Raw genomic sequence first — 57,671 nt, forward strand, 5'->3', positions numbered from 1 at the left:
CGGGCTGGTCGACGAGGACGCGTGGGCGTTCTGCTGGGTGGTGGACGCCCCGATGTTCGAGCCGGCCGACCCCACCGGCTGGACGGCCGTGCACCACCCGTTCACCTCGCCGAACTCCGAGTGGTTGGACAGCTTCGAACAGGCGCCCGACCGGGCGCTGGCGTACGCGTACGACATCGTCTGCAACGGCAACGAGATCGGCGGCGGCTCCGTCCGTATCCACCGGGCCGACGTGCAGCGCCGCGTCTTCGACCTGCTCGGCATCACGCCGGAGGAGGCGAGCGACAAGTTCGGCTTCCTGCTGGAGGCGTTCAAGTACGGCCCGCCGCCGCACGCCGGCATCGCGTTCGGCTGGGATCGGGTCTGCATGCTGCTGGCCGGCGCCGACTCGATCCGCGAGGTGATCGCGTTCCCCAAGACCCGGGGTGGCTACGACCCGCTGACCAGCGCACCCACCCCGATCACGCCGCAGCAGCGGGCCGAGGCCGGCGTCGACGCCAAGCCGAAGGCCCCGACCCAGGCCGCCGCCGCCGAAAAGCCCGGCACCGCCGGCGTCGCCGCCCCCGTGGAGCACAGCAACTAGCCGCCCGTGATCAAAGCTCCCCTCACGTCGCTAGAACGACTTCAAGGGAGCTTTGATCACCGAGCAGAGGGCTGGCCGCGTCGCGCCGGCGGGTGTGAGCAGAGTCACCGCGTCCCGTGACCATCTTCACGGAGCGCGGCCAAGGTCCCGCCAGAGATGTCCACGGTGGACGCTTGGCGGGAAGTGGCGCTGGGTACTTGAGGCGTGCACCAAGCCCCCTCAAGGAGGATTCATGTTCGCCATCGCTGCTGCCGCGGTGTTCGGCTTCGCGTTGCTGCTCGACCTGCTCGACTCCGACCTGGGTGCGCCGGATCTCTTCAACTGGCAGACTCTGGTCCTGATCGGCCTGTTCCTGCTGGCCCTGTACTTCGCCGGCGTCGGCCGCGCCGCCGCGGGCGGCGGCGGTCGGTGGTACCGGGGACGGCGTCCGGGCCGAGGTTGACGATCGGCCGGTACTGTCTGTGGGTGATGGAGACCGACGGCCTGTTCCCCCTCGCGGCCACCGGCGTGCGTGACGCACCGGTGGGGGGTGGCGCCACGGGTGGTTTCACTCCGCCCGGGGCCGACTCCCCGCTGCCGGTGCGGATGCGGCCGGCGTCGCTCGACGAGCTGGTCGGTCAGGATCACCTGCTGGCGCCCGGCGCGCCCCTGCGGCAGCTGGTCGGCGGTTCGACGCCGATGTCGGTGATCCTGTGGGGGCCGCCGGGCAGCGGCAAGACCACGATCGCGCACCTGGTGGCGGCCGCCACCGATCGACGGTTCGTGGCGATGTCGGCACTCTCCGCCGGCGTCAAGGACGTGCGCGCCGTGATCGACACCGCCCGGCGCGAGCGGCGGGCCGGCGGGCCGCCCACCGTCCTCTTCATCGACGAGGTGCACCGCTTCAGCAAGACCCAGCAGGACTCGCTGCTCGCGGCGGTGGAGGACCGCACGGTCACGCTGCTCGCGGCCACCACGGAAAACCCGTATTTTTCCGTCATCTCGCCGCTCCTGTCCCGGTGTGTGCTGCTCACCCTCCAGCCGCTCGATGACGATGCCGTGCGCGGGCTCATCCAGCGCGCGACCACCGACGAGCGCGGGCTGGGTGGGGCGGTCACCCTTGATCGGGACGCCGAAGACCATCTGGTACGGCTGGCCGGTGGCGATGTGCGTAAGGCCCTGACCGCCCTGGAGGCGGCCGCCTCCTCCGCCTCGGCGCGCGGAGCTTCGGTGATCGACCTGGCCACGGCCGAGCAGGCGGTCGACGTCGCCGCGGTCCGCTACGACCGGGACGGCGACGCGCACTACGACGTGACCAGCGCGTTCATCAAGAGCATGCGCGGCTCCGACGCCGACGCGGCGCTGCACTGGCTGGCCCGCATGCTGGTGGCCGGGGAAGACGCCCGGTTCATCGCCCGGCGCATGGTGATCTTCGCGAGTGAGGACGTGGGCCTGGCCGACCCGACCGCGCTCCAGGTGGCGACCGCGGCCGCACACGCCGTCGAGTACGTGGGGCTGCCCGAGGCCCAGCTCAACCTGGCCCACGCCGTGATCCACCTCGCCACCGCGCCGAAGTCCAACTCGGCCACCATGGCGATCGGCAAGGCGATGGCCGACGTACGCGCGGGACGCGGCGGTGCCGTCCCCCGCCATTTGCGCGACGCGCACTACCCCGGCTCGCGAGGGCTGGGCCACGGCACCGGCTACCGGTACCCGCACGACGACCCGCGCGGCGTGGTCACCCAGCAGTACGCGCCGGACGACCTGGCGAACACCGACTACTACCGGCCCAGCGAGCACGGTGCGGAGCGCGCGGTGGCGGCCCGCCTCCCCGCGCTCCGCCGGATCGTGCGAGGTGACGATGCGTAGGGAGGCTCCTGTCACAGCTCGGTGGGGTACGGGCCCGCGGCCCGTGCGCGTTGCGCGGCTTGACCGGCGGGCTGGTGTGCGGTCCGGTCTGGGTGCGGGGCCCGTGCGTGGTGCTCTGCCCGCCTGGCCGGCTGGTGTGCGGTCCGGTCTGGGTGCGGGGCCCGTGCGTGGTGCTCTGCCCGCCTGGCCGGCTGGTGTGCGGCCCGGTCTGGGCGCGCGGCCGGCGTCGCGCCTGGGTGCCCGGCCTGGTCCGGGTCTTAGCGCGCGGCTCGCCTGGCGCGTGGGTGCTCCGCTCGGGGCTGTGGGTGTGCGGCTCAAGGGCGCCGGGGCGCGGCTCGGGGGCGTGGGTGTGCGGCTCGGGGGCGTGGGCGCATGGCTCGGGGGCGTGGGCGCATGGTGAAGCGCTGGGGCCGCGGAAAGAGCGAGGAGCCCGTCGATGAGCCGGTGGCCGGCGAGGAGACCGGCTGGCTCGACGACCTGCGCACCGCCAAGCAGGAAGGCGCCGCCATCGGCCCGGGTGCCGCCGGCGCCTCCGCCTACGCGAAGCTTCCCACCGGCGACGACGAGGAGGCCGACGAGGACGGCTGGCCGACCGCGCCACCGCGCCGCGCCGAGGAGCAGGCCGGCCCCGCCGTGCCGCTGCCGAGCGCCCAGCGTGGCCAGCCCGCGCCGTTCGGCCCCGACGGCCCTGGCCCCGGTGTGCCGCCGCGCGCCGCCGACCGTCCCCCGATGCGGCGGCCGGGCGGCCCGGGTGGGCGCGAGGCCCCGCCGCCCGCCGGCCCTCCGGTGATGGCCGGGCCGGTCCCGCCTGGCGAGCCGCCCCGTTCCCGCCACACCGACCCCGGGCGCCCGCCCGGCTACGGCGAGCCGCCACCCGGCCGTCACGGTGACCCGCCCGCTGGCCCCCGCCGGGGCGACGGCGGTGTGCGCGGTCGCTTCGACGAGCCCCCGAACGGCCCGCGCGCCGGCGGCCCACCCCGGCGCGGCGACGCGGGCGGCTTCGAGCAGGTCGTGCCGGTGGCCGCTCCCGACGGCGGGCGGTTCGACGGCGTGACCCCACCCGGCCGGTTCGACGGCGCGGACGCCCCGGGCCGGCACGGCGACACCGGCGACGTCACCGGACCGCCCCGCGCGGGCCGGCACGGCGACACGGGCGACGTCATGGCTTCCGGCCGGCGCGGCGCCGGCAGGCACGGTGACACCGGTGACGTGATGGACGGCGGTCGTCGCGGTGGCACCGGTGACGTGCCGGGCCCGGGCCGTCGCGCCGGCACCGGCGACGCGATGGGCGCCGCCCGGCATGGCGACACCGGCGACGTGATGGACGGCGGTCGTCGCGGTGGCACCGGTGACGTAATGGGCCCGGGTCGCCGCGGCAGCACCGGTGACGTGATGGACGGCGGCATGGGCCCGGGTCGTCGCGGCGGCACGGGCGATGTCATGGACGGCGGTCGCCACGGTGAGCCGGCGGGGCGCCGTGGCGGAGCCGGTCGTCACGGCGACACCGGCGACATCGCCGCGTCGGGCCGCCATGGTGACACCGGCGACGTCATGGCTTCCGGCCGGCGCGGCGGCGGTCGCCACGGTGACACCGGCGACGTACTGAGCCCGGGACGGCACGGCGGCCCGAGCGACGGACGGCACGGCAGCACGGGCGACGTCACCGGCGGGGGGCGGCACGGTGCGGTCCCCGCGCCCGGACGGCCGGGTGACAGCGGCGGCTTCGCGGCCGTTCCGCCCGCCGCGCGGCACGGCGAGCCCGAGCCACGACGCCCCGACGGCGGAGCGCGCGACCGCTTCGACCCGGGCGCCGCTCCGCCCGGACAGGGGTTTCCGCCCCGCCCCGGCGACGGCCCGCGGCGGGGCGAGGTCCCGCCACCCCGGCACGGCGAACCCGGCCGCCCGGGCGAGGCCCCACCGCCCCGCCACGGCGACGCGGCCGCGCCCTACGGCGAACCCGCACCGTCCCGCCGCGGCGAGCCGCGCCACGGTGCCGGCGGCGCGCCCGGACGGTTCGAGCAGGCGGCACCCGGGCGCTTCGAGGAGCCGCCGCCGGGTCGCTTCGCGGACGGTCCCCGGCACGGCGAGGCGATACCGGTCCGGCAGGGCCCCGGCATGTCCCTGCCCAGGGACCCCGACACCGGTGGCTTCCAGGCGATGGCCGCGGCGGCGCCGGCCCGGCCCTCGGCGTTCCAGCAGGGGCGCCCGGCGGGGAGCGACGTACCCGCGTCCGGCAACGCGCCCGACGTACCCGCGCCCACACCCGACCTCCCGCGCGGCGGCGCACCTGGCCACCGCGACGACCCGGCGGGCGACAGCGGCCCGGCCGAGGGCCCGCGGGTGCCGCTGCCCGGTACCCGCGCGTCCCGCCACGCCGGCGCGCAGTCCGCGGCACCGGCCGGCGCCGCTCCGGACGCCCCCGCCGAACCGCTCACGCCGCCGCGCGGCCGTACCCGTGGCGGGCAGCGCTCGGCGGCACGGGGCGAGCGGGCCGGTGGGGCGCGTTCCCGCTGGGTCGACCAGGACGCGGCCGGTGGCGGCCCGCGCCTGCCCGACCAGGCGGCCGGCCCCGAGGGCTGGGTCGAGCCGGACGGGCGGGCCGCGCAGTCCGCGCCGCCGAGCCCGCGGCCGCCGATGCCGGACATGCCGCCGCCGGGGTACACCGACGGGCCGGACGGATCGCGCCGCCGCGCCGCCCAGGACGGGCCGGCCGACGGGGTCGCTGGGCGCCGCCGCGGCGGGACCGGCTACGACACCGGCGACGTCGCGGGCCCGGAGGGTGGGCGCCGCCGTGGTGCGGCCGACTACGAGCCCGGTGACGGGACTGACGGCGGGCGCCGCCGGGGTCGCGGTCAGGGCGGACCCGCCGGGTACGACGCCGGAGACGCCGCCGAACCCGAGGCTGGTCGCCGCCGGGTGGGCACCCCGGGCATGGGCGGGCAGCGCGCACCGGTGGACGACGACGACCTGGAAGGCTTCGCCGGGCCCGGTGGCCGGCCGCGGGGCAACCGCGGTGTCGGGCGCCCGCGCGCGCCGATGGGCCAGGGCGCACCCGACCCGCGTCGCGCTGGGCCACCCGGCCCGGACGGCACACCGGCCGGGCGCGCCACGCCGGTGGCTCCACCCGTGGTTCCGGGGCGGCAGGGAGCGACACCGCCGGGCAGCCCGCGCGGCCGCGGCGGTGCCCGGCCCGGTGGCGGACGCCCGCCGATGGACCAGGCGGGACCGGGCGGACGGTTCGGTCCGGAGGCGCAGTCGGGTCCGCGCGCACCCTTCGGGCCGGACGGGCCGCAGGGCCGGCCGGACGGACCGGGGACGGCGGACGGTCCGGGCACGCCCGCGGGACCGCGGGTCCCCGGCGGGCCGGGACGTCCCGGTGGGCCACGAGCCGGTGCGGCGGGCGGCCCCGGAGCGGGCGGCGGACCGGGCGTGCCCGGAGCGGGTGGACCAGGCGGCCCCGGTGGACCGGGAGCGCTGGGCGGATCGGGCGGCCCCGCTGGACCGGGAGTGTCTGGCGGTCCCGGCATGGCGGCCGGACCCGGTGTTCCGGGCGGGCCGCGGGTGCCGGGTGGCCCACGCGCCGGCCGAGCCGGTGGGCGCGCGGGCCAGGGAGTGGCTGACGGCCCCGGAATGCCGGCGGGACCGGGCATGGCGGCGGGACCGGGCATGGCGGCGGGACCGGGGGTGCCCGGCGGGACCGGCCTGGCCGGCGGACCCCGCACGCCCGGTGGGCCGGAGACGGCGGCCGGGCCGGCGGGCCGAGCGAGGACGCCCGGCGGCCCCGGAATCGCCGGCGGGCCCGAGACGCCGGCGGTCCCTGGCGGGCCGGGCGGGCCGGGAATGGCGGCCGGGCCGGGGATGGCGGCCGGGCCGGCGGGCCGGGCGCGGACACCCGGTGCTGGACCACACCCCACCGGCCGGGCCGGGACACCGGACCTCCCACGCCCGGGCGGCCACCCCACCGGACCGGACGACCTGCGCCCCGGTGGTCGCGGCGGAGGGCTGGACGATCCGCGTGCGGGCGGCGGTCGTGGCGGAGGGCTGGACGATCCGCGTGCGGGCGGTCGTGGCGGGCCACCGGACGACCCGCGCCCGGGGATGCGTGGCGGAGGGCTGGACGACCTGCGGCCCGGGCGGGGCGGAGGGCCCGACGGGCCGGACGGGCGCCCGGGAGACGGCCCCAGCCGGCCGGTGGGCCTGCGCGGTCCCGGCCCGGCTGGCGCGGGACCCAACGGGGCGGGCATGGCGAGCGTCCCCAGCGGCCCCGGAGGCGGCCTGGGCGGGCGCGGGCCGGGTGGCATGGGACCTGACGGGCCGGGACCGGCGCGGGCGGCCGCGGCCGCACCCGTCGTGCCGCCTGGCGTGGCAGCGGGGCCGGGTACGGCGCCTGGGCGGGCAGCGCCCGGTGGTGCGCCGGTCGGGCCGGGCGCGGGTCCGCGGACCGGGCGAGCGTCCGCCGCGGCGGCTCCCGTCGAGGGGCGGGTCGGGCCACCGGGCGGCCCCGGCATCGCGCCGGGAAGCCCCGGGAGTGTCGGGGCGGCGGGGAGTCCGGTGGGGTTCCCGGGGAGTCCCGTCGCGCCACCGGGGAGCCCGGTCGGTGGTGACGCCGAACCGGTCGCCGTCGCGCGCGCGTCCGTCGCGCCGCCCGCCGAGCCGGGGGTACGGGCGACCCGTCCGGCGGCACCCGTCAGTGGATCGGGGGACGGACCTGATCCCGTACCCGATGAGACGCTGGACCGCGACGGCGGTCCCGGGCCGGCGGAGGCGCGGGAGCAGCGGGCCTGGCGCCTGGTCGCCATCGTCGTCGCGAGCCTGATCGTGCTCGGGGCGCTGCCGCTCTACTTCGGCATCCGCACTGCCACGCGCGACCCGGTCCTCAACTCGCTCAACGCCCTCGACGTCCCCGGCTGGGCGGCCGGAAACGTGCAGGACGCCGTGAGCGGCAGCCGGTGGTGCCTGGTGGACTGCCGCTTCCGGGAGCGGACGGCGCAGTCCCAGCAGGGGCCGGACGAGACCACCCGGGTGTACGAGGCGGCGCTCACCGAGGCCGGCTGGCAGCGCTGGGAGGCGGCGAAGCTCTGTCCCGAGCAGCCGGTACCCGGGCACTACACCTGCTGGACGCGCGACGAGTTGACGCTCGACCTGTGGGTGCGCGCGCCCTCGTGCGCCACGCCGCAGCAGGGCGAGGGGGGTACCCCGCCGCCAGCGGGGCCGGGTGGCAGGTGCGACGGTTCCGTGGTGTCGGTGAAGGTGCGCAACGCCATCGACGACGATCGGGTCAAGACGGGGCCGAGCACCGACCCCTCGCTGACCGGTGAGGACCCCGATCCGGTCTTCACGGACGATCCGCTGCTGGACGATCCGACGCCGACGCCCTCCTGACCCGGCGGCCGCCCGTCACTGACGGTAGGGTCTGCACGTTGGCGGATTGGGTGGCCCGGGCGGAGGAGGACAGGCGTGTCGGGTGGAGAGATCGCGGCGCTGGTGGCGGCCGGTGCGTTCCTGATGCTCGTGCTGGTGCTGGCGGTGCCGATCCTGCGCCTGCGGCGCACAGTGGACGCGGCGACCCGCGCCATCAACGACATCAACGAGCGCACGGCACCGCTGCTCGGCAACGTCAACACCACGATCGTGGGGGTCAACGAGGCGTTGGGGCAGGTGCACACCACGTTGGACGGTGTAAACCTCCAACTGGCCAAGGTGGACACGATCACCGGCCACGCGCAGAGCGTCACGGCCAACGTGGCCAACCTCGCCACCGTCGTCTCCGCCGCCGCGGCCAACCCGCTGGTCAAGGTCGCCGCGTTCGGGTACGGGGTGCGCCGCGCCGCCGCGGCCCGGCGCCACGCCGACGAGGAGCGTGAGGTGCGCGCCACCCTCAAGCAGCGGCGCAAGGAGGCCCGCGCGGCCCGCAAGGCAGGACACGTCACCGGCTGACCCCCCGGAGCGGGCGCGGTTGGCGGTACGGGAAGGATGAAAGCCATGAGGCGGTTGCTCTGGTTGGGTGTCGGACTGGCGGTCGGCGCGCTCGTCGTGCGCAAGGTCACGCAGAAGGCCCAGTCGTACACGCCGGGCGGCATCGCCGCGTCGCTCTCGGAATCCGCTGGCGGTCTGGTGGAGTCCGTCCGTAGCTTCGTAGACGACGTGCGGGTGGGCATGGCCGAGCGGGAGCAGGAGATCCACGAGGCGATCGAGGCCGGCGTCCACCTGGAAGAGCTGGAAGACGACGACACGCTGATGACACGGAGAGGCGATCGATGAAGACGGCGGAGATCAAGCGGCGGTTTCTGGCCCATTTCGCGGCCAATGGGCACACGGTCGTGCCTTCCGCTGCGCTGCCGGCCATCGATGACCCGAACCTGTTGTTCATCAATGCGGGCATGGTGCAGTTCGTGCCGTATTTCCTGGGTCAGCGGACCCCGCCGTACGATCGGGCGGCGAGTGTGCAGAAGTGCATCCGTACGCCGGACATCGACGAGGTCGGCAAGACCAGCCGGCATGGCACGTTCTTCCAGATGAACGGCAACTTCTCGTTCGGCGACTACTTCAAGTCGGGGGCGATCCCGCTGGCGTGGGAGCTGTCGACCAAGCCGGTGTCGCAGGGTGGTTTCGGGCTGGACGGCGACCGGATCTGGGCGACGGTGTACCTGGACGACGACGAGGCCATCGACATCTGGCACAAGACGGTGGGTCTGCCGCTGGAGCGGATCGTGCGCCGGGGCAAGCGGGACAACTACTGGTCGATGGGGATTCCCGGGCCGGCGGGGCCGTGCTCGGAGCTCTATTACGACCGTGGCCCCGACTACGGGCCGGAGGGCGGTCCGGATGTCGACGAGGACCGGTTCCTGGAGTTTTGGAACCTGGTGTTCATGCAGTACGAGATCGCGGATGTGAAGTCCAAGGAGGACTTCCGGGTGGTCCGTGAGCTGCCGAGCAAGAATATCGACACCGGTATGGGTCTGGAGCGGATCGCGTCGATCCTGCAGGGTGTGGACAACCTGTACGAGATCGACGAGGTGCGCCCGATCCTGGCGTTGGCGGCGGAGTTGACCGGTCGGCGGTACGGGGCGAAGTCCGGTCATGTGGCGGGTGAGTCGCATCCGGACGACGTGCGGCTGCGGGTGATCGCCGATCACGTGCGCACCGCGTTGATGTTGATCGGCGACGGTGTCACCCCGTCCAACGAGGGGCGCGGTTACGTGCTGCGCCGGATCATGCGTCGGGCGATCAGGGCGATGCGGCTGCTGGGCTGGCAGGAGCCGGCGCTGCCGCTGCTGCTGCCGGTGGCGCGGGACTGCATGTCGCCGTCGTACCCGGAGGTGGCGACCGACTTCGACCGGATCTCGCAGTACGCCTACGCGGAGGAGGACGCGTTCCTGTCCACGCTGCGGGCCGGCACGACGATCCTGGACACCGCGATCTCGACCGCCAAGCGGCAGGGCAGCCCGACGCTGTCGGGGGATCAGGCGTTTCAGCTGCACGACACGTACGGCTTCCCGATCGACCTCACCCTGGAGATCGCGGCCGAGCAGGGGCTCACCGTCGACTCCGAGGGCTTCCGCCGGCTGATGGCCGACCAGCGGGAACGGGCCAAGGCCGACGCGCGGGCGCGCAAGACCGGCCACGCCGACCTCTCCTCGTACCGCTCGGCGCTCGACGACGGCGGCCCGGTGGAGTTCACCGGATACCACGAGGTGGCGCGCGAGTCGCGGGTCCGCTCGGTGCTCAGCTCGGGCGGCGCGGCGCTGCCCGCGGCCGGTGAGGGCGAGCAGATCGAGCTGGTGCTCGACGCCACCCCCTTCTACGCCGAGGGCGGCGGCCAGCAGGCCGACCAGGGCATCATCACCGTCGGCGGCGGCCAGGTCGAGGTCGTCGACGTCCAGCAGCCGGTGCCCGGGCTGATCGTCCACAAGGCCCGCGTCGTCCGCGGCGAGGTCCGCCCGGGCGACGCCGGGTACGCGGAGATCGACGTCACTCGCCGCAAGGCGATCTCGCGGTCGCACACCGCCACCCACCTGGTGCACCAGACGATGCGCAACTTCCTCGGCGAGTCGGCGACCCAGGCGGGCTCGCTCAACGCCCCGGGCCGGCTCCGCTTCGACTTCAACACGCCCGGCGCGGTGCCGGCCAGCGTCCTGCACGACGTGGAGCAGCAGGTCAACGAGGTGCTCCTCGGCGACCTGGAGGTGCACGCGTTCATCACCTCGCAGGAGGAGGCGCGGCGGCTGGGCGCGATGGCGCTGTTCGGCGAGAAGTACGGCGACGAGGTGCGGGTCGTCGAGGTCGGCGACTACGCCCGCGAGCTCTGCGGCGGCACCCACGTGGCCCGCTCCGGCCAGCTCGGCCTCGTCAAGATCCTGTCCGAGGCGTCGATCGGCTCCGGCGTGCGCCGGGTCGAGGCGCTGGTCGGCATCGACGCGTTCGGCTACCTGGCCCGCGAGCACCTGCTCGTGTCGCGGCTGGCCGAGCTCTACCGGGTCCCCAACGAGCAGGTCGCCGAGCGGGTCGAGCAGACCGTGACCCAGCTGCGCGACGCGGAGAAGGAACTGGAGAAGCTCCGCGCTCAGCTCGTCCTCGGAGGTGCGGCGTCGCTGGCGTCGTCGGCGCGCGAGGTGGGCGGCGTCGCCTACGTGGGCACCGAGGCACCGGAGGGCGCCGGCGGCAACGACGTGCGCACCCTCGCCCAGGAGATCCGCGGCAAGATCGACCCGGCCCGCCCCGCGGTGGTCGCGGTGGCCGCCCGCTCCGGCGGCAAGGCGTCCCTGGTGGTCGCGGTCAACCAGGCCGCGCGCGGCCGTGGCGTCTCCGCCTCCGACCTGGTCAAGGGCGCGCTCTCCGGCCGCGGCGGCGGCAGCCCCGACCTGGCCCAGGGCGGCGGCCTCCCGGCCTCCGAGGCGCCCCGCCTGCTCGCCTCCGTCGAGCAGGCGCTCGCCACCGCCTAGGGCCGTCGGCACGGCTTTCGCGGCCCGCGCGGGCCGCACTGGCCCCGTGTCCGGGCGTCGCGCCGGGCGCGGGGCTTGCGTGCGAGAAGCTCTCGAGCTGCCCGCACAGACGGGGCAGCCACGTCACCGCCTCCGAAGGCCTCTCCACATAGCCCGATGCCATATGCCCCGATTCCATATACCCCGGTCCGCCGCACCTGCGGACCGCATGCGCGGGGTCCCCGGGAAATGTGGAGCGCAGCGGAGCGTTTTCTTGGGGTGCTTTCCCGCGGGCACCGCTCCCGGCCGGCTCCTCGCTGGCGCTCGTCGAAACCCCGGCCGTCCGCTGCCACGCCCGCCGGTCAAGCCCAACCCGGGCGGCTGCTTGTGCGCGTGGGTCAAGCCCATCCGGGGCGCTTGGCTGCCGCGCGCGTGGATCGAGCCCGCCCGGGCCGATCGGTGGCTGTGCCCGTGTGGGTCAAGGCCGAGCCCGGGTGGTGGGCTGTCACGTCCGCGGGTCAAGGCCGAGCCCGGGTGGCGGACTGCCGCGCGTGCGGGTCAAGCCCAACCCCGGGCCGGTCGGCCGCGACGTGCGTGGGTCGAGCCCTGCCCAGCCCGGTGCGGTCCGGGCCGCCACGCCCGCGCGGCAAGCCCCACCCACACACCGCCATGCCACGGTCTGGTGCGGTCACGAGTGCCCCGTCTGTGCGGGCAACTCGAGAGCTTCTCGCGAAGTAGACCGGTCCCCGGCGGATCCACCTCGACGGGCCTGCCTCACCGGCTCGTCTCGACCTGCCTGCCCCTGGGCTGCCTACCTCGACGGGCTGGCCTCGGGCGGCTTGCCCGGGCGGCTGGCGCCGGGCCGGCTGCTGGCCTCGGGCGGTGGCGGCCCAGGCGGCTGGTCCGGGCGGTGGTGGCCTGGGCGGCTGGTCCGGGCGGTGGTGGCCTGGGCGGGCCGGTGGGGTGGGGCTTGGCCCGCGGACCTGGCAGCGGAGGCCGGGGAAGTCGGCGAGCGCGAGCGAGCCGCCGGCCGTAGCGGTGCCCGCGGGAATGCACCCCAAGAAAACGCTCCGCTGCGCTCCACGTTTCCCCGGGGACCCCGCGCATACGGTCCGCGGGTGACGCGGGCCGGGGCAAATCCGCCGAAAAAGCGTCACTCAGACGCTGGACGAACGGCGGGGGTGACCGCGACACCGCCGGTGCCGTGCGCGACCATGATGGGTCAGGCGCGGAGCAAAGGGAGCGTATGGGCGAGTTCGTGCGCGGCACCCGGCTGGGTGTCGACGTCGGTCAGGTGCGGGTCGGCGTCGCGTTGAGTGACCCGGACGGCGTTCTGGCGACCCCGTTGGTCACGCTGCGCCGCGACCTGAATGCGGACGTTGATGCTGTTCCTTCCGATATCTTTGAACTTGCGCGACTCGTAGATGCGTATCAAACCGTAGAGGTCGTGGTCGGGTTGCCGGTGACACTCGCCGGGACGGAAGGACCCGCGGCGGTGCAGGCCAGGGCATATGCCCAGCGCCTGAGCGGGGCGATCGCGCCGGTGCCGGTGCGGCTGGCTGACGAGAGGATGTCCACCGTCGCGGCAACCCGTAGGCTGGCCGAACGTGGCGTGCGGGGAAAGCGCCAACGTGCGGTTGTCGACCAGGCGGCCGCTGTGGAGATCCTGCAGGGCTGGCTAGACGCGCAGCGGAGGCGAGCGTAATGATCGACGAGTTGGAGCTCGCGTTCGACGACGAACCCGTCGAACGGTGGCGACATCGTCGTGGACGTAAGCGGGGCCAGAAGAAGCGTGGTGGCGCGGGCAAGAGCGTGGTCGCGCTGCTCGTGGTGGTCGTGATGCTCGGGGCCCTGGGCGCCGGCGTCTGGTACGGCTACGACCGCGTGCAGGGCTTCTTCACGACCGCCGACTACGAGGGCGCGGGCCAGGGCGAGGTGACCATCCAGGTCAAGCAGGGCGACACCGCGACCGACATCGCCAACGCGCTGGTGACGGCCGACGTGGTGAAGAGCGCCAAGGCGTTTACCGAGGCGGCCCGGGACAACTCGCGCAGCCAGAATATCCAGCCCGGCACCTACAAGCTGCACCTGCAGATGAGCGGCGCCGAGGCGCTCAACATGCTGCTCGACCTGAAGAACAAGATCGTCAACGGCGTGCTGGTGCGCGAGGGGATCTCGGCGAAGGCCACGTTCCGGGAGCTGGAGAAGGCTACGAAGATCCCGGTGAAGGACTTCGAAGCGGCCGCCAAGGACCCGATCGACCTGGGCATCCCGGACTGGTGGTTCAAGCGCAGCGACGGCAAGAAGGTGACGCCGTCGATCGAGGGGTTCCTCTTCCCGGACACGTACGAGATCGATCCTAAGTGGACGGCGAAGGACATCGTGCGCACGATGGTCGACCGCTTCCTCACGGTGACCGGCGAGCTGAAGTTCGACGAGAAGGCGCAGGCGCTCAACCTCACGCCGTACGACGTGCTCATCGTCTCCTCGCTGGCCCAGGCCGAGGCGGGCACCCAGGAGGACCTGGGCAAGGTGGCGCGGGTGGCGTACAACCGGCTCTACGGCGAGTTTCCGTGCAACTGCCTGGAGATGGACGTCACCGTCAACTACTGGCGCGAGCTGCGCGGACTGCCGATCAAGGCGTCCAAGGACATGACCGCCTCCGAGCTCGACGACCCGAAGAACCCGTACAACCGCAAGCTCAAGGGCCTCGTCCCCACCCCGATCAACAACCCGGGCAGGCACGCCCTCGAAGGCGCGATGGCGCCGCCGCCGGGCAACTGGCTCTACTTCGTGGCGATCGACAAGTCCGGGCGGTCCGCGTTCACCAACGACCTCAACCAGCACGAGAAGAACAAGCAGACCGCGCGCGAAAACGGCGTCCTTTGACCGAGGTCCACCGGGCGGCCGTGCTGGGCAAGCCGGTCGCCCACTCGCTCTCCCCGGCCATCCACAACGCCGGCTACGCCGCCGCCGGGCTGGCCGGGTGGTCCTACACCGCGGTCGAGTGCGCCGAGTCGGAACTCGCCGGCGTCGTGGCCGGCCTCGGTCCGGAGTGGGCCGGGTTGTCGCTCACCATGCCGCTCAAAGAGGTGGCGCTGTCGGTGGCCACCGAGATCACCCCGGTCGCGGCCGCGGTGGGTGCCGCCAACACTCTGGTACGCGTCACGGGTGGCTGGCGCGCGGACAACACCGACGTCCCGGGCATGGTCGACGCGCTGGGCGGCGTGCCCGGCGGTGCGTCGTTCACGGTGCTCGGGGCGGGTGGCACGGCGCGTGCCGCGATCGCGGCGGCCGCCCGCGCGGGCGCCGCGGGAGTGACCGTGGTGGCCCGGCGCGCCGAGGCGGTGGCCGACCTGCGCCCGGTGGCCGAGGCGGTCGGCGTCCCCTTCGCCGGCGCCGGCTGGGACGAGGCCAAGCGGCACGCCGGCGCCGACGTGGTGATCTCCACGGTGCCGAAGGGCGTGGCCGACCCGCTCGCCGCCGAGGTGGCCTGGCGCCCCGCCACCGTGCTCTTCGACGCGCTCTACGACCCGTGGCCCACCCCGCTCGCCGCCGCGGCCGCCGCGGCCGGCTGCCGGATCGTCTCCGGCCTCGACCTGCTGCTGGCCCAAGCGGTCGGCCAGTGGGAACAGTTCACCGGCGTCCGTCCCGCCCCGAGGGCCGCGATGCGCGCCGCCCTCCACTCCGCCCGCACTTCTCGCGCTTGATCGCGCCTAGCGCGCTCCCGCGCGCTCCCGCCCCTCGCGCAGTTGATCAGGGAGTTGGTGGGCGTGGCGCGCGGCGTGTCGCCGCACCAAGTCCCTGATCAACGGCAGAGGGGGGCGCGGTGGCCGGCGCGGGGCATGGCAGACTTTCTGGCGTGTTGCGCTGGTTGACCGCGGGTGAGTCGCACGGCCCCGCGCTCGTCGCTGTCCTCGAAGGTGTGCCCGCCGGGGTCCTGGTGACGAGCGCCGACATCGGGCGGGAGCTGGCCCGCCGGCGGCTCGGCTACGGCCGGGGCGCCCGGATGTCGTTCGAGCAGGACGCCGTCGAGATCATCGGCGGCATCCGCCACGGTGTCACGCTGGGCAGCCCGGTGGCCGTGCGGGTGGGCAACTCCGAGTGGCCCAAGTGGGAGACGGTCATGGCCGCCGACCCGGTCGACCCCGAGGTGCTCGCCGCCCAGGCCCGCAACGCGCCGCTGACCCGGCCCCGCCCCGGGCACGCCGACCTGGCCGGCATGCAGAAGTACGGGCACGCCGACGCCCGCCCCATCCTCGAACGGGCCAGCGCGCGGGAGACCGCCGCCCGGGTAGCCGTCGGCACCGTCGCCAAGGCGCTGGTCAAGCAGGCGCTCGGCATCGAGATCGTGTCGCACGTGGTGGAGCTCGGTTCGGTGGCCGCCAAGCCCGGCCTCGCCCCCCGCCCGGAGGACGCCGAGCGGGTCGACGCCGACCCGCTGCGCTGCCTCGACCCGGAGGCGAGCGCCCGGATGGTCGCCGAGGTCGACGCCGCCAAGAAGGACGCCGACACGCTGGGTGGCATCGTCGAGGTCCTCGCCTACGGGGTACCGCCGGGGCTCGGCAGCCACGTGCAGTGGGACCGCAAGCTCGACGCCCGCATCGCCACCGCGCTCATGTCGATCCAGGCCATCAAGGGCGTGGAGATCGGCGACGCGTGGCTCCAGGCGCGTTCGCGGGGGTCGGTGGCGCACGACGAGATCATCCCGACGGCCAGCGGCGTGCGGCGGGTGACCGACCGGGCCGGCGGCCTGGAGGGCGGCATCACGACCGGCGAGCCGCTGCGGATCAAGGCGGCGATGAAGCCGATCTCCTCGCTCAACCGCGCGCTCTCCACTGTGGACGTGGCGACCGGTGAGGCGGCCACCGCCATCAACCAGCGTTCCGACGTCTGCGCCGTCCCGGCCGCCGCCGTGGTGGCCGAGGCGATGGTCGCGCTGGTGTTGGCCGAGGCGGCGACCGAGAAGTTCGGCGGCGACTCGGTCACGGAGATCCGCCGCAACCTCGCCGGCTACCTTGACAACCTGGTCATCCGGTGAGCCAGGGTGCGCGGCCGGCCTCCGGTGGCGACGTGCCCGCGCGGCCGGCCTCCGGCGACGGCGGCGGTGAGCCTGCGCGGACGGCCGCCGTGGCCCGCGCCTCGGACGGCGGCGAGGGGCCGGACCGGACGGGCGGCCACGACGGCGGTGAGCGGTCGGACCGGCCGGGCGCCGGCCACGACGGCGGTGAGCGGCCGGACCGGGCAGCAACGGTGAAGCCGGCCTGCGTGCTCGTCGGCGTCATGGGGGCCGGCAAGACGACGGTCGGCGAGCTGCTGGCCGCCCGGCTCGGCGTGGGCTTCCGCGACACGGACATCGACATCGAGGCGACCGCGGGCAAGCCCATCGCCGAGATCTTCATCGACGAGGGCGAAGCCCACTTCCGCACCCTGGAGGAGGCGGCGGTGCGGTCGGCGCTGGCCTCCTTCGACGGCGTACTCGCCCTCGGCGGCGGCGCGATCCTCTCCGAGCGCACCCGGGCCGCGCTGGCCGGTCACCCGGTCGTCTTCCTCTCCGTCGGCCTCTCCGACGCGGTCAGCCGCGTGGGGCTGGGCGCCGGCCGCCCGCTGCTGGCCATGAACCCGCGGGCGACGCTGAAGCACCTGATGGACCAGCGCCGCCCGCTCTACGAGCAGGTCGCGACGTTCACGGTGGCCACCGACGGCCGCGAGCCCGAGGAGATCGCCGCCGAGATCGCCACCCTCCTCAAGCCCTAGAGGATCTGTTCCAGGATTTGGGCTACCGCGATGTCCGCGCTGGTCCAGACCCAAGGCCACCCACACTAATTAGGGTCACGGTGGTGAGCTGGGCACGCTCAGGAGCGCCCGGGCGTTGACCGCCCGGGCGGACCGGGTCGCGATCGATCAAGGACAGCGCCGGGCGCCGTCGAGATCGTGGTACGTATGTGTGCCCTCAGGCGGGCGGATCCGTACCACGATCTGCTGGGACGGTCTCGCTCTCCAGCCGTGAACTCGGGTCGAGGGCGGTGCGTCCGTTGATCGGCGTCGGGGGTCGGTTGGCTCGTGCTCCCGCGGCCTCACCCTCCGCGGTCGGCGCTCCCGCCCCGGTCCGCGGAATCAGATCGTGGTATCGAGCTGCCCCCGGAGGGGCACTGGAATACCACGATCACCGGCTGGAGTCGGGTTCGGGGCGTGCCGCCCGGGGGTGGCGGTGATCGTTCGTCCGTTTTCCGCGTGACGCCGGGCAGGACGCGGGTTTGGGCGGACGATCACCGGGCTTTGGCATTGGGTTCGGACGATCCGTGGCACGGATCGTGGCGCGCGGCGAGCGCGGCCCCGACCCGTGCGCCGGACCCCCGCGGACCGGGGTGGATGCCGACCGCGGAGGGTGACGTGGCGGGAACGCACCCCAAGAAAACGCTCCGCTGCGCTCCACGTTTCCCCGGGGGCCCCGCGCAACGGTCCGGACCACCGCGGACGTCGCGGTAGCTCGTCAATGGGTGGAAAGGTCGTCGAGGATCTCGGCGAGGCGCTTGGGCTCGCTGAGCATCGGCCAGTGGCCGGTGGGGAGCCCGCGGATCTCGCCGCCCCGGAAGGCCGCGAAGAACGGGTGCCCCTGTGCCACCATCGCCTCCACCTGCTCGACCGGGAAGATGCACGCCACCAGCGCGATCGGCAGCGCGTCGCCGGCGCCGGCGCGGTGTACGGGCTGGGTGGCGGCGCCGAGCGGGTGCGGCGTCGAGCGCTCGCGGAGGGTGGCCAGCGTGGCCTCGTCGAGGCCGGCGAGCAGCATCGGGTCGGCCGCCGCGGCCCAGTCGCGGACCGGCAGCAGGTGGCCGTCGCCGATCTCGGCGCGCAGCCGGGCCTGCTCGGCCGGCTCGTTGGTGTCGAACTGGGAGACGCCGTCGGGGAGCGGGCCGCTCTCGACGTAGACGACGCGCCTGATCCGCTCCGGGATCCGGTCGGCCGCCTGGGTGACCGGCATGCCGCCGCCCGAGTGGCCGACCAGCACCACGTCGCGCAGGTCCTCCTCCTCGATCAGCCGCACGATGTCGTCCGTGTGGGTGTCGAGGTCCGTCTCGGGCGTGGCGAGGTGCGCCTTCTCCGCGACACCGGTCAGAGTGACGGGGTGGACGCGGTGTCCCGCGGCGCGCAGCGAGGCGGCCACCTCGTCCCACGCCCAACCACCGAGCCAAAAACCAGGTACCAGCACAAATGTCGTCATGCCAGCGACGTTAGGATCGAATCCGGACGCATTCCGCCCGATTAAGGAGCGTGACCCGTGTCACATCCTGCCTCACGCGTACTGGGGATGCTGGAGCTCCTCCAGACCCACCACCGCCTCACCGGCGCCGACCTCGGCGCCCGCCTCGGGGTGGACGAGCGCACCGTGCGGCGGTACGCGGGCACGCTCGCCGACCTGGGCATCCCGGTCACGGCCAACCGCGGGCGGTATGGCGGCTACCGGCTCAGCCCCGGCTACAAGCTGCCCCCGCTCATGCTCACCGACGACGAGGCCGCCGCCGTGGTGCTCGGCCTGCTCGCCGCCGAGCAGCTCGGCCTCACCACCGAGGCACCGGCCACCGGCGTGGCGCTGGCGAAGATCGAACGGGTGCTGCCCCGCGCGCTGGCCGAGCGGCTGGGGGCGGTACGGGAGTCGCTCGGCTTCACGCTCCGCCCCCGGCAGGAGGGTTCGGCCCGGCCGGCGACCGCCACGCTCCTCGCGCTCGGCGCCGCCACCCGCGCCCGCCACCGGGTCAGCCTCACCTACCGCTCCTGGCGCGGCGGCGTCTCCCTGCGCCAGGTCGACCCGTACGGGCTGGTCTTCCACGCCGGCCGCTGGTACCTGACCGGGCACGACCACCGGCGCGGCGAGATCCGCACGTTTCGGCTGGACCGGATCAGCGCGGTCGAGGCGGGCACCGAGACGTTCGCCGTGCCCGAGGGCTTCGACGCGGTCGCGCACGTGACCCGGTCGCTCGCCGGCGTGCCGTACACGTGGGAGGTCGAGGTGCTCCTGGAGACCGACCTCGACCAGGCCCGCCGCCGCATCCCGCCGAGCGTGGCCGAGCTGACCGAGACCGAAGACGGGGTGCTGCTGCGCTGCCGCGCCAACAGCCTCGAGGGCATGGCCCAGATGCTCGCCGGCCTGGGCTGGCCGTTCACCGTGCTCCGCCCGGACGACCTGCGCCAGGTCGTGGGGGAGTACGCCAAGCACCTGGCGCAGATGGCCACCCGCCACCCGACGCACACCTCCGCCTGACCCGATCACCGACACCGCATCGTCGATGCAACTCAAGTGGCAGACGAACGTTGTCAGGTGTTGGGTTTATGACTTTGAGCGCAGTGAATCTTCCTGCACGCCTACGCTCTTTTGTCACCGACGCCCTGTTTGCACCTGCGCAAGGAGGACTCAAGTGACTGGAATAGACCCAGCACAACTGGCGCAGACCAGGGCTGCCGCGCTTGTGGCCGTAGCCGCGACGGACGCGTGGAAATGGGTTGCCGCACGGTTGACGGAGATGTGGGGCGGCTGCAGGATCTTGAGTCCGAGTGGCGAGGTCCGAGTCTCACAAGTGGTCCGAGATGTCAACAGCCCGCGTCGCTGAGGGTCTGACCCGCTCGATGACTCTCGACGCTTGGAGGAAGTCATGGATCCAGTCCAGCCGGAGCCGTCCATTCGTCAAGTGGCAGCTGCCACTGCGGAGGGATCGTCGGTCATACGCGTTGGCCGGGACGACAACGTCGGCACTTGGTTGGTCTCGTCACGGGAGATCGATCAGGAGGAGATCGATCGCGTCCGGCTGAGTTTCGCGGAGCCGGATGGCTTTACGCAGGTGCGTGCGGTCCTGCAGCGCTACTCGTTAGTGATAATTCGGGGCAAAGAGGACGTGGGGCGGCGATCGACCGCTCTGCGTCTTTTGGACGAGGTGGCGAGCGGCGGTATCCGAGAATTCTTGACCGACTGGCCTTCGCCGCGAACGGACCTGCTCCCTCATATCGATCGACCATGTCTCCTAGACCTGACGTTTGAAACTGACGTCATTCCGGAAGGCTTCGGCAGGCAGTTGGCCGATTTGGTCAGACCGATGTATGAAACAGGTGGCTGCCTGATAGTCACGGTCACGCCGGCACTGTGGACGCGGTGCGCGCAAGAGACGAAAAGGTTCACGGTCGACCTACAGATGCCTGACCCGGTTGAGGTCGTAAGAGCCCACTTGAAGGCGCACGATGCCGGCGGCGAGCGCCTGACATGGCTTGGTGTTCCGCCCTTGTCGGAGTTCATGGGGGAACTGAGGCGATGCCGCACTTCTCCGCGCGACGCCGTTGCTCTCGCCGCACGGCTCAGCGAGTTCGACGAGCACACTTCGGAAATGGTGAAGGATCTGCGGCGGCAGCTGTATCACTGGAAGGACTATCTGGACAAGAGGCTGGGTGGTGTCGGCGCGGATCGTTCTGACCGCCATACCGTGGCGCGGCGCCGGGCTGTACTGGTTGCCGCAGCTGTTCTCGACGGCTCGCCCGCCGAGGCGGTTCTGGCGTCTTCTGACGCGTTTCTAACCAAGATCGGGATTAAGGTTCCGCCTGACGAGTTCCTCGTCGGACCGGAGCTCTCCGGCATGCTGGAGGACATCGAGGAGGACAGGGCGGATAAGAAGGCAGGCACGGTTTCGATCATCAAGGTCAAGCCCGGTGTGGATGACGCGATCCTTGGCCGTATATGGCAGGAGAGGCCTCAGCTACATGGGTATCTCCTTGAATGGCTTGCGGAGATCGCGGCCGACAGAAGTCAGCCGAGCTCAACTCTTCCGCGAGTGGCAGAGGTGCTGGCGCGGCTCGCCGAACAGCAGCGGGCCTTGGCCGTGCTGGACATCATGCAGTCATGGCTAGCCGCGTCTGCCGATGTTACCAAGCACCGCCTGGCTGTCGACGTCTTGGAGCGGCTTGCAGTGAGCCGAGACATCGGTTCCGTCGTGCGCCGGCGTTTGCGCGAGTGGGCGTTGTCTCGGCGGGCAGAAGACGGCGTCCTGATTGGTGTGGCTGAGGTGTGTGCTGGTCGGCTCGGCCGATATTCGACTGACGTAGCGCTCAATCGGCTCCAACTGATTGCCCAGAGCAGGAGGGGAGTCGAGGTCGACCAGGCGGTTGTGCGCGCGATCCGTGGTGTCGCTGAGCACGATGGAAAGCGCCGGCTCGTGCTCGACCGCATCTTGGCGTGGTCGTTCGAGGAAGAGACCCGAGCCGCAGGAATGCTGGGTCTGTCAGCGCTCACCGGCCCGACCGGGGAACGCGGATCGGGTAGGGACCATCTGTTGGACGCGGCGGAGTTTCCCATGTTAAGGAAAGCGCTGGCGTCCGCCTGGTCGGTGCTGCTTGGCAGCAGTGAAACGCGTGCCTCGGCGTTCGACCTCGCGGAGGTGTGGCTGCGGCGGGCAGACGACGAGTTGGCGAGTCCGGACCTTGTCGTGGCTATCCTCGGGCCGGCCTTTCTGAAGGTCAGTAACGACGCGATCGAGGTCGCGACCTTCCTCTTCGCGCCGGTACGCCAGTCGAAGACCCGGGAAAAGCTAGGCCTTTGGCTTTTGCGCGTCGACGCCAGCGGTCCGGATGTGGACCCGCTGCAGGACGAGAGCGCCGGAAGGTGATGAGGTGGACCGGCCGCGCCGGAGGCTGGCGGAAGATCAGGTTTCGTGACGCCCTGCAGTCGGATCTTGCAGGGGTCGCCTTCCAGACGAAGTTTTGCTAGATGGCGAAATTTAGAAGGTGTCATCGACCGCTCCGTGGTCGAGGTAACCACCCAAACCACAGACCACTCGACGGGAAGACTCGCGGTCGCGGGTCGGGTCGATTTCTCCGTGGATGCCGAGAGTCGAAGACTTGCTGATCATCACTTGGCGCGACGCCGAGAAGTGCAGGTCCGCAATTGCGCAGAGCTTCAGCGCATGAGGAACGCGCGGCTCAGGCGCCAACCACGAGGACGCCAGTTGACATCGACGGAACCCTTCATCTGTTGGCGGACTTCGGCCGATGGCTCGACAGTCAAGAACGAGGCACAGACACCGTGCTTGCGGTGCTGGCGAAGCTTCTTGACCTGGTGTGCCTTGCAGACCTGCGGGACCGCGTGCGCAAGCTCCATCCCCACCTTGCCTCGGGAATGCACCCGAATGGGCCATATGGCGGGCCGGGTGATGACCATGAGGCACCCCGACGGGTCGAGGGCTAGCTGCTCGGCCTCGGACGACCAGCGTTGCGTTCGGGATGAGCGTCCCTACGACGGTCAACCCGCGCTGCACGATCTCCGTCCAGCTGCCCGGCACCGCACGGCGCGACCCGCTGGCGCTTCCGGCGCTAGCTTTCGCCCGGGTGCCACCGCCACTCGCCGGCGGGGCGTCGGGACGGCGCCGGCGACCGTAGAATCGAACGCATGAGCGTCACGCTTGATCTTCCCGACGACGTGGTCCGGCGGCTGACCGCGGAGGCCGCGCGGCGTGGCACGGAGCTGGCTGATGTCATCGCGGCCCTCGCCGCCCAGCTGCCCGCCGCCGACCGGCCGGCCCGCCACCGCCGCCTGGCCTTCGTGGGCGCAGGTGCCTCCACGTCGGGGATCACCCCCAAGATGGACGAGCTGCTGGAAGACGGCTTCGGCCAGGACTAGCGGAGTGCTTCTCGTCGACACCGGCGTCATCGTCGCCGCGACCGATCGCATGGCGACTGGGTCCGCGTCCGCGAGCTGGTCCGGCAGTACGCCGATCTCCCGCTGGGCGGCACGGACGCCAGCATGGTCGCCCTCGCCGAGCGGCTCGGGGCCGACCGCGTGGCGACGCTCGACCGGCGGCATTTCGGCGTCGTGCGGCCGAGTCACGTCTCGACCCTCTCCCTCGTGCCGTAGCCCGGCCGGGTGCCCTGGCGGTTCGGCCGGGTGGGCGGCGTGGGGGTGCGACGGTACGGCCGGGGCGGGGCTAGGCTGCTCGGCGATGGACGACGTGACCAGAATCGCTGTCGGGGGTGAGCGACCCTACGACGTGCTCGTGGGGCGAGACCTCCTGGGACAGCTGTCGCGCCTGCTCGACGGGGCCGCGCGGGCCGCGGTCCTCTACGCGCCGCCGCTCCGGTCGCACGCCGACACGATCGCCGCGGCCATCGCGGGCTCGGGGATCGAGCCGCTCGCGATCGACGTGCCGGACGCGGAGGCGGGCAAGAGCATCGACGTCGCCGCGCACTGCTGGGACCAGCTGGGGGCGGCCGGCTTCACGCGTACCGACGCGGTCGTCGGTGTCGGCGGCGGGGCGGTGACCGACCTGGCCGGCTTCGTGGCGGCGTGCTGGCTGCGCGGCGTGCGCTGGGTGCCGGTGCCGACCAGCCTGCTCGGCATGGTCGACGCGGCCGTCGGCGGCAAGACCGGCGTCAACACCGCCGCGGGCAAGAACCTGGTCGGCGCCTTCCACCCGCCGGCCGGCGTGCTCTGCGACCTCGCCCTGCTCGACACGCTGCCCCCGGTCGACCTGGTGGCCGGGCTGGCCGAGGTGGTCAAGTGCGGGTTCATCGCCGACCCGGCGATCCTCGACCTCATCGAGGCCAAGGGCGCCGACGAGGGGAGCCTGCGCGAGCTGGTCGAGCGGGCCGTCCAGGTCAAGGCCGACGTCGTCGGTGCCGACCTGCGCGAGGGCGGGGTACGCGAGGTGCTCAACTACGGGCACACACTGGCCCACGCGATCGAAAAGGTGGAGGGGTACACCTGGCGGCACGGCCACGCCGTCTCGGTCGGCCTGGTCTACGCGGCGGCGCTCGGGCGGCTCGCCGGCCGGCTCGACGGCGCGACCGCCAAGCGGCACCGCGACGTGCTCGCCGCGCTGGGGCTGCCCACCGCCTACGCCGAGGCGGCCTGGCCGGACCTGCTCGCCACCATGCGGGTCGACAAGAAGGCGCGCGGCTCGCGGCTGCGCTTCGTGGTGCTCGACGGGCTCGCCCGACCGTCCATCCTGGACGGCCCGAGCGACGAGCTGTTGCGCGCCGCGTACGACGAGGTGGCGGCGTGAGTGCGCGGAGCCGGGTGGCGAACCCGCCCGCGGACAAGGAGGTCGAGGCGTGAAGGTGTACGTCCTCAATGGACCCAACCTCGGCCGGCTCGGCACCCGCCAGGTCGACGTGTACGGGCTGACGTCGTACGCGGGGCTGGTCGAGCTCTGCGAGGGCGCCGGCAAGGAGCTCGGCCTCGACGTCGAGGTGCGGCAGACCGACGCCGAGCACGAGATGCTGGCCTGGCTCCACGCGGCCGCCGACGAGCAGGCGGCCGTGGTGCTCAACCCCGGGGCCTGGTCACATTATTCGTACGCGGTGCGGGACGCCTGCGCCCTCCTGCGCGCGCCGCTCGTCGAGGTCCACATCTCGAACATCCACGCGCGCGAGGAGTTTCGCCACCACTCCGTCGTATCCGCGGTGGCGACCGGGGTGATCTGCGGTCTCGGCGTCGACGGGTACCGGCTCGCCCTCCACCATCTGGCGCGCCGGCAGGCCGAGCAGTAGCGCCACGCAGATCCACACGTACGCGTTCGCGCCCAGGAACGCGCCCGGCGCCAGCCCGTCCCACCACAGCCACACCACGCTGCTGCAGAGCAGCACGTACGCGGCGGCCGCCCAGCGCCGGTGCCGCGAGTCGGCGAGCAGGACCAGCGCGGGCAGCACCCACACCAGGTGGTGCACCCAGGTGATCGGGCTGACCAGGCAGCCCACCACGCCGGTCAGCGCGGCGCCGGTGAGCGGGTCGACGCGGCGCACCCGGTACACCCACACGGCCATCGCGGCCGCCACCAGCAGCAGCCAGCCCAGCTTGCTCGGCTCGGTCGGGTCGAGGCGGGCCACGACGCCCTGCAGCGACTGGTTGGAGACGTACGCGAGGTTGCCGATCCGGTCGGTGTCCCACAGCGCCTCGGTCCAGAACGTGCGCGACGCGTCCGGCGCGATCGCGAGCGCCACCAGCGTCGCCGCGCCCGCGGTGGCACCGGCCACGGCGGCGGCGCGGCGCTGTCCGGAGACCAGCAGGTACAGGATGAAGATGCCGGGCGTCAGCTTGATCGCGGTGGCCAGCCCGATGCCCACCCCGGACCAGCGGGTCTGGCGCAGCAGCCGGGTGTCGGCCACGACGAGCGCGAGCAGCACGAGGTTGACCTGCCCGAAGCTGAACGTGTCGCGGACCGGCTCGAAGACCGCCACCGCGCACGCCGCCAGCCCGAACGTGAGCCCCCGGTGCCACCCCTGCCGCCGGGCGATCGGGTCGACCAGGATGCCGAGCAGCGCGGCGCCGGCGGCCGTGTTGACCACGAGGCTGAGCGCGATCGCCGGGTGCCAGGGAAGCAGCGCGAGCGGGCTGAGCACCAGCGCGGCGAACGGCGGGTAGGTGAAGCCGTAGTTCGTCGGCGGGCGCAGGTAGTCGTAGAGCTGGCCGCCGTCGCGCAGCCAGTAGTGCACGGCGCCGTGGTAGACGTTGACGTCGAAGAAGCCGCGGTGCGCGGGCACGTACGCGAGGAAGAGCGCCGTGGCGACGGCCAGCCCGGCGATCACGTACCACCGGCGGTCGAGGTCGCGGGGCCCCCGCGGAAACGCGGAGCGCAGCGGAGCGTTTTTGTGGGGTGCTTCTTTCACCGGGCGACCACCGGCGCCTGCCCGCGGGCGAGGAGCGCGGCGGCGAGGCCGGCCGCGAGCACGCACCCGGCGACCGCCTGCACCACCTGCTCCGCCCCGAACGCGAACCCGTTCGGCAGCACCACCACCGCCAGCGCCGCGCAGGCCACCGCGGCCACCCGCCGCACCCGCCCGTCCGGGGCCGCGGCGGCGAGGGGGACCAGGCCCCAGAGCAGGTACCAGGGGCGCATCGCCGGTCCGAAGAGGACGATCGCGCCGAGGCCGAGCCCCAACGCGTACACCGGGCCGAGGTCGGTGCGGCGCAGCCAGAGGACCGCGCTGACGACCACGGCCGCGGCGAGGCCGATCCAGCGCCACATGGGTACCGCGTGCGCGGTGCCCAGGATCGCGCCGGTCAGGCGGCCGAGCACGCTCATCGGCGACCAGTTTCCCGTGGAGACCGGGGTGTCGAGGGCACGGACCCACCCGTACCCGGTGCCGGCGACAGCGGTGACCACGACGGTGGTGGCCGTCGCGACGGCGGCCGCGTAGAGCATCGTGCGGACCCGGCGCCACCGCCCGGTGGCCTGCTCCGACCAGATCGCGGCCACGAAGACCAGCGCGACCGCGGCCGGGGCCTTGACCAGCGCGGCGAGGGCGACCAGCACGGCGCCGGCGGCCGGGTGGCGGGCGGCCGCCGCGGCCAGGCCGGCGACGAGGAGCCCCACCATGATCGCGTCGTTGTGCGCGCCGGCGATGAGGTGGGCCAGGACCAGGGGGTTGAGCGCGCCCAGCCACAGCGCGGCGGCCGGGTCGACGCCGCAGCGGCGGGCGAGGCCGGGCAGCGCGGCGGTCAGCAGCACCACGCCGAGCACCGCGACCAGCCGCATGCCGAGCACGCCGGCCGCCAGGTGCGCCCCGGCGGCCGCGGCCACCCCGGTCGCGACGAGCAGGAAGAACGGCCCGTACGGGGTGGGCGTGTGCTGCCAGATCGCCGGCACCTCGGCCGCCACCGGGCCGCCGTAGTAGGCCGGACCGTACTCGTACACGTCGAGGCCGGCGCCGACCATCGTGCCCTGGGCGAGGTAGCTGTAGACGTCGCGGCTGAACAGCGGCGGAGCCAGCAGCAGCGGCGCCGACCAGATCGCGAGCGTCGTCATCAGCTGCCGGGGCGTCGGCTCGTCGCGGGCTCCGTCGCGCACCAGGTGCCCGAGGCGCCACCAGGCCGCGATCAGCAAGACCAGTCCCGCGTACGCGATGACGACGCCCCACCCCGGATGGCGCCGCAGGATCGCCAGCCCGAACGGGACCTGCGCCGGCAGCGCGCCGGCCGCGAGGCCACCCGCCGCGAGGAGAACCGAGCCCCCCAGACCCAGCGCGCGGCAGTTGGTCAACACGGGTGCAGGGTGTCAGCGGATGGTGTCCTGAAGAAAGACATCGGTTGACGTCTTCGTGACGCGTTAGGGCCGGTCTCCGTCAGGGCGTGGTCTGTCCTTCGTCCGGCGTACCAGTAGACTTGGTGGGTCAATCACTCGAATGAAGATCAAGGCAGGACATGGCCACCACGAACGACCTGAAGAACGGACTGGTCCTCAACCTCGACGGCGAGCTGTGGTCCGTCGTGGAGTTCCAGCACGTCAAGCCCGGCAAGGGCGGCGCGTTCGTGCGCACCACGCTGAAGAACGTGCTCTCCGGCAAGGTGGTCGACAAGACGTTCAACGCGGGCACCAAGGTCGACACCGCGACCGTCGACAAGCGCACGATGCAGTACCTCTACGCGGATGGCGAAGACTTCGTCTTCATGGACCTGGACACGTACGACCAGATCCACGTGGCCGGCGGCACCGTCGGGGAGGCGGCCAACTACCTGCTGCCCGAGGCCGAGGCGACGGTGGCGACCCACGAGGGCGTCCCGCTCTACATCGAGCTGCCGACCAGCGTGGTGCTCGAGGTGACGTACACCGAGCCGGGCCTGCAGGGCGACCGCTCCACCGGCGGCAACAAGCCGGCGACCGTGGAGACCGGCGCGACGGTGCAGGTGCCGCTCTTCATCACCACCGGGGAAAAGATCAAGGTCGACACGCGCGACGGCCGTTACCTCGGCCGGGCGTGATGCGCTCACCCCTCGTTGGCCTTCGCGTCGCGGCGGATGCCCGTCGTGGCCTTCGTCCGGTGGGCGGTGCCCGCCGTGGCTGAGGCGCCGAAGTCGCAGATGCCGGCGCGCCGCAAGGCCCGCAAGCGCGCACTCGACGTGCTCTTCGAAGCAGACCTGCGCGACCTGCCGGTCGACCAGGTGCTCCGGGCGTACATCCAGCGGCTGGAGCAGCCCCGCCCCGAGCACCTCGGCTACGCGATCGGGCTGGTCGAGGGAGTCGCCGCCCACCTCGACCGGATCGACGAGCTGATCGCCAGCTACGCCGAGGGGTGGACGCTCGACCGCATGCCCGTGGTCGACCGCAACCTGGCCCGCATCGCGGTGTACGAGCTGCTGTACGTCGACGAGATCGACGACGCGGTCGCCATCACCGAGGCGGTCGAGCTGGCCCGGCAGATGTCGACGGACGACTCACCCCGCTTCCTCAACGGCATGCTGGCCCGCATCGCGGAGTTCACGACCCACTGACCCGCGCCGCACCCCCGCCCGCCCCGGAGCTTCGATCACAGCACATCACCCAGACTCCGAAAGCTCTCTGTTCGGGGGCTCGGGGGGTCGTGGCTCTTTCCTTGATCGGCGTCGATGGGGTTGCCGTGCGGGCGTGCGGTTTGTAGCGTCGGCGCGTGCCGCCTACCGATGAGGAGATCCGGGTCGCGATAGCGGCCCTCCGCTCCGACGCCGACGAGTGGCGCGAGTGGGTCCGCGCCCTCGCCCGAGCGTCCACTGTGGTCGACGAGCTCGACCTGTCGGTCAACGACATGTGCGCGCTCAGCGGCGTGGTCGGCCTCCCGGAGACCTATGGCGCGCTCCGCCAGCGGGCGCAGACGCTCGCGGGGCAGGGCGTGCTCCGGTTCGCCGAGGTCGCCGACGCGCTCGCTACCGCCGCCGACGGGTACGAGCGGGACGAGCGCGCCGCCGTCCACCGACTGCGCGGGGTGTGGTAGCCGGTGACCGTCCCACTGCCCCTCCCGCTGCCGGTCGACGTCGCCGGGTTCGACGCTTTGGTGGAGCGCGTGCACCGCCTCCTGCGGCGGGTGGCCGACACCGCCGACCGCCTGGTCGACAGCGCGCTGCGGGTGGCCCGCCAGCTGCCCGGGTTCCTGGGCCGGCAGGTGGTGCGGCGGCTCGAAGAGTTTGTGGCGGTGGTGCGGCGCCTGCTGGCGCTGGTCGGCCGCCTCATCGCCCCGGCCGGCAACCCGGTGCGCGTGTGGGAGACCGGGCGCCGCTGGGTGGAGGACTTCGCCGGCCCGCTGAGCGCCCAGGTCGGCAAGATCGACCCCGACCACCTGGCCGCCGGGTACGAGTGGGAGGGGCGCGCCGCCGACGCCTACCTGGACGCCGCGGCCCGCCAGCGCACCGCGCTCGGCGCCCTGCTCGCCATCGGCGGCGACCTCGACACGGCGCTGGCCCGGCTGGCGATCGGCATCTGCGGCCTCTGGGCGGCCATCGCCGCCGCCCTCTGCTCCGCCCTGATCCAGCTCATCGGCGCCGCGGTCGCCGCCGCCACCGGCGTGGGCACCCCCGCCGCCCTGATCCTCGCCACCACGAGCGTGGCGACCGCCTGCGCCGCGGTCGCGGGCGGCGCGGCCGCGCTGGCCGCCCTGGTGGAGTGGGTCAGCGACGCCATCACCACGATCCGCCACCGCCTGTCCGACCACGAGGCCTTCCCGGACGGCGCGTGGCCCGCACCGGCCTCGACCCGCTTCGACGACGCCTCGATGACCGACGGCTCGCCCTCCGACTGGACCCTGGACCGCTAGCCTCAGGCCGCCCGCCCCGTTTTGACCCCCGGCGACTCGCGCGGCGGCGCCGGGTGGCGCCGCCAAGCGCTTCGAGAGGGCTGGCTTCGGCTCTCGAGCGGACCCAAGAGAATTTGGGCTACCGCGACGTCCGTCGTGGTCCGGACCGTTGCGCGGGGCCCCCGGGGAAACGTGGAGCGCAGCGGAGCGTTTTCTTGGGGTGCGTTCCTGCGGCCTCACCCTGCGCGATCGGCGATCTCACCCCGGCCCCCGCGGGGAGCCGCCGGCCGCCTGAGGTTGTGCGTCCACGACATCTCGCCGCCTCGCCGCGGCCGGCGCCGATGTGTGTGTGCGGGAAGCTCTGGAGCTGCCCCGTTTGTGCTCCCTGGGGTGGGCATGTGTCGCGGACCCGGCAGCGGAGGCCGGGGATTTCGGCGAGCGCCAAGCGTTCCGCCGGCCGTAGCGGTGCCCGCGGGAAGGCACCCCATGAATGCGCTCCACGTTTCCCGGGGACCCCACGCATGCGGTCCACAGCTGGCGCGGCAAATCCCGTCCGAAGAAACACCGGGACGCGCCCGCCCCGACCCCTCAAGATCCGCGCAGAAACCTGGTTTCTGCTGTATCGACCCGCTTCTGAAGCAGCAGAAACCAGGTTTCTGCTGCCTCCCTGCGGGCGGGGGTGGCCGCGTCTGCCGGGTAGGTGGGCAGTGTCCCGGACATTGCCCACTCCACCATGCCGGCAGTGGGCGATGTCGGGGACTTTGCCCACTCGGGGCGACGGCGCGGAGTGTGCGCGCACCCCGGGAGGGCCCTGACGTCGATCGAGGACAACACCGCCTGCCGGCCAGCTCGGGATAGCCAGGCGGCGGTTGTCCTCGATCGGCGAGGGGAGGGGGCGATCGGTGAGGGGTGACCGGTGCGGTGCGGGGCGATCGGCGAGGGAGGGGGCGGCGGGCCGCGGAGCGAGGAGGGGTGCCGGGCGTGTGCGAGGGCGAGGGGCCAGGGGAGCGGCGTTGGGGACCCGGGGCGGGCGCGCGGCGAGGGCGGCGGGGCGAGTGGGCGCGGCGAGGCGGCGCACGACGCATACATGCGTGACGGGTGAGAGTGCGCGGGGCGGGTGGGGACGCTGGGTGAGGTTCTCTCGTGGTGAAAGAGAGAGAAGGTGGCGGGAAAGCGGAGAAGGCACGCGGTTCCTCGGAACCACGTGCCTTCGGGCTCGTGCGCGCGCCGGGGAGGAGGCGCCGCGCCGTCCGTCGTAGGGGTCGACTAGGAGGCGAAGAACGCCCGCGGGTCGGCCACCAGCACCCCGGCCTCGGTCAGGCGCTCGATGAGGCCGGAGGGCGAGATGTCGTACACGATCGCCAGCGCGCGCAGGTCGTCGGCGCGGATGGAGAGGACGCGGCCGTTGTAGTCGCCGCGCTGCTGCTGGATCGCGCGGGCGTACCGGGCGACGTAGGCGAGCTCGTCGGAGACCTCGTCGTACAGCCGCTCGAGGTCGAGCACGATCTTGTTGGTGGGCTCGTGCCGGACGCCACTGCCGTCGGGCAGCAACTCCGAGACGGGTACCCGGTAGAAGTCCGCCAGCTCGGCGAGGCGGGACACGGTGACCGCGCGGTCGCCGCGCTCGTACGAGCCGACCACGACGGCCTTCCAGCGCCCGTTCGACTTCTCCTCCACCCCCTGCAGGGACAGGCCCTGCTGCTGGCGGATGGAGCGCAGGCGGGCGCCCAAGGACTTGGCGTACTCAGAGGGCATTCCGACACTCCCAGTGCTCTGCCCGGGGTTCTCCCCAGCGATTCGCTACGGAGCGTGACGGTACGCAGATTGGGACACAGCGTCAAGTGCCCCTAAACGCATCACCGCGAGATTAGGGCATTCTTGTCCGGTTTTGCATGGGTACTGATTCGTAGGTCAGGAGTCGCTGCACGGGGCTCGCAAGGTCCACTGGTAACGTTGCGTGCGGCCACCGGCCGGCCCGTCACGACGGGTCGCGCTGGATATCGACACCCTTTAAGGCCCGTCCCGTGAGGCGGGGAAGGAGTGACCGCCAGTGGCGTTACCGCAGGCTGCCCTCGCGAAGTCCATCCTCAGTGCCGACGACGTCAAACGGATCGTCGACCGCATCGCCCACCAGATCCTGGAAAAGACCCAGGGGGCGGCGGACACGGTGCTCTTCGGCATCCCGACGCGGGGCGTGCCGCTCGCCCGCCGCCTCGCCGACCGCATCCGCACCTTCGAGGGCATCGACGTACCCGTGGGTGTGTTGGACATCACGCTCTACCGCGACGACCTTCGAAGCCAGGCGCCCCGCGCGGTCGGCCCCACCGAGGTGCCACCGGCCGGTGTGGACGGTCGCCGCGTGATCCTCGTCGACGACGTCCTCTTCTCCGGCCGCACCGTGCGGGCCGCCCTCGACGCGCTCGGCGACCTCGGCCGCCCGCGCTCGGTGCAGCTGGCGGTGCTGGTCGACCGCGGCCACCGCGAGCTGCCGATCCGCGCCGACTACGTCGGCAAGAACATCCCCACGGCGCTCAGCGAGAGCGTCAAGGTCGCGCTCGAGGAGACCGACGGCGCCGACGAGGTCAAGCTCTACGGGAGCTCGACACTGTGAGCGCGAGGAGTGAGGGAGCGGCAGCGACCGAGCCCCGCAGTCGCGAACGAAAGGTGAGCTCCCCTGTGAGCGCGAGGAGTGAGGGAGCGCCAGCGACCGAGCCCCGCAGTCGCGAACGAAAGGTAAGCAGAGCGATGAAGCACCTGCTCTCCGCCACGGACCTGGACGCCTCGACCGCCACGCTGGTCCTCGACACGGCCGCCGAGATGGCCACGCTCGCTGGCCGCGAGGTCAAGAAGCTGCCGACCCTGCGCGGCCGTACGGTGGTCAACCTCTTCTACGAGGACTCGACCCGCACCCGGATCTCGTTCGAGGCGGCCGCCAAGCGCCTCTCCGCCGATGTCATCAACTTCTCGGCCAAAGGGTCGAGCGTCTCCAAGGGGGAGAGCCTCAAGGACACCGCGCTCACCCTCCAGGCGATGGGCGCCGACGCGGTGGTGATCCGCCACCCCGCCTCGGGCGCCCCGCACCGCCTCTCCACCTGGGTGGCCGGCTCGGTGGTGAACGCCGGCGACGGCACCCACGAGCACCCGACCCAGGCGCTGCTCGACGCGTACACGATGCGCTCCCGCCTCGGCCGCCTCGCCGGCCTCTCCGTCGCGATCGTCGGGGACGTGCTGCACAGCCGGGTGGCCCGCTCGAACGTGCACCTGCTGGCCACGCTCGGCGCGAAGGTGACGCTCGTCGGCCCGCCCACACTGATCCCGCCGGACCTGCGGACCGAGGTCTCGTACGACCTCGACGCCGTCCTGCCCGACGCCGACGTGGTGATGATGCTGCGGGTCCAGCGGGAGCGGATGGCGGCGTCCTACTTCCCGAGCGCCCGCGAGTACGCCCGCCGCTACGGGCTCGACGGGCCGCGCATGCGCCGGCTGCCGGACCACGCGATCGTCATGCACCCCGGACCGATGAACCGGGGCATGGAGATCGCCCCGGAGGTCGCCGACTCGGCCCGGTCCACCATCGTCGAACAGGTCGCCAACGGGGTCTCCGTGCGGATGGCCGTCCTCTACCTGCTGCTCGGAGGCAAGTCGTGACCCAATACCTGCTCAAGGGTGCCCAACTCCCCAGCGGCGAGCGCGCCGACATCCTCGTCAAGGACGGCGTGATCGCCGAAGGCAGCGCCAAGGACGCCCAGATCATCGACGCGGACGGGCTCGTCGCGCTCCCCGGCCTGGTCGACCTCCACACCCACCTGCGCGAACCGGGCCGCGAGGACGCCGAGACGGTGGAGACCGGCTCGCGGGCGGCGGCCCTCGGCGGGTACACGGCGGTCTGCGCGATGGCCAACACCTCGCCGGTCGCCGACACGGCCGGCGTGGTGGAGCAGGTCTACCGCCTCGGCCGCGAGGCCGGGCTGGTCGACGTGCAGCCGGTCGGCGCGGTGACCGTCGGGCTGGCCGGCGAGCGGCTGGCCGAGCTCGGCGCGATGGCCACCTCCGCCGCCCAGGTGCGGATCTTCTCCGACGACGGGCACTGCGTCGCCGACCCGCGGCTGATGCGGCGGGCACTGGAGTACGTGAAGGCGTTCGACGGCGTGATCGCCCAGCACGCCGAGGAGCCCCGGCTGACCGAGGGCGCGCAGATGCACGAGGGCGAGGTCGCCACCCGACTCGGGCTCACCGGCTGGCCGGCGGTCGCCGAGGAGGCGATCATCGCCCGCGACGTGCTCCTCGCCGAGCACGTCGGCAGCCGCCTGCACGTCTGCCACGTCTCCACCGCGGGAAGCGTGGAGGTGCTGCGCCAGGCCAAGGCCCGGGGCGTGCGGGTGACCGCCGAGGTGACCCCGCACCACCTGCTCCTGACCGACGAGCGGGCGACCAGCTACGACCCGGTCTTCAAGGTCAACCCACCGCTGCGTACCCAGGCGGACGTCGAGGCGCTCCGTCAGGCGCTGCGCGAGGGCGTGATCGACGTGGTCGCCACCGACCACGCCCCGCACGCGGTGGAGGACAAGGAGTGCGAGTGGGCGTACGCCCGGCCGGGCATGCTCGGCCTGGAGACCGCGCTCTCCATCGCCGTCGACGTGCTCGGTCCGGACTGGGACCTGATCGCCGAGCGGATGTCCCGCACGCCGGCCCGGATCGCCGGGCTCGACGGGCACGGCCACGACATCAAGACCGGGGCACCGGCCAACCTCACGCTCGTCGATCCGGCCGCCCGCCGGGTGGTCGACCCGTCCGACTCGGCGAGCCGCAGCCGCAACACGCCGTACGCGGGGATGACGCTCCCCGCCCGGGTCGTCGCGACGTTCCTGCGCGGCGAGGCGACGGTGCTCGACGGAAAGGCGGTGAGGTGATGCGCAAGCCCGCCATCCTGGTACTCGAAGACGGGCGCGCGTTTCACGGCGAGGCGTACGGCGCGGAGGGGGAGACCTTCGGCGAGGCGGTCTTCACCACCGGCATGACCGGCTACCAGGAGACGCTGACCGACCCGTCGTACCACCGCCAGGTCGTCGTGCAGACCGCCCCGCACATCGGCAACACCGGCGTCAACGGCGAGGACGACGAGTCGGGGCGGATCTGGGTCGCCGGGTACGTGGTGCGCGACCCGGCCCGGATCGGCTCCAACTGGCGCGCCACCGGCGGGCTGGAGGAGCGGCTCGCCGCCGAGGGGATCGTCGGTATCTCCGGTGTGGACACCCGCGCGCTCACCCGGCACCTGCGCGAGCGGGGCGCCATGCGGGTCGGTGTCTCCACTGTGGAGACCGACCCGGTCGCGCTGCGCGAGCGGGTGCTCGCCGCACCCGAGATGGTCGGCGCCGACCTCTCCGCCGAGGTGACCACCCCGGAGGCGTACACGGTGAAAGCCGACGGCGCGCACCGGTACACGGTGGCCGCGCTGGATCTGGGCATCAAGCGCAACGTGCCGCGGCGGCTGGCCGCCCGCGGCGTCACCACCCACGTGCTGCCGGCGGCGTCCACGGTGGACGACCTGCTCGGGCTCGGCGCGGACGCGGTCTTCTTCTCGCCCGGCCCGGGCGACCCGGCGACCGCCGACCATGCGGTGGGGCTGGCCCGCGAGGTGATGCGGCGGCGGGTGCCGCTGTTCGGCATCTGCTTCGGCAGCCAGATCCTGGGGCGGGCGCTCGGCTTCGGCACCTACAAGCTGCGGTACGGCCACCGCGGCATCAACCAGCCGGTGCTCGACCGCACCACCGGCAAGGTCGAGGTCACCTCGCACAACCACGGCTTCGCCGTCGACGCTCCCCGGGAGGCCACAGTGGACACCGAGTTCGGCCGGGTCGAGGTCTCCCACGTCTGCCTCAACGACGACGTGGTCGAGGGGCTGCGGGCGCTGGACGTGCCCGCGTTCACCGTGCAGTACCACCCCGAGGCCGCGGCGGGCACCCACGACGCGGACTACCTGTTCGATAGGTTCGTGGAGTTGACCGAGAATGCCTAAGCGGACCGACCTGAAGCACGTGCTCGTGATCGGCTCCGGGCCGATCGTGATCGGGCAGGCGTGCGAGTTCGACTACTCCGGCACCCAGGCCTGCCGGGTGCTGCGCGCCGAGGGGCTGCGGGTCAGCCTGGTCAACTCCAACCCGGCGACCATCATGACCGACCCGGAGTTCGCCGACGCCACGTACGTCGAGCCGATCACCCCGGAGTTCGTCGAGCTGGTCATCGCCCGGGAGAAGCCGGACGCGCTGCTGCCCACGCTCGGCGGCCAGACCGCGCTCAACACCGCGGTCGCGCTGCACGAGTCGGGCGTGCTCGACAAGTACGGCGTGGAGCTGATCGGCGCCCGCATCGACGCGATCCGGCGCGGCGAGGACCGCCAGCTCTTCAAGGAGATCGTCGCCCGGGCCGGCGGGGAGACCCCGCGCAGCCGGGTGTGCAAGTCGATGGACGAGGTCCGTGAGACCGTCGGCGAGTTGGGCCTGCCGGTGGTGATCCGGCCGTCGTTCACGATGGGCGGGCTTGGCTCCGGCATGGCGCACACCGGCGACGACCTGGACCGGATCGCCGGCGCCGGCCTCGCCGCCTCCCCGGTGCACGAGGTGCTGATCGAGGAGAGCGTGCTCGGCTGGAAGGAGTACGAGCTGGAGCTGATGCGCGACCGCAAGGACAACGTGGTCGTGGTCTGCTCGATCGAAAACGTCGACCCGATGGGCGTGCACACCGGCGACAGCGTCACCGTCGCGCCGGCCATGACGCTCACCGACCGGGAGTACCAGCGGATGCGCGACCTCGGCATCGCGGTGCTCCGCGAGGTCGGGGTGGACACCGGTGGCTGCAACATCCAGTTCGCGGTCCACCCCGGCACCGGGCGGATCGTGGTCATCGAGATGAACCCGCGGGTCTCCCGCTCCTCCGCGCTCGCCTCCAAGGCCACCGGATTTCCGATCGCGAAGATCGCCGCGAAGCTGGCCATCGGGTACACGCTGGACGAGATCCCGAACGACGTCACCCAGGAGACGCCGGCCGCGTTCGAGCCGTCCCTCGACTACGTGGTGGTGAAGATCCCCCGGTTCGCGTTCGAGAAGTTTCCCGGCGCCGACCCCGAGCTCACCACCACGATGAAGTCGGTCGGTGAGGCGATGTCGCTGGGGCGCAACTTCACCGAGGCGCTCAACAAGGCGATGCGCTCGCTGGAGTCCAAGGCGGCGGGCTTCTGGACGGTCCCCGACCCGGACCAGGCGCTGGACCAGGCGCTGGACGCGCTCCGGACCCCGCACGACGGCCGGCTCTACACGGTCGAGCGGGCGCTGCGGCTCGGCGCGACGGTGGAGCGGGTGGCCGAGGCGACCGGCGGGATGGACCCCTGGTTTCTGGACCAGATCGCCTCGCTGGTCGAGCTGCGCGCCGAGGTCGTGGCGGCGCCGGTGCTCGACGAGGCCCTGCTGCGCCGGGCCAAGCGGGCCGGCCTCTCCGACCGGCAGCTCGCCGCGCTGCGCCCGGAGTTCGCCGGCGAGGACGGCATCCGCACGCTGCGCCACCGGCTCGGCCTGCGCCCGGTGTACAAGACGGTGGACACCTGCGCGGCCGAGTTCGCGGCGAAGACGCCGTACCACTACTCCTCGTACGACGAGGAGACCGAGGTCGCCCCCTCCGACCGGCCCAAGGTGCTGATCCTCGGCTCCGGGCCGAACAGGATCGGGCAGGGCATCGAGTTCGACTACTCCTGCGTGCACGCCGTGATGGCGCTCCGCGAGGCGGGCTACGAGACCGTGATGGTCAACTGCAACCCGGAGACCGTCTCCACCGACTACGACACCGCCGACCGGCTGTACTTCGAGCCGCTCACGTTCGAGGACGTGCTGGAGGTGTGGCACGCTGAGCACTCGTCCGGCACCGCCGCCGGCGGCCCCGGCGTGGTCGGCGTGGTCGTCCAGCTCGGCGGCCAGACCCCGCTCGGCCTCGCCCAGCGGCTCAAGGCCGCCGGGGTACCGATCGTCGGCACCAGCCCGGAGAGCATCCACCTCGCGGAGGACCGCGGCGCGTTCGGCGCGGTGCTGGCCAAGGCCGGGCTGCGGGCGCCGGCGCACGGCACGGCCACGTCGTTCGAGGAGGCCCGCGCGATCGCCGACGACATCGGGTACCCGGTGCTGGTCCGCCCCTCCTACGTGCTCGGCGGGCGCGGCATGGAGATCGTGTACGACGAGGCGACGCTCCGCGACTACATCGGCCGGGCCACGGAGATCTCCCCGGACCACCCGGTGCTGGTCGACCGCTTCCTCGACGACGCGATCGAGATCGACGTCGACGCGCTCTGCTCCTATGACGCCGCCACCGGCACGTATGAGGTCTATATCGGTGGGGTGATGGAGCACATCGAGGAGGCTGGCATCCACTCCGGCGACTCCTCCTGCGCGCTGCCGCCGATCACGCTCGCCGGCTCGCACCTGGCCCAGGTGCGCCGGTACACCGAGGAGATCGCCCGGGGCGTCGGCGTGCGCGGGCTGCTCAACGTGCAGTACGCGCTCAAGGACGACGCCCTCTACGTCCTGGAGGCCAACCCGCGCGCGTCGCGGACCGTGCCGTTCGTCTCCAAGGCCACGGCGGTACCCCTGGCGAAGGCGGCGAGCCGCATCATGCTCGGCGCCACGCTTTCCGACCTGCGCGCCGAAGGTCTGCTCCCCGCGGAGGGTGACGGCGGCACGCCGCCGGACGGGGCGCCGATCGCGGTGAAGGAGGCGGTGCTGCCGTTCAAGCGGTTCCGCACGCCCTCCGGCAAGGGCGTCGACAACCTGCTCGGCCCGGAGATGAAGTCGACCGGCGAGGTGATGGGGATCGACGTCGGCTTCGGGCAGGCGTTCGCGAAGTCGCAGGCCGGCGCGTACGGGTCGCTGCCGACCGCCGGGCGGATCCTGGTCACCGTCGCCAACCGGGACAAGCGGGCGATGGTCTTTCCGGTCAAGCGCCTCGCCGACCTCGGCTTCGAGATCGTGGCGACCGCCGGCACCGGCGAGGTGCTGCGCCGGTACGGGATCGCGGTCTCGGTCGTGCCCAAGCACTTCGAGGTCTCCCCTTCCGATCTTGAGGCTGGCCGGCGCGCGCGACTCGGCGACCAGCCGGGGGGCGCGGACGCCGTCTCGCTCATCGCCGCCGGCGAGGTCGCGCTGGTCATCAACACACCCCAAGGATCAGGAGCCAGTGCCAGATCCGACGGGTACGAGATCCGCAGCGCCGCCGTCACCGCGGACATCCCGTGCATCACCACCGTGCCCGGGGTCACCGCGGCCGTGATGGGCATCGAGGCGCTGATCCGGGGCGACATGTCGGTACGCCCGCTGCAGGAGCTGCACACCGCGCTGCGGGCCGGCTCCTGATGTACGCCCTGGCCCGGGCCGCCATGTTTCGGATCGGGGGCGGAGACGCGGAGGCGGCGCACGAGTGGACGCTGCGCCGCCTGTCCCGCCTCCCACCGGGGGTGCTGGCGCTGCTCCGCCGCCGGTACGCGGTCGCCGCGCCGGTGCGGGTCTTCGGCGTGGACTTCCCCAACCCGGTGGGGCTCGCCGCGGGCATGGACAAAAACGGACTCGCGCTGCCCGCGTGGCCCGCGCTCGGCTTCGGCTTCGTCGAGGTCGGGACGGTCACCGCGTACGCACAGCCGGGCAACCCGCGCCCCCGCCTCTTCCGGCTCCGCCAGAGCGAGGCCGTGATCAACCGGATGGGCTTCAACAACGACGGGGCGGCCACGCTGGCGTCCCGCCTCGCCGAGATCGGCCCGCTGCCGGTGCCGCTGGGCGTCTCGCTCGGCAAGTCCAAGGCCACCCCGCTGGGGGAGGCGGTGGCCGACTACCACGCCTCGTACGACCTGCTCCGCGACCACGCCTCCTACGTGGCCGTCAACGTCTCCTCGCCCAACACCCCGGGCCTGCGGTCGCTGCAGGACCGCGGGCACCTGGACGCCCTGCTGGAGGCGCTGGTCGGCGGCCCGCCGGTACTCGTGAAGATCGCCCCCGACCTGACCGAGCCGGCGATCGCCGAGCTGCTCCAGGTCTGTACCGACCGGGGCGCGGCCGGCGTGATCGCCACCAACACGACGCTCTCCCGCGACGGCGTGGCGGCCGCCGACTCGGCGCTGGCCGGTGAGGCCGGCGGGCTGTCCGGGCGGCCGCTGACCGGCAAGTCCCGCGCGGTGGTCGAATTCGTATGCCGCGAGACCGCGGGGGCGCTCCCGGTGATCGGGGTCGGCGGCATCCTCGACCCGGACGACGCCAGCCGCCTCTTCGACGCGGGCGCCAGCCTGGTGCAGCTCTACACCGGGTTCGTCTACCGGGGTCCGGCCCTGGTGCGGTCGGTCGCCCGGGCCAGCAGGGCAGTCGCCGCAGTGCCTTAGGAGGGTCAGTGAGGCCGGACGAGATCGTGGCGCTCGATCGGGCGCACGTGTGGCACCCGTACGGGCCGATGCCGGGTACCAGCGACCCCTACGTCGTGGAGAGCGCCGACGGCGTGCTGCTGCGGCTCGCGGACGGGCGGGAGCTGGTCGACGGGATGTCGTCGTGGTGGGCGGCCATCCACGGGTACCGGCATCCGGTCCTGGACGCGGCCGTCGTCGGGCAGCTCGGGCGGATGAGCCACGTGATGTTCGGCGGGCTGACCCACGAGCCGGCCGTGGCGCTGTCGCGCACGCTCGTGGACGTCACTCCCGACGGGCTGGAGCATGTGTTCCTCTGCGACTCGGGCTCGGTCGCCGTCGAGGTGGCCGTCAAGATGGCGCTCCAGTACCAGCGCTCGCGCGGGCGCCCCCACAAGCACCGGCTGGCCACCTGGCGGGGCGGGTACCACGGCGACACGTTCCACCCGATGAGCGTCTGCGACCCCGAGGGTGGCATGCACCACATGTGGACGGACGTGCTGCCGCGCCAGGTGTTCGCGCCGGCGCCGCCGGACGGCTTCGCGGCGCCGCCCGACGAGGGCTACCTGCAGGTGCTCAAGGCCGAGCTGGAGGCGCACGCCGACCAGCTCGCCGCGGTGATCGTGGAGCCGGTCGTGCAGGGGGCCGGCGGGATGCGCTTCCACAGCCCGGCGTACGTGCGGGCGCTGCGCGAGCTGACCCGGGAGTACGACGTCCTGCTGATCCTCGACGAGATCGCGACCGGCTTCGGGCGTACCGGCGCGTTTTTCGCCGCCGACCACGCCGGCGTGGCCCCGGACATCATGTGCGTGGGGAAGGCCCTGACCGGCGGCTACCTGAGCCTGGCCGCGGCCCTGTGCACGGCCGAGGTGGCCGCCGGGATCTCCCGGGGCGCGGTGCCGGTGCTGGCGCACGGCCCGACGTTCATGGGCAACCCGCTCGCCTGCGCCGTCGCCAGCGCCTCCATCGGCCTCCTGCGCGACGGGGACTGGGCGGGGGAGGTCACCAGGATCCAGGACGCGCTCCGGGCCGGCCTGGCGCCTCTGGAGGGGGCTCCCGGGGTCCTCGACGTGCGGGTGCTGGGTGCGATCGGCGTGGTCCAGCTGGACCGGCCGGTGGACCTGGCGCCGGCGACGGCCGCCGCGGTCGGCGCCGGGGTGTGGCTGCGGCCGTTCCGGGATCTGATCTACACGATGCCGCCGTACGTGGCGGACGACCGTGACGTGGCGCGGATCACCCGCGCGATCATCGCCGCCGCTCGGGCGGCCTAGGCAGGAGGGTGTTGGGGATGGAGACCTTCGGGGCGCGGCTGCGCCGGGCGATGGACGAGCGGGGGCCGCTCTGCGTGGGCGTCGACCCGCACCCCTCGCTGCTGGCCGCCTGGGGGCTGCGGGACGACCCGGACGGCCTGGCGACCTTCTGCGGGAGGGTCGTGGCGGCGGTCGAGGACCGGGTGGCGATTGTGAAGCCGCAGTCCGCGTTTTTCGAGAGGCATGGATCGCGAGGAATCGCCACCCTTGAGTCAACTATCCGACAGTTCAAAAATGCGGGCGTGCTCGTCCTGCTGGACGTCAAGCGCGGAGACATCGGTTCCACGGTCCGCGCGTACGCCGACGCGTACCTGGATCCATCCAGTCCTCTGTATGTCGATGCGATCACCGCGAGCCCGTACCTCGGAGTAGGTTCGCTCGCCCCGATGTTCGAGACGGCGGCCAAGCACGGCGGCGGCGTCTTCGTGCTCGCGCTGACGTCCAACCCCGAAGGACCGTACGTGCAACACGCTGTGGCGGCGGACGGCCGGACCGTCGCACAGTCCGTCATCGACGAGATTTCCCAGCTCAACAGGGGTGCGGAGCCGCTGGGCAGCTTCGGATTGGTGGTCGGCGCGACCGTAGGCGTGACAGGCCACGACCTGTCCGGGGTGGGCGGGCCCATGCTCGCGCCGGGTCTCGGCGCGCAGGGCGGCAGGCCAGATGATCTACGTCGGGTCTTTTCCGGGAACGTTTCGGCAGTGCTCCCGTCGTACTCTCGGGAGGTGCTCAAACATGGTCCGGACACCGCGGCCCTGCGTGCGGCCGTGGAGCGTGCGCAGACCGAGTGCCGGGTGGTGCTGGACAGCGTCGCAGGGTGATGCTGCCGTCACGATTGCGTGATCATGGCGCGCCGACGTTGCCGAAAACGTCGCTGCCCGCTAGTTTTCCCGGCGCCGGGAATCACATGCCCCTTTGGTTCCGGGCCACACCATGTTTCACAGATGCGGCGGTGGTTTCGCCGCCGCGATAGGGACCTGAGGAGAACTGGTGCCGCTCCCGTCACTGAGCCCCGAACAGCGCGCAGCCGCGCTGGAGAAGGCTGCGGAGATCCGCAAGGCCCGCGCTGAGCTGAAGGAGCAGCTCAAGCAGGGCAAGACCACCCTCGCCGCCGTGCTCGAACGTGCCGAGACCGACGACGTCGTAGGCAAACTCAAGGTCTCGGCCGTGCTTCAGGCGCTCCCGGGTATCGGCAAGATCCGAGCGACCCAGATCATGGAGAAGCTCAAGATTGCCGACAGCCGGCGCCTCCGCGGACTCGGCGAGCAGCAGCGTAAGGCGTTGCTTGGGGAGTTCGCTTCAAACTGATCCGCCGCACCGTGTAGAAACAAGCAGTGAGCATGGAAGACGACGCGCGCCCGGCGGCTCGCCTCACCGTCCTGTCCGGCCCCTCCGGAGTCGGGAAGGACAGCGTGATCGAGCTGATCCGGGCGCGCTCGCCCTGGGTCTGGCTTTCCGTGTCGGCCACGACCCGAAAGATGCGCGATTACGAAGTCGACGGCGTGCACTATTTCTTCGTCGACCGGCCGGAGTTCGAGCGGATGATCGCCACCGGCCAGTTCCTGGAGTGGGCCGAGTTCGCCGGCAACCTGTACGGCACGCCCCGCGGTCCGGTCGAGGACAAGCTCCGCTCCGGCGAGCCCGTCCTGCTGAAGATCGACCTGCAGGGCGCCCGCCAGGTGCGCGAGGCGATGCCCGACGCGCAGCTGGTCTTCCTCGCCCCGCCCAGCGTCGAGGAGCTCAAGCGGCGCCTCGTCGGCCGGGGTACGGACGACGAGGAGACCATCCGCCGCCGGCTCGAGCACGCCGATGAGGAGCTCGCCGCCGAGCGCGAGTTCGACGTGACGGTGGTCAACGACTATGTCGAGCGGGCCGCTGACGAGCTGGTAAGCTTGCTCGGTTCATCGTTTCTCGCCCCGGCGCGGCCGGGGTCGCAGAGCTAGATGATGGATGCAGAGCTAGCTGATGGACCAAGCTGACCGACTAGATAAGGATCCACGTGGGCTCCGTCGCCAATCCTGAAGGCATCACCAACCCGCCGATCGACGAGCTGCTCGAAAAGACCACGTCGAAGTACGCGCTGGTCATCTTCGCCGCCAAGCGTGCCCGCCAGGTCAACGCCTACTACAGCCAGCTCGGCGAGGGCCTGCTGGAGTACGTCGGACCCCTGGTCGAGACCACGCCTCAGGAAAAGCCGCTCTCCATCGCCATGCGCGAGATCAACGCCGGCCTGCTGACGGCCGAGCCCACCGACAACCCGTAGCCGGTGGCCGCGGTCGTCCTGGGCGTAGGCGGCGGCATCGCCGCCTACAAGGCCTGCGAGCTGCTGCGGCTCTTCACCGAGTCCGGTCACACCGTCCGCGTCGTGCCGACCGCGTCGGCCCTGCGCTTCGTCGGGGCACCGACCTGGGCGGCCCTCTCCGGCCAGCCCGTCGCCGACGACGTCTGGTCCCAGGTGCACGAGGTGCCGCACGTCCGGATCGGCCAGAGCGCCGACCTCGTCGTCGTCGCGCCCGCCACCGCCGACCTGCTCGCCAAGGCCGCCCACGGCCTCGCCGACGACCTGCTGACCAACACGCTGCTCACCGCCCGCTGCCCGGTCGTGTTCGCGCCGGCCATGCACACCGAGATGTGGGAGCACGCCGCCACCACCGCCAACGTGGCCACCCTCCGCGCCCGCGGCGCCGTCGTGGTCGAGCCGGCTGTGGGGCGCCTCACCGGCGCCGACTCCGGCAAGGGGCGGCTGCCCGACCCCGCCGAGATCTTCGCGCTCTGCCGCCGGGTGCTGGCTCGCGCCGGCCGCCCCGCCGCCGACCTCGCCGGGCGGCACGTCGTGGTCACCGCCGGCGGCACCCGCGAACCGCTCGACCCGGTGCGCTTCCTGGGCAACCGCTCCTCCGGCAAGCAGGGGTACGCGTTCGCCCGCGCCGCCGCCGCCCGGGGCGCCCGGGTCACGCTGGTCAGCGCCAACGTCGCCCTGCCCGACCCGGCCGGCGTCGACATCGTGCGGGTCGGCTCCACCGAAGACCTCCGCAAGGCCACCGTCGAGGCGGCCGCGAGCGCCGACGTCGTGGTGATGGCCGCCGCGCCCGCCGACTTCCGGCCGGCGGCGTACTCACCCTCGAAGATCAAGAAGGCGGACGGCGGTGCCGCGCCGGTGATCGAGCTGGTCACCAACCCCGACATCGCCGCCGAGCTCGGCGAGCGCAAACGCCCCGGGCAGGTGCTGGTCGCGTTCGCCGCCGAGACCGGTGACGGCGACGACGCGGTCGACAACGCCCGGGCCAAGCTGGCCCGCAAGCGCGCCGACCTGATCGTGCTCAACCGGGTCGGCGTCGACCGGGTGTTCGGCGCCGACGCCAACACCGCGGTGGTGTTCGGCGCCGACGGGTCCACCACCGAGCTGGCCGAACGGCCGAAGGACGAGCTGGCCGACGCCGTGCTCGATCTGGTAGTACCCCACTTAACCGACCTGTTATAAGGGATACTCGAGGTTGAGGTTCCAGCGGCGATGACTACACTGCCGCGAAACACGAAGACACAAACGTGAGGAGCACCGTGGCACGCCGCCTGTTCACCTCCGAGTCGGTCACGGAGGGCCACCCGGACAAGATCGCTGATCAGATCAGTGACGGTATTCTCGATGCGTTGTTGACCCAGGATCCGCGTAGCCGGGTCGCGGTGGAGACGCTGATCACGACCGGTCAGGTGCATGTGGCCGGTGAGGTGACGACCAAGGCCTACGCGGATATTCCAGCGATCGTGCGGGAGACGATTCTCGGTATCGGGTACGACTCGTCGCGCAAAGGCTTCGACGGCGCCTCCTGTGGTGTGAGCGTGAGTATCGGGTCGCAGTCGCCGGATATCGCGCAGGGTGTGGACAACGCGTTCGAGTTGCGTACCGGTGGCTCGGAGAGCGCTCTGGACGCGCAGGGTGCCGGTGACCAGGGGATGATGTTCGGGTTCGCGTGCTCGGAGACCCCGGAGCTGATGCCGCTGCCGATCGCTTTGGCGCATCGGCTGGCGCGGCGGTTGTCGGCGGCGCGCAAGGACGGGACGATCCCGTATCTGCGCCCGGACGGCAAGACGCAGGTGACGGTGGAGTACGACGGGTTGCGGCCGGTGCGGCTGGACACGGTGGTGGTCTCCAGCCAGCACGCGGCGGACATCTCGCTGGAGTCGCTGCTGACCCCGGACGTGCGCGAGCATGTGATCGCCCCGGAGTTGGAGGGGCTTGGCCTGGAGACGTCCGGCTACCGGCTGCTGGTCAATCCGACGGGTCGGTTTGAGATCGGTGGTCCGATGGGTGACGCGGGTTTGACCGGGCGGAAGATTATCGTGGATACCTACGGTGGGTATGCCCGGCATGGTGGTGGTGCGTTTTCGGGTAAGGATCCGTCGAAGGTGGATCGTTCGGCGGCGTATGCGATGCGGTGGGTGGCCAAGAACGTGGTGGCGGCGGGTTTGGCGGAGCGGTGTGAGGCGCAGGTGGCGTACGCGATCGGTAAGGCGCAGCCGGTGAGCCTGTTCGTGGAGACGTTCGGCACGGAGAACGTGCCGGTGGATCGGATCGAGAAGGCGATTGGTGAGGTGTTCGATCTGCGGCCGGCGGCGATCATCCGTGATCTGGACCTGTTGCGTCCGATCTATCGGCAGACCGCGGCGTACGGCCACTTCGGCCGCGAGCTGCCCGACCTGACCTGGGAGAACACTGACCGCGCCGCCGACCTCAAGAGCGCCGCCGGAGCCTAGTGGAGGCTTCCCCCTGGCGGCGTTCACGGTCGCCCGCGTGCGACACCGGCACGCGGCGCTCGGTGCGGCCTTGCCAGGAGAAAGCCTTGCCAGGAGAAACCTGAGCGCGCCTGACCTCAGAGCAAGACCCGCCGCCGCGCGGCGGGCAGAATGGCGCGGGTGACCGCCCGCAAGACGACGAGCGACCGGCAGCCGGCTCCACGGTTGCCGGTCGCTCGCGTTTGCGTCGACGTGCCCCTCGCCCACCTCGACCGGCCCTTCGACTACCTCGTGCCGGCCCAGCTCGACGAGGGCGCCCAGCCGGGCACCCGGGTCAAGGTCCGCTTCTCCGGCCAGCTCGTCGATGGCTGGCTGCTGGAACGGGCCGACGAGACCGCCCTGGAAAAGAAGCTGCTCTACGTCGAGAAGCTCGTCTCGCCCGAGGTCGTGCTCACACCCGAGGTGGCGCGGCTGGCCCGGGCGGTCGCCGACCGGTACGCCGGCAACCTCGCCGACGTCCTCCGCCTCGCCGTCCCGCCCCGGCACGCCCGCGCGGAGCAGGCCACACCCGCCGACGACCCCGCCGAGCCGGCGGAGATCAAGGTCGACGAGAGCGGGTGGGGCGCCTACGGGGCGGCCGGCTTCCTCACCGCGCTCGGCGAGGGGCGCCCCGCCCGCGCGGTCTGGTCGGCGGTGCCCGGGGAGGACTGGCCGGCCCGGTTCGCCGAGGCGGCCGCCGCCACCGTCCGGGCCGGCAGGGGAGCGGTCGCCGTCGTCGCCGACGCCCGCGACCTCGACCGCCTCGATGCCGCGCTCACCGCCACGCTCGGGCCCGGACGGCACGTCGCGCTCTCCGCCGCGCTCGGGCCGGCCAAGCGGTACCGGGCGTTCCTCGCCGCCAGCCGCGGCCGGGTGCCGGTCGTGGTCGGCACCCGCGCGGCGATGTTCGCGCCCGTCGCCGACCTGGGGCTCGTGGCGCTCTGGGACGACGGCGACGACCTGCACGCCGAGCCCCGCGCGCCGTACCCGCACGCCCGCGAGGTGCTGCTCACCCGGGCCCAGATCGCCGGCGCCGCCGCCCTGCTCGGCGGGTATGCCCGGACCGGCGAAGCCCAGCTGCTGCTGGAGACCGGCTGGGCGAAGGAGATCGTGGCGCCGCGGGAGACCGCGCGCGCCCGTACCCCCGCGGTCAGCCCCACCGGCGACGACCCGCACCTGGCCCGCGACCCGGCGGCCGCGACGGCGCGGCTGCCCAGCGTCGCCTGGGAGGCGGCCCGCTCCGCGCTCAAGGGCGGCGCGCCGGTGCTCGTGCAGGTGCCCCGCCGCGGCTACCTGCCCTCGATCGCCTGCGCCGACTGCCGCACACCGGCCCGCTGCCCGCACTGCTCCGGCCCCCTCGCGCTCCGCTCGTCGCACGCCGTGCCGGGCTGCCAGTGGTGCGGCCGGGTCGCCGCGGCCTACACCTGCCCCGCGTGCGGCGGCCGGCGGCTGCGGGCCGCGATCGTCGGCGCCCGGCGCACCGCGGAGGAGCTGGGGCGGGCCTTTCCCGGCGTGCCGATCCGCACCTCCGGCCGCGACGAGGTGCTCGCCGCGGTGCCGGACGAGGCGGCCGTGGTGGTGGCCACCCCGGGCGCCGAGCCGGTCGCCGCCGGTGGGTACGGCGCCGTGCTCCTGCTCGACACCTGGGCCCTGCTCACCCGGGCCGACCTGCGGGCCAGCGAGGAGACGCTGCGCCGCTGGATGAACGCCGCCGCCCTGTCCCGCGCCGGTGGGCGGGTGGTGGTCGCCGCCGACGGTTCGCTGCCCCCGGTCCAGGCCCTGATCCGGTGGGACGCACCGTGGTACGCCGCCCGCGAGCTCGCCGAACGCCGCGAGCTGGGCTTCCCACCCGCCGCCCGGATGGCGAGCCTGACCGGCGTCCCCGACGCGGTGGCCGACCTGCTCGCCACCGCCCACCTGCCCGACGGCGCCGAGCTGCTCGGCCCGGTCCCCGCCCCGCAGGGCCAGGAGCGCATCCTGGTCCGGGTCCGCCGCACCCACCAGGCCGCCCTCGCCAAGGCCCTGCACGAGGCCGCCGGCGTCCGCACCGCCCGCAAGGCGGAACACCCGGTCCGCGTCCAGATCGACCCGCTCGCCCTCCTCTAGGCCCGTCTTTCGCATGGCCGGTGATCGAAGCTCCCCTGAAGTCGTTAGAACGACCTGAGGGGAGCTTCGATCACCGGCGTGGGGAGCGGGAGCCGCACCCGGTTGCGGCTGGCCGCGCGGGCGACTCCGTAGACTGGTACGTCAGCCACCTCCCGCCCGTCCCGAGGAGTCCGTCCGTGACCGTCCAGCCCATCCGACTCTTCGGCGACCCCGTGCTCAGGACGCCCGCCGAGCCGGTCGTCGACTTCGACGCGGAGCTGCGGCGGCTCGTCGCCGACCTGACCGAGACGATGCGCGAGGCGAGCGGGGTGGGGCTGGCCGCGCCCCAGCTCGGCGTCGGTCTGCGGGTGTTCACCTTCGATGTCGACGACGTGGTGGGGCACCTGGTCAACCCGGAGCTGAGCTTTCCCGACGAGGAGGAGCAGGAGGGGCAGGAGGGCTGCCTCTCGATCCCCGGCCTCTACTTCGACACCAAGCGCCGGCTCAACGTCGTGGCCAAGGGCTTCGACATGTACGGCGACCCGGTGCGGATCGTCGGCACCGAGCTGATGGCCCGCTGCGCCCAGCACGAGACCGACCACCTCGACGGCGTGCTCTTCGTCGACCGCCTCGACCCGGAGGCGCGCAAGGAGGCGATGAAGGCGATCCGGGCCGCCGAGTGGTACGACGCCGGCGCCCCGCCCGCCGTCAAGCTGAGCCCGCACGCCTCCACCAGCCCCTTCGGCCTGGGTCGGTGACGGGTGCGCCTGGTCTTCGCCGGCACCCCGGCCGTCACGCTGCCCGCGCTGGACGCGATCGCCGCCTCCGGCCATGACCTCGTGGCCGTGGTGACCCGCCCGGACGCGCCCGCCGGCCGGGGCCGCCGCCTGGTGCGCTCGCCGGCCGGCGCCTGGGCCGACGAGCGGGGCATCGAGGTGCTCACCCCGGCCCGGCCGCGCGAGCCCGAGTTCCAGGCCCGGCTGCGGGAGCTGGCACCGGACTGCGTCCCGGTCGTCGCCTACGGGGCGCTGGTCCCGAAGGACGCGCTGGAGATCCCGAAGCACGGCTGGATCAACCTGCACTTCTCGCTGCTGCCCGCCTGGCGCGGCGCCGCCCCGGTGCAGCACGCGGTGCTGCACGGCGACACCGTCACCGGGGCCAGCGTCTTCCAGCTGGAGGAGGGGATGGACACCGGCCCGGTGTACGGCACGCTGACCGAGGAGATCAAGCCCACCGACACCTCCGGCGACCTCCTCGACCGGCTGGCCGTCTCGGGCGCGAGCCTGCTCGTGGCGGTGCTCGACGCGATCGGCTCCGGCGCCGCCCGCGCCGTGCCGCAGCCGGCCGACGGCGTCTCCCTCGCCCCGAAGATCACCGTCGAGGACGCGGAGGTGCGCTGGGCCGAGCCGGCCTTCGCCGTCGACCGGCGGGTCCGCGCGTGTACGCCGGCGCCGGGCGCGTGGACCACGTTCCGCGGCGACCGGATGAAGCTCGGCCCGGTCCGCCCCGTGCGGTACGGCCCGGAGCTGGAGCCCGGCGGCCTGCTCGTGGAGAAGGAACGGGTGCTGGTGGGTACCGCGACCGACCCGGTGGCGCTCGGCGAGGTGCGCCCGGCCGGCAAGAAGGCGATGCCCGCGCTCGACTGGGCCCGCGGCCTGCGGCTCACCGCCCCGGAGCGGCTCGGATGAGGGCCGCCGTCCGCCCCGACCTGCCGCGCTGGGCCGCGTACGAGGCGGTGGCGGCCGTGCACCGCGACGGCGCGTACGCCAACCTGGTGCTCCCGGCCATCCTGCGCGACCTGCGGCTGCACGGGCGGGACGCGGCGTTCGCGACCGAGCTCGGGTACGGCGCGCTCCGCCACGAGGGCACGCTCGACCTGATCGTCGGCGCGGCGGCCGGGCGTGAGGTGGCCCGGATCGACCCGCCGGCCCGCGACGCGCTGCGCCTCGGCGCGTACCAGCTGCTGCACACCCGGGTACCGGCGCACGCCGCCGTCTCCGCGACGGTCGACCTGGTGCGGTCGGTCGCGCCGGGCGCCACCGGCTTCGCCAACGCGGTGCTGCGCGAGATCGCCACGCTGGACCTGGACGGGTGGATCGCCAAGCTCGCGCCCCCGTACGAGCAGGACCCGGTCGCCCACCTCGCGGTCGCCGACAGCCATCCACAGTGGATCGTGCGGGCGTTCGACGAGGCGCTCGGCGGCGACTTCGACGAGACCACCCGCCTGCTGATCGAAGACAACCAGCGCCCGCCGGTGCACCTCTGCGCCCGCCCGGGCCGCGCCGACGCGGTCGAGCTCGCCGACGAGGTGGGCGGCGCCCCGGGTGCCTTCTCCCCGTACGCGGTCTACCTGGCCGGCGGCGCCCCGGGCGACCTGCCGGCGGTGGTCGAGGGGCGGGCGCACGTGCAGGACGAGGGCTCGCAGCTGGTCGCGGCCGCGCTCACGTACGCCCCGCTGGACGGCCCGGACGCCCGCTGGCTCGACCTGTGCGCCGGCCCCGGCGGCAAGACCGGCCTGCTCGGCGCCCTCGCCGCCGAGCGCGGCGCCGAGGTGACCGCGGTCGAGGTGGCCGAGCACCGCGCCCGCCTGGTCGAGCAGGCCACCCGCGGCATGCCGGTGACGGTGCTGCACCAGGACGGCCGGCAGCCGCTGCCCGAGCCCGCGTTCGACCGGGTGCTCGTCGACGCGCCCTGCACCGGCCTGGGCTCGCTGCGCCGCCGCCCCGAGTCGCGGTGGCGCCGCCAGCCCTCCGACCTGCCGCCGCTGACCCGGCTCCAGCGCGAGCTGCTGGGCGCGGCGTTCCGGGCGGTCCGGCCGGGCGGGCTGGTCGCGTACGTGACCTGCTCGCCACACCTGGTCGAGACCCACGTGACGGTCACCGAGGCGGCCCGCCGCAGCGGCCTGCCGGTCGACCTGGTCGACGCCCGCCCGTTCCTGCCGATCGGCATGCCCGGCCTCGGCGCCGGCCCGACGGTCCAGCTCTGGCCCCACCGCCACGGCACCGACGCCATGTTTCTCGCCCTGCTCAGGCGCGGCTAGGGCCGGTATCGAAGAGTCTGTCGGTGCGAGAGCCGGAGTCCAGGCGGCGCCGCGTGGCGGCGTCTGGGCCCGGCGCAGCCCGGCAAGGAATCCCTTGATACAGGCCCTGGCCCAGCCAGGCCCAGAGACAATTTCCGGGCTACCGCGACGCCCGCGGTGGTCCGGACCGTTGCTCCCGCGGCCTCACCCTCCGCGTCCGGTCGCGGTCACCCCCTTCACCCCGCCCGCTGCCTCACCAGCCGCAGGCCCGTGGCGCTCGGCGGCCGTTCCGTGCGCGTGGCCGGGTGGGAGCGTCCTGGCGCGCGGGCCGATCACGGTTCGCGGGCGCTCGGTCCGGCCCCTGGGCGCCCACGCCACCCGCGCCGGGCCTCAGCGGCGCGGCCGGGGTATCGCTGGCCGATGCCTTCCCGGAGCCGGAGCCCGCGTCGACGCCAACTCCATGATCGACGACAGCGCAGCGGATCAACCCGGTGATCGTGGTTGTCCGGTGCCCCCACACGGGCACCAAAAGACCACGATCTACTAGCCACGGCGCCGATCTTGGGATCCACGGTCCCTAACGGGACTCCGGGCCTTGATCGCGGCGCGGAGCGGCCCGGCGCGGCGCGGCGCGGCGCGGCCGTGCGTGGCGAATCGTTGCCCTGGCGGGGCGGTTTCGCCACGGACCCGCGGCGATGCCACTCCTGCGCGTCGCTCAAGGGAGGGCGGGCGGCCATACCGGCCCGGGGCGCGGGTGCGCGCAGTGGGTTGTGACTCGACAGCGAGCCCGTCCTCGCAGATCGTGGTGCGGATCCGTCTGGGAGCCGGGCGAAGCGGGGGCGGCTACTGGCTGTCGGCCTTGCGGCGGTCGACGGCGATGTACGAGCCGGGCTGGTTCTTGGCGACCTTCTTCATCTCCGACGCGACCGCGATGACCTCGCGCGGATCGGTGTACTTGCGGCCGGTCTCGGTGTGCTGCGCCACGCCGATGGAGAGCGTCACGAGGTGGGCCTTGAGCAGGTTGCCCCGGCGGTCGGGCACCAGGATGTAGCCGCGCTTGGCGTGCTCCGGGTCGTACAGCTCGTCGGCGGCCTGCTCGAAGTCGACCACGGCCTGCTGGGTGATCGGCAGCACCTGGTCGGGGTGGCAGACGATCACGAAGTCGTCGCCGCCGATGTGGCCCAGGAACGCCGGCGGCAGCCCCGCGGCGACCACCGCCCGGTGCATGCTGCGGGCCAGCGCGGTGATGAACTCGTCGCCGCGCTCGAACCCGTACACGTCGTTGACGCTCTTGAACCGGTCGATGTCGACGTAGCCGACCGCGTAGTCGGTGCCGCTGCGCATCCGGTCGAGGATCTCGCGCCGCACCCGGGTGTTGCCGGGCAGGCCGGTGAGCGGCGAGACCTCGCGGAACTCCTGGTTGCGCCGGAGCGTGGAGCGGACCCGGGCGATCAGCTCCAGCGTGTCGAACGGCTTGACCAGGTAGTCGTCGGCGCCGGCGGTGAGGCCGACCACCTTGTCGACGGTCATGCCCTTGGCGGTCAGCATGATCACCGGGAGCGCGGAGGTCATCGGGTTGGCCCGGAGGCGGCGGGTGAGTTCCAGCCCGTCCATCCGGGGCATCATCAGGTCGACCACGGCCAGGTCGGGGTGGCGCTTTTCGACCAGCTCCAGCGCCTCCAGCCCGTCGCCGGCCAGCACCACCTCGAAGCCGTGGATCTTGAGGTTGACGCTCACGAACCGGGCGATGTCCTGGTCGTCGTCGACGACCAGGATCAGGTCGGGCCGCTCGACGGCCGGGTCGGCGGTCATGGCTTCTCTCCGTTCGCGGGGCTCACGAAGAGAAGCCGCGACTTCTGGCTGGCTGTGCCCTCGCGCGAGCGCCCGGTCATGGCTCGGCCATCGCGCGGGCCGCGATGCCGCGCAGCCGGCGCACCGCCTCGGCCGGATCCTGCGCGCCGTAGACCGCGGTGCCGGCCACGAACGCGTCGGCGCCCGCCGCGGCCGCCTGGGCGATCGTGTCCTCGCCGATCCCGCCGTCGACCTCGATGCGCATCTCCAGGTGGCCGGCCTTGACGTGCCGCCGGGCTGCGGCGACCTTGTCGAGCATGGCGGGGATGAACTTCTGCCCGCCGAACCCGGCCTTGATCGTCATGATCAGCAGCGTGTCGAAGCTGGGCAGCAGGTCCAGGTACGGCTCGATCGGCGTGTCGCGGTCGACCGCCAGCCCCGCCTTGGCGCCGGCCGCGCGCAGGTCCTTGGCGAGCGAGACCGGGTTGTCGGAGGCCTCGACGTGGAACGTCACGTTGTAGGCCCCCGCGTCGGCGTAGCCGGGTGCCCAGCGCCGCGGGTCCTCGATCATGAGATGCACGTCGAACGGGAGCGTGGTCGCCGCCCGCAGGCTCTGCACCACCGGCAGCCCGATGGTCAGGTTGGGCACGAAGTGGTTGTCCATCACATCGACGTGGAGCCAGTCGGCGGCGTCCTCGACGGCGCGGGCCTCCTCGGCGAGACGGGCGAAGTCGGCGGCGAGGATGCTCGGCGCCACGACCGGCGATGGTGCGCTCACCCCCGACAGTGTACGGAGCCGAGCGAGGTTGTGGCGCGGGTGCCGTATGCTGCGGCCGGGCGCGTGACCCTGGGGAGGGCAAAGCATGCGACGCGTGGTGGGCGTAGCGGTTGTGGGAAGTTTGTTGGCGGCGCTGCTGGTCGGCTGTGCCAACCCGGCCGGTGTCGACGGCAACCTGACCGACGACTGGAAGGCGCAGCCCGAGGCGGCGCCGTTCGTCCCGGCGTCGGGGGTGTGCCACCTGTCGCTGCCCGAGGAGCGGTTCATCTCCCGCGCGGCGTACAACCCGCTCGACTGCGGCGTCGACCACCACTACGAGACGGTGTTCGTCGGCGAGTTCACCGGCTCGGAAAAGGACGCCACGGCGCCGCCGGAGACCGGGACGCCGGCCGCCCGCAAGGCCTACGACGAGTGCAACACGAAGGTCAACGAGTACGTGGGGGCGGACTGGCGCGGCGGCCGGCTCAAGCTGTTCATCTACTTCCCGGCCAAGGAGGCGTGGGAGGGCGGCAGCCGGTGGTTCCGCTGCGACGTCGCCGAGGTGCTGTCCCTCGACTCCGACGAGATCTCCCGCCGCTCCGGCAGCCTCAAAGACATCCTCAAGGCCTCCTTCCCGGTGGCGTTCGGGTGCTTCCGCGCGGTCCTGACCAGCAACCGCGAGGAGATCAGCGCGATGAACGCGGTCACCTGCGGCACGGCGCACGGCGCCGAGTTCGCGGGCGTGTGGACCGCGCCGGAGGGCTCGTACGCGGACTTCGAGAAGAACACCCAGCGCGCCCACGACGGCTGCCGGGTCGTCATCGCCAAGTGGGCCAAGGTGCCCAACGACGGCAACCTCAAGTACCGCACGGGGACGATCATCTACTTCCCGGACGAGGACGAGTGGGCCGACGGCAACCGCGGTGTGCAGTGCTTCCTCTGGATCAGCGACCAGGACCTGCGCCGCTCGATGAAGGGCGCCGGCCCGGGCGCGCTCCGCATCCGCTGACCGCCGCCGATGGCGTGGGCCGGATGTGATGTTTGCCGCGCGCCATGGTGTAAGGAGCGGCTCGGGGTGTAAGACTCGATGGGTAAACCCACCACGCGCTGGCGGGGCTCGGTGAAATTCCGAACCGGCGGTGATCCGGGGCGTAACGCCCGGAGAGCCCGCGACCCGGTCGTAGCCAACGGCCGGTGGACCTGGTGTGACTCCAGGGCCGACGGTCAAAGTCCGGATGGGAGTTAGCGCGCGGGACGGAGGCACCCCTGGACGGGGTCGGTTCGCCGACGCCACCGGAGACACAGCCGCCCCCAACGCCACCCCCCATCTCCCTTGCCCGCGCACCCCGCAGGCATCGGAGAGGGACACCCATGGCGAGCGTTGACGAGGCGATGAGCCGAGCGATCGCGCTGGCCGCCCGCGGGCTCGGCACCACCAGTCCCAACCCCGTCGTCGGCTGCGTCATCCTCGACCAGCGGGGCGAGGTCGTGGGCGAGGGCTTCCACGCGTACGCGGGCGGCCCGCACGCCGAGATCGTCGCGCTGGCCCAGGCGGGGGAGCGGGCCCGCGGCGGCACCGCCGTCGTCACGCTGGAGCCCTGCGACCACACCGGCCGTACCGGCCCCTGCACGGTCGCGCTCATCCGCGCCGGCGTGGCCCGGGTCGTGGTCGCCGTCGCCGACCCCAACCCGCTCGCCGGCGGGGGCGTGAAGACGCTCCGCGAGGCCGGCGTCGAGGTGGTCACCGGCGTGCGGGAGGGCGAGGCCGAGCAGGGCAACATCGCCTGGCTGACCGCGGTGCGGCGGGGCTGGCCGTACGTGATCTGGAAGTACGCGGCGACGCTCGACGGCCGTTCCGCCGCCATCGACGGCACCAGCATGTGGATCACCTCCGAGGCGGCCCGGATGGACGTGCACAAGCTGCGCGGCACCGTCGACGCGGTCGTGGTGGGGATCGGCACCGTGCTCGCCGACGACTCCCGGCTCACCGCCCGCAACCTGCGCGACGGCACCCTCAACATCCGGCAGCCGTTGCGCGTGGTCGTGGACTCCTCCGGGCGTACCCCCGAGAAAGCTCGCGTGCGCGACGGCGCCGCGCCCACCTGGGTGGCGACCGCGGCGGAGGTCGGGGTGGGTCCGGACGGCCGGGTCGACCTGGCCGCGCTGCTCGCGGGCCTCTACCGGCGCGGCGTCCGGGCCGCCCTGCTGGAGGGTGGGCCGACGCTCGCCGGCGGCTTCCTCGCCGCCGGCCGCATCGACAAGATCATCGGGTACGTGGCGCCGAAGCTGCTCGGCGCCGGGTCGCCCGCGCTCGCCGACGCCGGCGTGCACACCATCGCCGAGGCCATCGACCTGGACTACACCGAGATCACCCAGGTCGGTCCGGACCTGCGCTTCACCGCGGTACCGCGCAAGAGGGAGGGCTAACCATGTTCACCGGGATTGTCGAGGAGCTGGGGGAGCTGGTCCGCCTGGAGTGGCACGGCGACGGCGGGGTCGCCGCGCTGCGCGGGCCGCTCGTCGCCTCGGACGCCGGTCCGGGCGACTCGATCGCGGTCAACGGCGTCTGCCTCACGGTCGTGGCGGTCGAGGGGGACGGGTTCACGGTCGACGTGATGAAGGAGACCTTCGACCGCAGCGCGCTCGGCACGCTCGCACCGGGCGACCCGGTCAACCTCGAGCGCGCCGCCACGCTCGGCACCCGCCTCGGCGGCCACCTGGTCCAGGGGCATGTCGACGGCGTCGGGCGGATCGTGTCCCGCAGGCCCGGAGACAGGTGGGAAGACGTCTCGATCGAACTTCCGCCGGGTCTTTCCCGTTACGTGGTGGAAAAGGGGTCGATCACCGTCGACGGGGTATCGCTGACCGTCGTCTCGGTGGGCGACTCGACGTTCGCGGTGAGCCTGATCCCCACAACGCTCGCGCTCACCACTCTCGGGCGCAAAGGCGCCGGAGACCTGGTCAACCTGGAGGTCGACGTGATCGGCAAGTACGTGGAGAAGCTCATGGGGGCGGGGCCTTCCGGCTCCGCGCGAGCGGACGGGGTGCCGGCGTGAACACCGTCGAGGAGGCCATCGCCGAGTTCGCCGCGGGACGGCCGGTGATCGTCGTGGACGACGAGGACCGCGAGAACGAGGGTGACCTGATCTTCGCGGCCGAGCTCGCCACGCCGGAGCTGATGGCGTTCATGGTCCGGTACACCTCCGGGTACGTCTGCGCGCCGATCACGGAGGCCGACGCCGATCGGCTCGACCTGCCGCCGATGTACCACGTCAACCAGGATAAAAGGGGTACGGCGTACACGGTGACGGTCGACGCTCGGGAGGGGGTCAGCACCGGCATCTCGGCCGCCGACCGCGCCCGTACCGTCCGGCTGCTCGCCGACCCCGCCACCGACCCGACCCAGCTGAGCCGCCCGGGCCACGTGGTGCCGCTGCGCGCCAAGGCCGGCGGCGTGCTCCGCCGCCCCGGCCACACCGAGGCCACCATCGACCTGGCCGTGCTCGCCGGGCTCCGGCCGGCCGGCGTCCTCTGCGAGATGGTCAACGACGACGGCACGATGATGCGCCTGCCGGAGCTGGAGAAGTTCGCGGTGGAGCACCACCTCACGATCATCTCCATCGCCGACCTCGTCGAGCACCGCCGGCGCACCGA

47 protein-coding genes, 1 pseudogene and 1 riboswitch (2 of these 49 only partly in view) are annotated in these 57,671 nt (G+C 73.0%); of the genes and pseudogenes, 42 read left to right on the top strand and 6 right to left on the bottom strand.

Translation table 11 applies throughout. The features are described from left to right. The 12 genes from aspS to RB614_RS25865 form a co-directional block, all read left to right on the top strand. A protein-coding gene (gene aspS, locus RB614_RS25810) for an aspartate--tRNA ligase (RefSeq protein WP_308715219.1) crosses the window boundary here: on the top strand, window positions 1–583 show its end. It extends 1,241 nt beyond the left edge of the window; the window shows 583 of its 1,824 coding nt (coding positions 1,242–1,824); its start codon lies off the left edge, out of view; its stop codon occupies window positions 581–583. A 232-nt stretch (window positions 584–815) separates the two neighbouring features. Further along, on the top strand, window positions 816–1,025 hold the full coding sequence (locus RB614_RS25815; protein WP_308715220.1) for a hypothetical protein: 210 nt from the start codon (window positions 816–818) through the stop codon (window positions 1,023–1,025). A gap of 26 nt (window positions 1,026–1,051) precedes the next feature. After that, entirely contained in the window at window positions 1,052–2,431 is a 1,380-nt protein-coding gene (locus RB614_RS25820) for a replication-associated recombination protein A (protein WP_308715279.1), read from the top strand. A 4,731-nt stretch (window positions 2,432–7,162) separates the two neighbouring features. Next, window positions 7,163–7,813, top strand: a complete 651-nt coding sequence (locus tag RB614_RS44355) for a hypothetical protein (RefSeq protein ID WP_428983115.1) — start codon at window positions 7,163–7,165, stop codon at window positions 7,811–7,813. 75 nt (window positions 7,814–7,888) lie between these two features. Continuing rightward, window positions 7,889–8,368, top strand: coding sequence for a DUF948 domain-containing protein (locus RB614_RS25830; RefSeq protein WP_308715222.1), 480 nt, complete (start codon window positions 7,889–7,891; stop codon window positions 8,366–8,368). 45 nt (window positions 8,369–8,413) lie between these two features. Then, on the top strand, window positions 8,414–8,692 hold the full coding sequence (locus RB614_RS25835) for a hypothetical protein (protein ID WP_308715223.1): 279 nt from the start codon (window positions 8,414–8,416) through the stop codon (window positions 8,690–8,692). Then, on the top strand, window positions 8,689–11,373 hold the full coding sequence (alaS, locus tag RB614_RS25840; RefSeq protein WP_308715224.1) for an alanine--tRNA ligase: 2,685 nt from the start codon (window positions 8,689–8,691) through the stop codon (window positions 11,371–11,373). Before RB614_RS25835 ends, alaS begins: the two co-directional genes overlap by 4 nt. Window positions 11,374–12,598: 1,225 nt before the next feature. Next, complete coding sequence (gene ruvX, locus RB614_RS25845; protein WP_308715225.1) at window positions 12,599–13,057, top strand: Holliday junction resolvase RuvX; 459 nt, start codon at window positions 12,599–12,601, stop codon at window positions 13,055–13,057. Next, window positions 13,057–14,241 (top strand): endolytic transglycosylase MltG, encoded by a 1,185-nt coding sequence (gene mltG / locus RB614_RS25850; protein ID WP_308715226.1) that lies wholly within the window; start codon window positions 13,057–13,059, stop codon window positions 14,239–14,241. Before ruvX ends, mltG begins: the two co-directional genes overlap by 1 nt. Further along, a complete protein-coding gene (locus RB614_RS25855; RefSeq protein WP_308715227.1) occupies window positions 14,238–15,062 on the top strand; it encodes a shikimate dehydrogenase in 825 nt (274 codons plus the stop codon). The genes mltG and RB614_RS25855 overlap by 4 nt, the downstream gene beginning before the upstream one ends. Window positions 15,063–15,214: 152 nt before the next feature. Then, on the top strand, window positions 15,215–16,393 hold the full coding sequence (aroC, locus tag RB614_RS25860) for a chorismate synthase (protein WP_308715228.1): 1,179 nt from the start codon (window positions 15,215–15,217) through the stop codon (window positions 16,391–16,393). A 212-nt stretch (window positions 16,394–16,605) separates the two neighbouring features. Then, a complete protein-coding gene (locus RB614_RS25865) occupies window positions 16,606–17,109 on the top strand; it encodes a shikimate kinase (RefSeq protein WP_308715280.1) in 504 nt (167 codons plus the stop codon). A gap of 736 nt (window positions 17,110–17,845) precedes the next feature. Here RB614_RS25865 and RB614_RS25870 read toward each other — a convergent pair. Further along, complete coding sequence (locus tag RB614_RS25870; RefSeq protein ID WP_308715229.1) at window positions 17,846–18,577, bottom strand: alpha/beta fold hydrolase; 732 nt, start codon at window positions 18,575–18,577, stop codon at window positions 17,846–17,848. A 57-nt stretch (window positions 18,578–18,634) separates the two neighbouring features. Here RB614_RS25870 and RB614_RS25875 point away from each other — a divergent pair, with 57 nt between their 5' ends. From RB614_RS25875 to aroQ, 5 genes are all read left to right on the top strand, one after another. Continuing rightward, window positions 18,635–19,615, top strand: coding sequence for a helix-turn-helix transcriptional regulator (locus RB614_RS25875; RefSeq protein WP_308715230.1), 981 nt, complete (start codon window positions 18,635–18,637; stop codon window positions 19,613–19,615). A gap of 388 nt (window positions 19,616–20,003) precedes the next feature. Continuing rightward, window positions 20,004–21,998, top strand: a complete 1,995-nt coding sequence (locus RB614_RS25880) for a hypothetical protein (RefSeq protein ID WP_308715231.1) — start codon at window positions 20,004–20,006, stop codon at window positions 21,996–21,998. A 779-nt stretch (window positions 21,999–22,777) separates the two neighbouring features. Continuing rightward, window positions 22,778–23,008, top strand: coding sequence for a hypothetical protein (locus tag RB614_RS25885; protein WP_308715232.1), 231 nt, complete (start codon window positions 22,778–22,780; stop codon window positions 23,006–23,008). 319 nt (window positions 23,009–23,327) lie between these two features. Further along, window positions 23,328–24,389, top strand: a complete 1,062-nt coding sequence (gene aroB / locus RB614_RS25890) for a 3-dehydroquinate synthase (RefSeq protein WP_308715233.1) — start codon at window positions 23,328–23,330, stop codon at window positions 24,387–24,389. 49 nt (window positions 24,390–24,438) lie between these two features. After that, complete coding sequence (gene aroQ, locus RB614_RS25895; RefSeq protein WP_308715234.1) at window positions 24,439–24,876, top strand: type II 3-dehydroquinate dehydratase; 438 nt, start codon at window positions 24,439–24,441, stop codon at window positions 24,874–24,876. Here the strand turns inward: aroQ and RB614_RS25900 are convergent. Both RB614_RS25900 and mptB read right to left on the bottom strand, forming a co-directional pair. Next, window positions 24,832–25,962, bottom strand: a pseudogene (locus tag RB614_RS25900) (glycosyltransferase 87 family protein); the annotation flags it as partial. The gene aroQ and the pseudogene RB614_RS25900 overlap by 45 nt on opposite strands. A gap of 26 nt (window positions 25,963–25,988) precedes the next feature. Further along, window positions 25,989–27,368: a polyprenol phosphomannose-dependent alpha 1,6 mannosyltransferase MptB gene (mptB, locus tag RB614_RS25905; protein WP_308715235.1), complete on the bottom strand. Its 1,380-nt coding sequence runs from the start codon at window positions 27,366–27,368 to the stop codon at window positions 25,989–25,991. Window positions 27,369–27,526: 158 nt separating this feature from the next. On the opposite strand from mptB, the gene efp reads away from it, so the two are divergent. The 4 genes from efp (at window position 27,527) to RB614_RS25925 (ending at window position 29,886) form a co-directional block, all read left to right on the top strand. Then, a complete protein-coding gene (gene efp, locus RB614_RS25910; protein WP_308715236.1) occupies window positions 27,527–28,084 on the top strand; it encodes an elongation factor P in 558 nt (185 codons plus the stop codon). Window positions 28,085–28,183: 99 nt separating this feature from the next. Then, the gene (gene nusB / locus RB614_RS25915; RefSeq protein ID WP_308715281.1) at window positions 28,184–28,594 is read left to right on the top strand and encodes a transcription antitermination factor NusB; all 411 of its coding nucleotides are present in this window, start codon (window positions 28,184–28,186) and stop codon (window positions 28,592–28,594) included. 155 nt (window positions 28,595–28,749) lie between these two features. After that, window positions 28,750–29,070 carry a hypothetical protein gene (locus tag RB614_RS25920; protein ID WP_308715237.1) on the top strand — a complete coding sequence of 107 codons (321 nt, stop codon included), beginning with the start codon at window positions 28,750–28,752 and terminating at the stop codon, window positions 29,068–29,070. Window positions 29,071–29,073: 3 nt separating this feature from the next. Continuing rightward, window positions 29,074–29,886 carry a hypothetical protein gene (locus tag RB614_RS25925; protein ID WP_308715238.1) on the top strand — a complete coding sequence of 271 codons (813 nt, stop codon included), beginning with the start codon at window positions 29,074–29,076 and terminating at the stop codon, window positions 29,884–29,886. Between the two features lie 1,245 nt (window positions 29,887–31,131). On the opposite strand, the gene bldD is transcribed toward RB614_RS25925, so the two are convergent. Then, a complete protein-coding gene (bldD, locus tag RB614_RS25930; RefSeq protein ID WP_173053573.1) occupies window positions 31,132–31,620 on the bottom strand; it encodes a transcriptional regulator BldD in 489 nt (162 codons plus the stop codon). 295 nt (window positions 31,621–31,915) lie between these two features. Here bldD and pyrR point away from each other — a divergent pair, with 295 nt between their 5' ends. The 17 genes from pyrR to RB614_RS26015 all read left to right on the top strand — a co-directional run bounded on the left by pyrR (window position 31,916) and on the right by RB614_RS26015 (window position 51,490). Further along, window positions 31,916–32,476 (top strand): bifunctional pyr operon transcriptional regulator/uracil phosphoribosyltransferase PyrR, encoded by a 561-nt coding sequence (gene pyrR, locus RB614_RS25935; protein WP_308715239.1) that lies wholly within the window; start codon window positions 31,916–31,918, stop codon window positions 32,474–32,476. A gap of 134 nt (window positions 32,477–32,610) precedes the next feature. Continuing rightward, on the top strand, window positions 32,611–33,513 hold the full coding sequence (locus RB614_RS25940) for an aspartate carbamoyltransferase catalytic subunit (RefSeq protein ID WP_308715240.1): 903 nt from the start codon (window positions 32,611–32,613) through the stop codon (window positions 33,511–33,513). Then, window positions 33,510–34,775 carry a dihydroorotase gene (locus tag RB614_RS25945; protein WP_308715241.1) on the top strand — a complete coding sequence of 422 codons (1,266 nt, stop codon included), beginning with the start codon at window positions 33,510–33,512 and terminating at the stop codon, window positions 34,773–34,775. The genes RB614_RS25940 and RB614_RS25945 overlap by 4 nt, the downstream gene beginning before the upstream one ends. Beyond that, the gene (gene carA, locus RB614_RS25950) at window positions 34,772–35,881 is read left to right on the top strand and encodes a glutamine-hydrolyzing carbamoyl-phosphate synthase small subunit (RefSeq protein WP_308715242.1); all 1,110 of its coding nucleotides are present in this window, start codon (window positions 34,772–34,774) and stop codon (window positions 35,879–35,881) included. The genes RB614_RS25945 and carA overlap by 4 nt, the downstream gene beginning before the upstream one ends. After that, entirely contained in the window at window positions 35,874–39,254 is a 3,381-nt protein-coding gene (carB, locus tag RB614_RS25955; protein WP_308715243.1) for a carbamoyl-phosphate synthase large subunit, read from the top strand. The genes carA and carB overlap by 8 nt, the downstream gene beginning before the upstream one ends. Then, on the top strand, window positions 39,254–40,267 hold the full coding sequence (locus RB614_RS25960) for a quinone-dependent dihydroorotate dehydrogenase (protein ID WP_308715244.1): 1,014 nt from the start codon (window positions 39,254–39,256) through the stop codon (window positions 40,265–40,267). The genes carB and RB614_RS25960 overlap by 1 nt, the downstream gene beginning before the upstream one ends. 8 nt (window positions 40,268–40,275) lie before the next feature. Beyond that, entirely contained in the window at window positions 40,276–41,556 is a 1,281-nt protein-coding gene (locus RB614_RS25965) for an adenosylmethionine--8-amino-7-oxononanoate transaminase (protein WP_308715245.1), read from the top strand. Between the two features lie 17 nt (window positions 41,557–41,573). Further along, window positions 41,574–42,416: an orotidine-5'-phosphate decarboxylase gene (gene pyrF, locus RB614_RS25970; protein WP_308715246.1), complete on the top strand. Its 843-nt coding sequence runs from the start codon at window positions 41,574–41,576 to the stop codon at window positions 42,414–42,416. 169 nt (window positions 42,417–42,585) lie between these two features. After that, on the top strand, window positions 42,586–42,903 hold the full coding sequence (mihF, locus tag RB614_RS25975; RefSeq protein ID WP_173053557.1) for an integration host factor, actinobacterial type: 318 nt from the start codon (window positions 42,586–42,588) through the stop codon (window positions 42,901–42,903). A 32-nt stretch (window positions 42,904–42,935) separates the two neighbouring features. Continuing rightward, complete coding sequence (gene gmk, locus RB614_RS25980; protein WP_308715247.1) at window positions 42,936–43,538, top strand: guanylate kinase; 603 nt, start codon at window positions 42,936–42,938, stop codon at window positions 43,536–43,538. Window positions 43,539–43,594: 56 nt separating this feature from the next. Further along, on the top strand, window positions 43,595–43,858 hold the full coding sequence (gene rpoZ / locus RB614_RS25985) for a DNA-directed RNA polymerase subunit omega (protein WP_173053553.1): 264 nt from the start codon (window positions 43,595–43,597) through the stop codon (window positions 43,856–43,858). A 3-nt stretch (window positions 43,859–43,861) separates the two neighbouring features. After that, window positions 43,862–45,076 (top strand): bifunctional phosphopantothenoylcysteine decarboxylase/phosphopantothenate--cysteine ligase CoaBC, encoded by a 1,215-nt coding sequence (gene coaBC, locus RB614_RS25990; RefSeq protein WP_308715248.1) that lies wholly within the window; start codon window positions 43,862–43,864, stop codon window positions 45,074–45,076. Window positions 45,077–45,153: 77 nt separating this feature from the next. Further along, complete coding sequence (gene metK, locus RB614_RS25995; RefSeq protein ID WP_308715249.1) at window positions 45,154–46,347, top strand: methionine adenosyltransferase; 1,194 nt, start codon at window positions 45,154–45,156, stop codon at window positions 46,345–46,347. Between the two features lie 204 nt (window positions 46,348–46,551). After that, complete coding sequence (locus RB614_RS26000; RefSeq protein WP_308715282.1) at window positions 46,552–48,471, top strand: primosomal protein N'; 1,920 nt, start codon at window positions 46,552–46,554, stop codon at window positions 48,469–48,471. A gap of 176 nt (window positions 48,472–48,647) precedes the next feature. Further along, on the top strand, window positions 48,648–49,208 hold the full coding sequence (gene def, locus RB614_RS26005) for a peptide deformylase (RefSeq protein ID WP_308715250.1): 561 nt from the start codon (window positions 48,648–48,650) through the stop codon (window positions 49,206–49,208). A gap of 3 nt (window positions 49,209–49,211) precedes the next feature. Further along, a complete protein-coding gene (fmt, locus tag RB614_RS26010) occupies window positions 49,212–50,138 on the top strand; it encodes a methionyl-tRNA formyltransferase (protein WP_308715251.1) in 927 nt (308 codons plus the stop codon). Continuing rightward, entirely contained in the window at window positions 50,135–51,490 is a 1,356-nt protein-coding gene (locus tag RB614_RS26015; protein ID WP_308715252.1) for an RsmB/NOP family class I SAM-dependent RNA methyltransferase, read from the top strand. Before fmt ends, RB614_RS26015 begins: the two co-directional genes overlap by 4 nt. Window positions 51,491–52,312: 822 nt before the next feature. Here RB614_RS26015 and RB614_RS26020 read toward each other — a convergent pair. Further along, on the bottom strand, window positions 52,313–53,281 hold the full coding sequence (locus RB614_RS26020; RefSeq protein ID WP_308715253.1) for a response regulator: 969 nt from the start codon (window positions 53,279–53,281) through the stop codon (window positions 52,313–52,315). A 76-nt stretch (window positions 53,282–53,357) separates the two neighbouring features. After that, window positions 53,358–54,038 carry a ribulose-phosphate 3-epimerase gene (gene rpe, locus RB614_RS26025; RefSeq protein ID WP_308715254.1) on the bottom strand — a complete coding sequence of 227 codons (681 nt, stop codon included), beginning with the start codon at window positions 54,036–54,038 and terminating at the stop codon, window positions 53,358–53,360. A 112-nt stretch (window positions 54,039–54,150) separates the two neighbouring features. On the opposite strand from rpe, the gene RB614_RS26030 reads away from it, so the two are divergent. From RB614_RS26030 to RB614_RS26045, 4 genes are all read left to right on the top strand, one after another. Then, window positions 54,151–55,026 (top strand): septum formation family protein, encoded by an 876-nt coding sequence (locus RB614_RS26030; protein ID WP_308715255.1) that lies wholly within the window; start codon window positions 54,151–54,153, stop codon window positions 55,024–55,026. Window positions 55,027–55,119: 93 nt separating this feature from the next. Further along, window positions 55,120–55,268: riboswitch (FMN riboswitch) on the top strand. Between the two features lie 120 nt (window positions 55,269–55,388). Next, the gene (gene ribD, locus RB614_RS26035; protein WP_308715256.1) at window positions 55,389–56,444 is read left to right on the top strand and encodes a bifunctional diaminohydroxyphosphoribosylaminopyrimidine deaminase/5-amino-6-(5-phosphoribosylamino)uracil reductase RibD; all 1,056 of its coding nucleotides are present in this window, start codon (window positions 55,389–55,391) and stop codon (window positions 56,442–56,444) included. Window positions 56,445–56,446: 2 nt separating this feature from the next. Further along, window positions 56,447–57,073: a riboflavin synthase gene (locus RB614_RS26040; protein WP_308715257.1), complete on the top strand. Its 627-nt coding sequence runs from the start codon at window positions 56,447–56,449 to the stop codon at window positions 57,071–57,073. Continuing rightward, a protein-coding gene (locus RB614_RS26045) for a bifunctional 3,4-dihydroxy-2-butanone-4-phosphate synthase/GTP cyclohydrolase II (RefSeq protein WP_308715258.1) crosses the window boundary here: on the top strand, window positions 57,070–57,671 show its start. It continues 625 nt past the right edge of the window; only the first 602 of its 1,227 coding nucleotides appear in the window; the start codon lies at window positions 57,070–57,072; the stop codon falls past the right edge of the window. The genes RB614_RS26040 and RB614_RS26045 overlap by 4 nt, the downstream gene beginning before the upstream one ends.

This window comes from Phytohabitans maris (assembly GCF_031085175.1).
In the GTDB taxonomy this organism is placed as follows: Bacteria; Actinomycetota; Actinomycetes; order Mycobacteriales; family Micromonosporaceae; genus Phytohabitans; species Phytohabitans maris.

What these genes read in the sequence shown, in the direction of transcription:
- RB614_RS25815 (WP_308715220.1), top strand. Translation starts at nt 816, where the DNA reads ATGTTCGCCATCGCTGCTGCCGCGGTGTTCGGCTTCGCGTTGCTGCTC.
- RB614_RS25820 (WP_308715279.1), top strand. Translation starts at nt 1,052, where the DNA reads ATGGAGACCGACGGCCTGTTCCCCCTCGCGGCCACCGGCGTGCGTGAC.
- RB614_RS25835 (WP_308715223.1), top strand. Translation starts at nt 8,414, where the DNA reads ATGAGGCGGTTGCTCTGGTTGGGTGTCGGACTGGCGGTCGGCGCGCTC.
- alaS (WP_308715224.1), top strand. Translation starts at nt 8,689, where the DNA reads ATGAAGACGGCGGAGATCAAGCGGCGGTTTCTGGCCCATTTCGCGGCC.
- ruvX (WP_308715225.1), top strand. Translation starts at nt 12,599, where the DNA reads ATGGGCGAGTTCGTGCGCGGCACCCGGCTGGGTGTCGACGTCGGTCAG.
- mltG (WP_308715226.1), top strand. Translation starts at nt 13,057, where the DNA reads ATGATCGACGAGTTGGAGCTCGCGTTCGACGACGAACCCGTCGAACGG.
- RB614_RS25870 (WP_308715229.1), bottom strand. Translation starts at nt 18,577, where the DNA reads ATGACGACATTTGTGCTGGTACCTGGTTTTTGGCTCGGTGGTTGGGCG.
- RB614_RS25880 (WP_308715231.1), top strand. Translation starts at nt 20,004, where the DNA reads ATGGATCCAGTCCAGCCGGAGCCGTCCATTCGTCAAGTGGCAGCTGCC.
- RB614_RS25885 (WP_308715232.1), top strand. Translation starts at nt 22,778, where the DNA reads ATGAGCGTCACGCTTGATCTTCCCGACGACGTGGTCCGGCGGCTGACC.
- aroB (WP_308715233.1), top strand. Translation starts at nt 23,328, where the DNA reads ATGGACGACGTGACCAGAATCGCTGTCGGGGGTGAGCGACCCTACGAC.
- efp (WP_308715236.1), top strand. Translation starts at nt 27,527, where the DNA reads ATGGCCACCACGAACGACCTGAAGAACGGACTGGTCCTCAACCTCGAC.
- nusB (WP_308715281.1), top strand. Translation starts at nt 28,184, where the DNA reads ATGCCGGCGCGCCGCAAGGCCCGCAAGCGCGCACTCGACGTGCTCTTC.
- bldD (WP_173053573.1), bottom strand. Translation starts at nt 31,620, where the DNA reads ATGCCCTCTGAGTACGCCAAGTCCTTGGGCGCCCGCCTGCGCTCCATC.
- RB614_RS25940 (WP_308715240.1), top strand. Translation starts at nt 32,611, where the DNA reads ATGAAGCACCTGCTCTCCGCCACGGACCTGGACGCCTCGACCGCCACG.
- carB (WP_308715243.1), top strand. Translation starts at nt 35,874, where the DNA reads ATGCCTAAGCGGACCGACCTGAAGCACGTGCTCGTGATCGGCTCCGGG.
- RB614_RS25960 (WP_308715244.1), top strand. Translation starts at nt 39,254, where the DNA reads ATGTACGCCCTGGCCCGGGCCGCCATGTTTCGGATCGGGGGCGGAGAC.
- pyrF (WP_308715246.1), top strand. Translation starts at nt 41,574, where the DNA reads ATGGAGACCTTCGGGGCGCGGCTGCGCCGGGCGATGGACGAGCGGGGG.
- gmk (WP_308715247.1), top strand. Translation starts at nt 42,936, where the DNA reads ATGGAAGACGACGCGCGCCCGGCGGCTCGCCTCACCGTCCTGTCCGGC.
- RB614_RS26015 (WP_308715252.1), top strand. Translation starts at nt 50,135, where the DNA reads ATGAGGGCCGCCGTCCGCCCCGACCTGCCGCGCTGGGCCGCGTACGAG.
- RB614_RS26020 (WP_308715253.1), bottom strand. Translation starts at nt 53,281, where the DNA reads ATGACCGCCGACCCGGCCGTCGAGCGGCCCGACCTGATCCTGGTCGTC.
- ribD (WP_308715256.1), top strand. Translation starts at nt 55,389, where the DNA reads ATGGCGAGCGTTGACGAGGCGATGAGCCGAGCGATCGCGCTGGCCGCC.
- RB614_RS26040 (WP_308715257.1), top strand. Translation starts at nt 56,447, where the DNA reads ATGTTCACCGGGATTGTCGAGGAGCTGGGGGAGCTGGTCCGCCTGGAG.